The organism is Flavobacterium panici, from assembly GCF_903819335.1.
In the GTDB taxonomy this organism is placed as follows: Bacteria; Bacteroidota; Bacteroidia; order Flavobacteriales; family Flavobacteriaceae; genus Flavobacterium; species Flavobacterium panici.
On sequence record NZ_CAIJDE010000042.1, the window covers coordinates 1 to 40,904 of the forward strand.

General features: G+C 33.9%; 33 protein-coding genes and 1 rRNA gene. 28 read left to right on the plus strand and 6 right to left on the minus strand.

Annotation, left to right across the window (positions count from 1 at the left end):
• Window positions 1-90: ribosomal RNA gene (locus FLAPXU55_RS11175) — 16S ribosomal RNA — on the minus strand; the annotation flags it as partial.
• A 1,065-nt stretch (window positions 91-1,155) separates the two neighbouring features.
• A complete protein-coding gene (locus FLAPXU55_RS11180) occupies window positions 1,156-2,172 on the minus strand; it encodes an LLM class flavin-dependent oxidoreductase (protein WP_180857718.1) in 1,017 nt (338 codons plus the stop codon).
• Between the two features lie 174 nt (window positions 2,173-2,346).
• Between FLAPXU55_RS11180 and FLAPXU55_RS11185 the strand changes: the two genes are divergently transcribed.
• The 4 genes from FLAPXU55_RS11185 to FLAPXU55_RS11200 all read left to right on the plus strand — a co-directional run bounded on the left by FLAPXU55_RS11185 (window position 2,347) and on the right by FLAPXU55_RS11200 (window position 7,614).
• A complete protein-coding gene (locus FLAPXU55_RS11185; RefSeq protein ID WP_180857719.1) occupies window positions 2,347-2,862 on the plus strand; it encodes a DUF2975 domain-containing protein in 516 nt (171 codons plus the stop codon).
• A gap of 2 nt (window positions 2,863-2,864) precedes the next feature.
• Window positions 2,865-3,071, plus strand: coding sequence for a helix-turn-helix domain-containing protein (locus FLAPXU55_RS11190; protein WP_012024053.1), 207 nt, complete (start codon window positions 2,865-2,867; stop codon window positions 3,069-3,071).
• 114 nt (window positions 3,072-3,185) lie between these two features.
• On the plus strand, window positions 3,186-4,070 hold the full coding sequence (locus tag FLAPXU55_RS11195; RefSeq protein ID WP_180857720.1) for an ABC transporter ATP-binding protein: 885 nt from the start codon (window positions 3,186-3,188) through the stop codon (window positions 4,068-4,070).
• A 4-nt stretch (window positions 4,071-4,074) separates the two neighbouring features.
• The gene (locus FLAPXU55_RS11200) at window positions 4,075-7,614 is read left to right on the plus strand and encodes an ABC transporter permease/M1 family aminopeptidase (RefSeq protein ID WP_180857721.1); all 3,540 of its coding nucleotides are present in this window, start codon (window positions 4,075-4,077) and stop codon (window positions 7,612-7,614) included.
• A gap of 144 nt (window positions 7,615-7,758) precedes the next feature.
• Here the strand turns inward: FLAPXU55_RS11200 and FLAPXU55_RS11205 are convergent, their stop codons facing one another.
• A complete protein-coding gene (locus FLAPXU55_RS11205; RefSeq protein ID WP_180857722.1) occupies window positions 7,759-8,988 on the minus strand; it encodes a polysaccharide deacetylase family protein in 1,230 nt (409 codons plus the stop codon).
• Between the two features lie 367 nt (window positions 8,989-9,355).
• Between FLAPXU55_RS11205 and FLAPXU55_RS11210 the strand changes: the two genes are divergently transcribed.
• The gene (locus tag FLAPXU55_RS11210) at window positions 9,356-10,141 is read left to right on the plus strand and encodes an alpha/beta fold hydrolase (RefSeq protein WP_235992028.1); all 786 of its coding nucleotides are present in this window, start codon (window positions 9,356-9,358) and stop codon (window positions 10,139-10,141) included.
• 182 nt (window positions 10,142-10,323) lie between these two features.
• Here the strand turns inward: FLAPXU55_RS11210 and FLAPXU55_RS11215 are convergent, their stop codons facing one another.
• Complete coding sequence (locus FLAPXU55_RS11215; RefSeq protein ID WP_180857723.1) at window positions 10,324-12,297, minus strand: sigma 54-interacting response regulator; 1,974 nt, start codon at window positions 12,295-12,297, stop codon at window positions 10,324-10,326.
• 207 nt (window positions 12,298-12,504) lie between these two features.
• Here FLAPXU55_RS11215 and FLAPXU55_RS11220 point away from each other — a divergent pair, with 207 nt between their 5' ends.
• The 10 genes from FLAPXU55_RS11220 to FLAPXU55_RS11265 all read left to right on the plus strand — a co-directional run bounded on the left by FLAPXU55_RS11220 (window position 12,505) and on the right by FLAPXU55_RS11265 (window position 26,570).
• Entirely contained in the window at window positions 12,505-14,943 is a 2,439-nt protein-coding gene (locus FLAPXU55_RS11220) for a sensor histidine kinase (protein WP_180857724.1), read from the plus strand.
• Between the two features lie 50 nt (window positions 14,944-14,993).
• Complete coding sequence (locus FLAPXU55_RS11225; RefSeq protein ID WP_180857725.1) at window positions 14,994-16,340, plus strand: sigma-54-dependent transcriptional regulator; 1,347 nt, start codon at window positions 14,994-14,996, stop codon at window positions 16,338-16,340.
• Window positions 16,341-16,619: 279 nt separating this feature from the next.
• Window positions 16,620-16,901, plus strand: a complete 282-nt coding sequence (locus FLAPXU55_RS11230) for a DUF7674 family protein (RefSeq protein ID WP_180857726.1) — start codon at window positions 16,620-16,622, stop codon at window positions 16,899-16,901.
• Window positions 16,902-17,081: 180 nt separating this feature from the next.
• Window positions 17,082-17,159 (plus strand): K(+)-transporting ATPase subunit F, encoded by a 78-nt coding sequence (gene kdpF / locus FLAPXU55_RS11235; protein WP_081909388.1) that lies wholly within the window; start codon window positions 17,082-17,084, stop codon window positions 17,157-17,159.
• A 71-nt stretch (window positions 17,160-17,230) separates the two neighbouring features.
• Window positions 17,231-18,952 carry a potassium-transporting ATPase subunit KdpA gene (gene kdpA / locus FLAPXU55_RS11240; protein WP_180857727.1) on the plus strand — a complete coding sequence of 574 codons (1,722 nt, stop codon included), beginning with the start codon at window positions 17,231-17,233 and terminating at the stop codon, window positions 18,950-18,952.
• A 197-nt stretch (window positions 18,953-19,149) separates the two neighbouring features.
• Complete coding sequence (kdpB, locus tag FLAPXU55_RS11245; protein ID WP_180857728.1) at window positions 19,150-21,207, plus strand: potassium-transporting ATPase subunit KdpB; 2,058 nt, start codon at window positions 19,150-19,152, stop codon at window positions 21,205-21,207.
• A gap of 132 nt (window positions 21,208-21,339) precedes the next feature.
• Window positions 21,340-21,891 carry a K(+)-transporting ATPase subunit C gene (locus FLAPXU55_RS11250; RefSeq protein ID WP_180857729.1) on the plus strand — a complete coding sequence of 184 codons (552 nt, stop codon included), beginning with the start codon at window positions 21,340-21,342 and terminating at the stop codon, window positions 21,889-21,891.
• Window positions 21,892-22,315: 424 nt separating this feature from the next.
• Window positions 22,316-23,395, plus strand: coding sequence for a porin (locus FLAPXU55_RS11255; protein WP_180857730.1), 1,080 nt, complete (start codon window positions 22,316-22,318; stop codon window positions 23,393-23,395).
• A 220-nt stretch (window positions 23,396-23,615) separates the two neighbouring features.
• Window positions 23,616-24,740, plus strand: a complete 1,125-nt coding sequence (locus FLAPXU55_RS11260) for a sensor protein KdpD (RefSeq protein ID WP_180857731.1) — start codon at window positions 23,616-23,618, stop codon at window positions 24,738-24,740.
• Between the two features lie 111 nt (window positions 24,741-24,851).
• Entirely contained in the window at window positions 24,852-26,570 is a 1,719-nt protein-coding gene (locus FLAPXU55_RS11265) for an ATP-binding protein (protein WP_180857732.1), read from the plus strand.
• A gap of 93 nt (window positions 26,571-26,663) precedes the next feature.
• On the opposite strand, the gene FLAPXU55_RS11270 is transcribed toward FLAPXU55_RS11265, so the two are convergent.
• Entirely contained in the window at window positions 26,664-27,437 is a 774-nt protein-coding gene (locus FLAPXU55_RS11270) for an XRE family transcriptional regulator (protein WP_053472327.1), read from the minus strand.
• A 98-nt stretch (window positions 27,438-27,535) separates the two neighbouring features.
• Between FLAPXU55_RS11270 and FLAPXU55_RS11275 the strand changes: the two genes are divergently transcribed.
• From FLAPXU55_RS11275 to FLAPXU55_RS11310, 8 genes are all read left to right on the plus strand, one after another.
• The gene (locus tag FLAPXU55_RS11275) at window positions 27,536-27,985 is read left to right on the plus strand and encodes a LexA family protein (protein ID WP_082356430.1); all 450 of its coding nucleotides are present in this window, start codon (window positions 27,536-27,538) and stop codon (window positions 27,983-27,985) included.
• A gap of 128 nt (window positions 27,986-28,113) precedes the next feature.
• Window positions 28,114-29,373: a Y-family DNA polymerase gene (locus FLAPXU55_RS11280; protein WP_180857733.1), complete on the plus strand. Its 1,260-nt coding sequence runs from the start codon at window positions 28,114-28,116 to the stop codon at window positions 29,371-29,373.
• 42 nt (window positions 29,374-29,415) lie between these two features.
• Entirely contained in the window at window positions 29,416-30,795 is a 1,380-nt protein-coding gene (locus FLAPXU55_RS11285) for an exonuclease domain-containing protein (RefSeq protein WP_180857734.1), read from the plus strand.
• A 71-nt stretch (window positions 30,796-30,866) separates the two neighbouring features.
• Complete coding sequence (xth, locus tag FLAPXU55_RS11290; protein ID WP_180857735.1) at window positions 30,867-31,643, plus strand: exodeoxyribonuclease III; 777 nt, start codon at window positions 30,867-30,869, stop codon at window positions 31,641-31,643.
• 7 nt (window positions 31,644-31,650) lie between these two features.
• Complete coding sequence (locus tag FLAPXU55_RS11295; RefSeq protein WP_180857736.1) at window positions 31,651-32,277, plus strand: alpha-ketoglutarate-dependent dioxygenase AlkB family protein; 627 nt, start codon at window positions 31,651-31,653, stop codon at window positions 32,275-32,277.
• Window positions 32,278-32,433: 156 nt separating this feature from the next.
• The gene (locus FLAPXU55_RS11300; protein WP_180857737.1) at window positions 32,434-32,895 is read left to right on the plus strand and encodes a DUF1810 domain-containing protein; all 462 of its coding nucleotides are present in this window, start codon (window positions 32,434-32,436) and stop codon (window positions 32,893-32,895) included.
• 154 nt (window positions 32,896-33,049) lie between these two features.
• Window positions 33,050-33,457 (plus strand): MFS transporter, encoded by a 408-nt coding sequence (locus FLAPXU55_RS11305; protein WP_180857738.1) that lies wholly within the window; start codon window positions 33,050-33,052, stop codon window positions 33,455-33,457.
• A gap of 253 nt (window positions 33,458-33,710) precedes the next feature.
• The gene (locus FLAPXU55_RS11310) at window positions 33,711-34,454 is read left to right on the plus strand and encodes a hypothetical protein (RefSeq protein ID WP_180857739.1); all 744 of its coding nucleotides are present in this window, start codon (window positions 33,711-33,713) and stop codon (window positions 34,452-34,454) included.
• Between the two features lie 250 nt (window positions 34,455-34,704).
• Here the strand turns inward: FLAPXU55_RS11310 and FLAPXU55_RS11315 are convergent, their stop codons facing one another.
• Window positions 34,705-36,114: an APC family permease gene (locus FLAPXU55_RS11315; protein ID WP_180857740.1), complete on the minus strand. Its 1,410-nt coding sequence runs from the start codon at window positions 36,112-36,114 to the stop codon at window positions 34,705-34,707.
• 288 nt (window positions 36,115-36,402) lie between these two features.
• On the opposite strand from FLAPXU55_RS11315, the gene FLAPXU55_RS11320 reads away from it, so the two are divergent.
• Genes FLAPXU55_RS11320 through FLAPXU55_RS11340 form a run of 5 tightly spaced genes read left to right on the plus strand, consistent with a single transcriptional unit; the run spans window position 36,403 to window position 40,853 of the window.
• Window positions 36,403-36,852, plus strand: a complete 450-nt coding sequence (locus FLAPXU55_RS11320) for a hypothetical protein (RefSeq protein ID WP_180857741.1) — start codon at window positions 36,403-36,405, stop codon at window positions 36,850-36,852.
• A 19-nt stretch (window positions 36,853-36,871) separates the two neighbouring features.
• On the plus strand, window positions 36,872-38,572 hold the full coding sequence (locus tag FLAPXU55_RS11325) for a hypothetical protein (protein WP_180857742.1): 1,701 nt from the start codon (window positions 36,872-36,874) through the stop codon (window positions 38,570-38,572).
• A gap of 17 nt (window positions 38,573-38,589) precedes the next feature.
• The gene (locus tag FLAPXU55_RS11330) at window positions 38,590-38,781 is read left to right on the plus strand and encodes a hypothetical protein (protein ID WP_180857743.1); all 192 of its coding nucleotides are present in this window, start codon (window positions 38,590-38,592) and stop codon (window positions 38,779-38,781) included.
• Window positions 38,778-39,299 carry a hypothetical protein gene (locus FLAPXU55_RS11335; RefSeq protein ID WP_180857744.1) on the plus strand — a complete coding sequence of 174 codons (522 nt, stop codon included), beginning with the start codon at window positions 38,778-38,780 and terminating at the stop codon, window positions 39,297-39,299. The genes FLAPXU55_RS11330 and FLAPXU55_RS11335 overlap by 4 nt, the downstream gene beginning before the upstream one ends.
• Window positions 39,300-40,853, plus strand: coding sequence for an ATP-binding protein (locus FLAPXU55_RS11340; RefSeq protein ID WP_180857745.1), 1,554 nt, complete (start codon window positions 39,300-39,302; stop codon window positions 40,851-40,853).
• Window positions 40,854-40,904: the final 51 nt, after the last annotated feature.

Below are 40,904 nucleotides of genomic sequence, written 5' to 3' on the forward strand. Positions count from 1 at the left end.
CTCTATCTCCGAAGAAATATACCCCTCGACTTGCATGTGTTAAGCCTGCCGCTAGCGTTCATCCTGAGCCAGGATCAAACTCTTCATCGTATATTTTAAATATTATTATTCGATGCTTTATCTAGTGGTTCTTTTCAAATCTCTCGATTCTATTACTCTTATTCTTTTGTTCCGATTTGCATCGGAACGGCTGTCAATTCAATATGTCTACGAACGTGTATTTCTTTTTATCTTCGCTTGTGTTTCAAAGCGGGTGCAAAACTAAAACTTCTTTTTGTTTCTCGCAAGAAAAATTTAAAATTTTTTGAAACTTTTTTTTTCGTTTCAATTTTCTTAATTTTTCTTCCAGTCTCTCAATGAACTTCCGTGTTTTGCGGGGTGCAAATGTAAAAGCATTTTTCAAATCTCACAAGCTTTTTCTAATCTTTTTTCTGAAAAATTTTTCAGTTTTGATTTCTTTTCCTGCCAGTCTTTCAGTGAACGTCTTTCGTTGTTGCGGGTGCAAAAGTAGAACCTTTATTTACATTTACAAGCCTTTTTTTTATATTTTTTCCATCTTTTTTATAAGTCACTGGTATCTTGCTTTTTACAAGGAAAAGTTTTTTTCGTAGTTTTATCTTTATTGGGAATTTTGGCTGTTTGGCTTCGCTGTGCCTGATTCTGCCGCGAAGGCACTAAGGCCCGAAGTCTGGTTTTTTCTGTGTTTTTTTAATCTCGCAGAGGCGCAAAGCCGCTAAGTTTCTATTTTTTCTTCGTTTTTTCTTATGGAAATGTCTTTTGCTTCGGAAATTTTATTCTGGGAACTTATGCCCTAGCCCCGATAGAAGTGGAAATCCTTTTATTTTGGGGTTCAAAATAAAAGATTGGAACGGATAGCGGGATTAAGCTCCTTAAAAAAAGTAAATCCCATTTTTTTAAATTCCAAATTCCAAACTCAAAAGGGCTTCGACTTCGCTCAGCCGGACACCTTCTATATACTAGGTATGGGTTAATTAGATTTTTTTTATACGTGACTTAGACGCACTGCTGTGCGTCTCTACGGAAAATTGGGACGTAGTTATAATTTTGTACTTATATATATAAACAACAAACCCGACAGGTTTTTTAAATCTGTCGGGTTGTGGGAATGAAATTTACTCTTATATATAAGTATACTTATATATGTATGCTTTCGTTTAGGCTATCTATTACTTCTTTTGTGATTTTAATACTTTTTAGTTTTGCCTGATGATCGAAGATTGGACTTGTTACCATTAGTTCGTCGATTCTTGCGTAGTTCATGAACTTTTTCAAATCGGCTATTAATTGTTCTTTGTTTCCTGTGAAAGTTCCGGCTGTCATTTGATTGACATGGAAACGTTCTGCTTCATTCATAATATCATCTAATGACGGAACTGGCGGCTGTAAACCTTTGCGGTCATTTCTAATTAGGTTTAGAAACATTTGATACAAACTTGTAGACAATAATTCTGCTTCTTCATTGGTATCTGCTGCGATTATATTCAGACACGCCATTGTTTTGGGTTTATCTAAATATTCTGAAGGCTGGAAATTTTCTCTATAAAATTCAAATGCCTGAATCATTAACTTTGGTGCAAAGTGTCCGGCAAAAGCATAAGGCAATCCGTAAGCTGCTGCCAATGCCGCGCTATCCATACTTGAACCTAGAATCCAGATAGGAACTTTTAGTCCTTCAGCTGGGAATGCGCGTACTTTTCCTGTTTCATTTTCGCTTGAAAAATACTCTTGGAGTTTGCTTACGTTTTGCGGAAAACGCTGTGCCTGCTCAAAAAAGTCTTTTCGAATTGCTTCGGCGGTTGGCTGATCTGTTCCCGGTGCTCTTCCTAAACCTAAATCGATTCGGTTTGGGTAAAGAGTTTCCAGGGTTCCAAATTGTTCGGCAACTACTAAAGGAGAATGATTCGGCAACATAATACCGCCAGAACCTACACGGATATTTTTAGTCTGACTTGCTACATAACCAATTAAAACAACTGTTGCTGTACTTGCAACGTGTGCCATATTGTGATGTTCTGCAAGCCAAAACCGCTTGTATCCTAAAGTATCTGCTAATTGCGCTATGTCTTTTGTTTTTTGAAATGTTTCTGTGGCATTGCTATCCTGAGTGATGATAGCGAGGTCTAATAATGAGACTGAAATTGGGTTTTTCATATAAAAAAATGCTAGTCTACAAAATTAACTCATTTATACGGATGCCTTTTGTTTTCTAATGTTAATAGATTTATAATATTTCTGAAACGCTTCAAAAATATAATTTTTAATAATTAATTATTGTTTTACGATAATTAATTATACATTTGCAATATCAATCTAACTTTTCTATATATGAAGACAACTCATATTGTATCCAGAATATTATTTTACTTTACCCGATTTTTGTCTGTGGTTTATTTCTTTTTGGCCGGATATTCTGTTTTTACATTAATTACGGGATTGTTTCTGACATTTAAAGACAACGGAAAGTATTTTCAGGTTTGTTATCCTTTTACTTCTCATCCTGTAATGCTTGGCGATTATAATCTGCCCTATATTCTTTTTGACTTTTTAGCTCCACTCAGTTTGTACGGCCTTTTCTTTTTATTGAGCAGTAATGTTTTTAAAGTGTTTTTTCAACCTAAATTATTTACTGTAAATGGAATTTCTCATTTAAGGCGTTTCTATTTATCCAATTTATTAATTCCGGGCATTGTAATATTTGTGGCTTTCTTTTTTGTTCCGCTGGATAATGAAGTCTCGCTTTTTATTCTATTGCACGGAATGCTTGGTGTTTTTGCTTACTTTTTAGCGGCCATTTTTAAACAAGGTTTAAACCTTCAGAACGAACAAGACTTATTTATATAACTATGCCAATAATTGTAAATGTTGATGTAATGCTTGCTAAACGTAAGATGCAGAGTAAAGAGTTGGCAGAAAAACTAGATATTACGCCTGCCAATTTATCGATTCTAAAAACTGGAAAAGCAAAAGGAATTCGGTTTGATACTCTCGAAGCTATTTGTAAAATATTGGATTGTCAGCCTGGCGATATTTTAGAATACGTGGCAGAATAGCTTTCTTTTAAATCTTATTTCACTCTTAATAAATCGGTTTTTGAAACCGATAGGTATTCTATTGCCTAAATTTTTCAAATCATAGTTAATTCAATCATCAAAATCAATCAAAAAATGAACAGTTTATCAATTAAAAATCTCAGCAAAACGTATGAGAACGGCACAAAAGTGATTGACGATTTATCGCTTGAAATTACAAACGGAATGTTTGGTTTACTAGGTCCAAACGGCGCCGGAAAATCGACTTTAATGCGAACTATTACCGCTTTGCAGGAACCCACTTCGGGAAGTATTGAATTTAACGGAATTAATATTCTGGAAAATCCAATGTTTATCAGGCAAAATTTAGGTTATCTGCCACAGGAATTTGGCGTTTATCCTAAAATTTCTGCTTATCGCCTGCTCGATCATCTGGCAGTTTTAAAAGGAATTGTCGATAAAAAGGAACGACACGATCAAATTTTGTTTTTATTACAGCAGACGAATTTATTGCAACACAAAGACAAAGCTGTTCATTCTTTTTCTGGTGGCATGCGTCAGCGCTTTGGAATTGCTCAGGCTTTACTTGGAAATCCGAAGATAATTATTGTAGATGAACCTACTGCGGGACTTGATCCGGAGGAAAGAAACCGATTTAATAATTTGTTGAGTGAAATTGGCGAAAGCATTATCGTGGTTTTATCGACTCATATTGTAGAAGACGTTCGCGATTTATGTCCCAAAATGGCGATTATATCGAATGGAAAATTGATTTTGGAAGGAAAACCAAATGAAGCAATCGATTCATTGAAAGATAAAATCTGGATGAAGGCGATTGATAAAACAGAACTGAAAGAACATCAATCGAACTTTAATATCATTTCGTCCAACTTAAATTCAGGGAAAATCAATATTCATGTTTTCTCGGATAAACGCCCAGATTCTGGTTTCGAATTGATATCGCCAGATTTAAGCGATGTTTATTTTAGTGTTTTAGCTCAAAATCAACTTAACAATTAGTGTTATGCTTTCTAAATTAATTCAATTTGAATGGCATAACAATACCAGAAGCTGGACTTTTTATGCCACGTTTATCATTTATTTGGTTTTAGGATTTTTTGTGAGCGCTTTTGCCAATTTCTCTTTTTCGGGAGCTTACAAAAATAGTCCGTATGTGCTTACGTATGCGATTGGCCTGATTTCGTTAATGACGATATTTTCGATTACACTTCAGGTTGCGCAGAGTTTTTTAAAGGAATATGAAACGAAATTCGATTCGATAATTTTCTCTTCTCCTATTTCTAAGTTTTATTATTTGGCTCCAAAATTTATTACGGCATTTATAATCGCCGTAGTTTCTTTTGGAAAGTTTATCCTTGGAATGATCGTTGGACATCAAATGTCGTGGCTTTCTAAAAGCGAGATTGGTCCTTTTGAAATTATAAATTATCTCTGGCCGTATTTTGTAATTGTGATTCCGAATATTTTTCTTTGTCTTTCTATATTGACGGCTTTGGCCTGGCTTACGCGAAGTAAACTTTTTATTTATGTTGGCGGTTTATTAATTTATATCTTATATATCGCGGGTTCGATTTTTTCTAATTCGCCCATCTTTGCAAATGCTTCTCCGTCTTCGGCGAAAGCCATGTCTTTGGCAGCTAAAATAGATCCGTTTGGTTTGGCTGCTTTTTTAGAACAAACAAGATATTGGACTTCAATTGAAAAAAATACCGAATTGTTTTCTCTTTCGGGGAACTTTTTATTTAACCGATTGTTGTGGATTTCAGTTTCTCTGCTTTTACTTTTTGTTTCGTATCGATTGTTTTCCTTCCGAAAAACGAAAACCAAAAAGATAAAAACTCTTAAAATTGTTTCAAAAGAAGTAAAAATCCTTTCTTCGGAAATTCCAAAAAACATCGAGTTCAAAACTTTCAGGCATAATTTTGTTGTTTTTAAAAGCAATATAAAACTGGATATTTTTTTAGTTCTAAAAGGAATTCCGTTTTTAGTGATTGTTCTTTTGTTTTCGGGATTATTGATAATCGAAATTTCGGATGAAATTGACGGTGGAATCCGATTAGCCGAAAAAATTACCGATACGGCTTTGATGATTTCCACCATAATGGATCGTCTGCCGTTTATTCTGATCTTGATTTTACTTTTTTACAGCAATGAATTATTAAACCGAAGCGAAAATTCAAGATTTGAAATGCTGGAAAATACCGCACCTTATTCTCAATTTGTAGTTTTACTATCCAAATTGACAGCACTTTTTATCATTCCGTTACTCATTATTAGCATTAGTATATTGATTGGATGCGTCTTTCAGATTGTGAATGCCAATGCTCCAATCGAAATTGGTCTTTATCTTTCTTTGTTTTATTATCTGGGATTTCCGTTGTTGTTGATCTCGATTTTGGTAATTGCGATTCAGACTTTTATTAAAAATAAATATATCGGACTTTCGGTTGCTGCTTTTGTCTGCATTTTGTTTTGTACGGGAATTGGAGAACAATTGGGAATTTCGCATCCTTTACTACGATTTGGAAATGCTTTTAAAAGAGAATATTTTGATCTAAATGGTTTCGGAAAATATACTTTTCCGTTTCATATTTTGGTGTTATACAATTTCGGATTGGCTTTACTGCTTCTTACTTTGACTGGAATTTTGTGGAAAAGAAACGCTTCAATTGTAAAAACCTTCCGAAGAAATTCATTTAATGATATTCAGAAAGTAACTTTTGCATTGGGAATTATCCTTTTTATTGGTTTTGGAAGTTATCTTTTTTATAAAACGAATATCGAATATCCGTATTTAACCGAAGAAGATCAGAATAATTGGAGCGAGCAATATGAAAAGCAATTCAAAAAATATACAAATCTTGCGCAGCCCACGATTGTTTCTGTAGAAAGTAAAGTTGATTTATTTCCTGAGGAAAATCGTTATGAAGTAAAAGGCACTTATGAATTGATCAATAATTCTGAAAAAACTATTGATAGTTTACTCCTATATATAGATCGAAATTCTAAACTTACTTCTGTTGAAATTCCGAATTCGAAAAATCTGGATGATGTTTCGGCATTTCATCATTATTGGTATCGATTGGAAAAACCTTTGTTACCTCAACAGAAAATGAAAATGAATTTTTCTTTTGAGTCGTCGTGGTCACCATTTAAAGGACATACTGCCTTTAATTCTATAATAGAAAATGGTTCTTTTATGCGAATAAGCCGTTACTTTCCGCTTTTTGGTTATCAGGAATCGAATGAAATCAGCAGTAAAAAAGAGCGCGCAAAAAGACATTTGAAACCACAGATGCCTCTTGAAAAACTAGAAGACAAATCGGAAATTAAATATGATTTTATTGATTATGATGCAGTGGTTTCAACTTCTAAAAATCAAACGGCGATTGGTGTTGGAGATTTAATTGGGAATTGGCAAAAAGACAACCGTAATTATTTTCATTATAAATCTAACGGTAAGATTCCGTTTCGATTTGCTTTTTCTTCTGCCGAATATGAAATCCAAAAAACGAATTATAAAGCTATTTCGATTGAAGTTTTTTATGATAAAAGACATTCGAGAAACATTAAAAAACTAATTCAGGATGTAAAAAACACTTTAGATTACTGCCAAAATAACTTTGGTAAATATCCATACAAAACAATTCGTTATGCCGAAGTTGCTGCTTTCGCCGATGGATTTGCGGCGACTTCTTATCCGTCGACGGTTTTTATGAAAGAGAATTTTGGTTTTTACAGCAACCTCAACAATAAGGATAAGGAAGATGTAATTAATCAATTAACGGCTCATGAATTGTCGCATGAATGGTGGGGAAATTCGCAGATCAATCCGGAACAAAAAGAAGGAAGCTGGATTTTGACCGAAACTCTGGCGCAATACACGGAACTCATGCTTTATGAAAAAGAACATGGTTTGGAAAAAGCGCTCGAAACTTTAAAAATTCATCTCGATTTATATTTGAGCAGCCGAAGTTATGATCCTGAAACGCCTTTGTATAAAACAAATTACGATACGCCGCATTTACCTTATGATAAAGGAATGCTCGTAATGCATCAGCTTCGGGTTTTAATTGGTGAAGAAAAGGTAAATCTGGCTTTGAAAAATTTTCTTAATCATTATAAATATCCAAACCCGTTTCCTGATTCTGAGGATTTATTAAATGAAATTTATGCGGTAACGGATAAAAAACTACATTCTAAATTAGATGAAATGTTTAAGCAGATTATCACGTATTCGTCAAAAATAGAATCTTTTTCAAGTAGTAAAAAGAATGGTTTTTATGAAGTTTCTTTTAAAGCTGATTCTGAAAAATTCAGAGAAAATGCAACCGGAGAACGAAAACAAATTCCAAACGATGCTTCAATAGATATTGGGATTTATGATGAAAACGGGAAATTATTTCGTTATCCTTTTGCCATAAAAAACAATAAAATTGAAGGAAAAATTAAACTCAAAACAAAACCTCAACGTATTGTTATTGATCCGTATTTAATGAACATTGATACTTTTATAAAGGACAACGAGAAGGAAATTGATTAGTTTTTTTGCCACGAATTCCACGAATTTTCACTAATTATTTTTTTGCCACAGATTAAAAGGATTAAAATGATTTTTTGCTTACGCTAAAGTTTATCCTCAAAGTAAATAATCCAAATAATCCTTTTAATCTGTGGCAAAAAACTTTTACTTCAGCTGAATTAAAATCTGCTTGTGAGTTGTTTTTCCATCGTCTTTAATTTTTAAATCTTTATTTGATTCGATTTCAAATTTTGAAGAAGTATCGATTGCTAAAGAAATATCTTTATTTCTAAAAGTTTCTGGAATTTCAGGCAGTTCAATTTTAACTTCAATTTCTTTATTATTTTGTTTGTAATCGACTTTAATTCTGTCTCTTAACCAAATGTATTCGTAAACTTCCTGCCACGGCGCCATCCAGATGGAATCGTTTCCTTTTGCACCGTATTTATTGGCAAGCGTTGTCATATAGTATTTAAAATCAGGGAAACGCATGCTTAAATTCCACAAATTTGTATTTCCAGTTCCATGTGTAAATTCGTTAAACCAAACTGTATTAGGTTGTTTTACAATTGAATCTATGGTTTTTAAATAACGATCCATTGTTTTGAAACTGGTTGTATCTTTTGAACTCTGCACAAAAGTTCTGGCCGTAATCATTTTATCTAGATTTACTTTTGAATCGGCATTAAAAACGGGTCCAACACCATAATAAGATGCTACAGAAAAATGTCCGTTATTAAGTGCCTCTTTTTCATATTCCAAATAATATTTCTCATCACCTTCTCCGCCCGGAACCACAAAATGAGACATAGTAAAATCAAGATTCTGCTTTATTGAAGTGGTGTTTTCGGTTACTTCTGTCAAATAATTTGTGCCGTGTTTTGTTGCGTGGTGAAAACCGTGATTCAAAATGTCCCAACCAGCATTGTACATTTCTTTAATTTCCGACCACGAAAGATGTCCGCGATTTGCCGGTAAATCACGAATTGCCCCACCATTTACTGCCAAAGCCAATTTAAACGGAATTTTATTCCCGAATCCGTCTGAATAAAAAAGACCTTTTGAAATTGTTCCGTCTCCGCCCTGATCGATTTTCCATTCGTTTTTATCTGGGCTGCTGATTTTTCCTCCATTCAATAATGGAAAAGCCGTTAAATAAGCAGATCGATAGCCATCATCAAGTGTAAAACTGTAGGCGAAATGTTTGTTGAATTTTAGTGGAGCTGGTTTTATTGTGACTTTGTTGTTTGATTTTAATTTGATTTTAAAGGAAATGGTTTTAGTTTTTGAGGAATCTGTTTGAGTATAATCATTTCCAAAACAAACAAATGCTGAATTAATTAAGAGAACGAAAGTGAATAAAAAGGATTTTATTCGGGAATGTGGTATTTTCATTTTAAAGTTAGAATTAGAGATTCTAAAGATACATATACTTTAAAATAAATTGATAATTGTTGAGTGTAATAATTGAACGCGGATAAAAACGGATTCACTTCGTGAAAACGCTGATTGACACAGATTTGATTTTTAAAATAATAAACCAGAAATAAAAAATCCGTTTTATCCGCGTTTTCACGAAGTGAATCCGTAAAATCAGCGTCTAAATTTTATCGAACTAAAAGTTGATATTTCAACACATTAAACATATTTAACGAAATATAATAGTTCTCCCTAATTCAATATCACAGGAAATCCTTTATAATCAATACTTCACAAAAGGGCATGCAGATTGTATTTTAAAATACAACTAAAAAATCCTGCTATGTATCTATCTAATACAAAAACAATTGTGTTTATTTCGGGAGCTTTTGTGAGCCATTTTTATTGGGAAGAATGGATTACTTTTTTTGAAAATAAAGGATACAAAGTTGTAGCTCCGCCCTGGCTTCATAAAAATGATTCGGCTGAAAATTTAAGGAAACAAAATCCGTGTGTAAAAATTGGATCGATCAGTTTGTTTGATCTTTTGTGCTATTATACCGAAATTATTGAAAAACTTCCGGAGAAACCTATTTTAGTTGGACATTCTTATGGCGGACTTTTAGTACAATTGCTGGTTCAGAAAAATTTAGCGGAAGCTGGAATTTGTATCAATTCCTTTCCGCCCAAAGGCTTTACATCTTTAAAAATTTCCTTTTATAAAATTATTTTGGGTTTTTCGTGCGACATTTTTTCTTCTAAAAAAACTTTCATTTTATCATTCGAAAACTGGAAAAATATATTCTTCAATATTGCATCAATTGAAGAACAAAAAGCAGAATATGACAAATTCATTATTCCTGAATCTAAAAAAGCTTTGTGGAATTTATTTTCAAAAAATGCTAAAATCAATTTCAGAAAAAAACATGTTCCGCTCTTTTTTATTTCTTGTTCTGAAGACCAAATTATTTCACCAAAATTGGTTCATTGGAATTTTAGAAAACATAGAAATCTACATTCAATAACTTGTTATAAAGACTTCAAAAACAAAAATCATTTTGTCATACTTCATCCCGAATGGCAGGAAGTTGCAGAAAGTGTTACAAGATGGATTGAAAAGGTTACTTAACTTAATTAATTTAAACATATAGAAATATAGGTTTTACTGGTTTGAAAAAGGCATTTCACTTGCATTAACAAACATAGGCTATGTGTGAGAAACTAGTTTCTTTTAATTTTCTTTTTATAGATAAAGAATCCCGATAGCTATCGGGACTATGTGTTTAATTATATTTTATATAGAGGAACCAGCTAACTTATTTCTCTCTTAATTTCTAATTTCTTGATTTTTGAATTTAAGGTTGAAGGATGAATATCTAAAATTTCGGCTGCACCACCCGCGCCGGAAATCTTTCCGTTACATTTTTTAAGGATATATAAAATGTAATCCCGTTCATTTTCTAAAATGGTTTTAATCGAAAAAGAATCGGTATTTTGCTGTGTGTGCATTTTTGATGAAGGTGAAAATTCAATTGCTTTAATTGTATTTCCTTCTGTGAGCAATAATGTACGCTGGATGAGATGCTCGAGTTCTCTAATATTTCCCGGCCAATCGTAATTTGTTATTTGCTGTAAGGCATTATCAGAAAGCATTGGCACTTTTCGATTCATTCTTTCGCTGTATATTTTTATAAAATGATCTGCTAATTCGGGAATATCTTCTTTTCGTTTTTTTAATGACGGAACTAGAATTGGGAAAACATGAAGTCGGTAATACAAATCCATTCTAAAACGTCCGGCAGCGACTTCTTCTTCAAGGTTTTTATTCGTTGCTGCAATTATGCGAACATCGATTTTTATAGGCATAAGTCCGCCAACACGTTCTATTTCACGTTCTTGTAAAACACGCAATAATTTTACCTGAAGTTCTAATGGCATCTCTCCTATTTCATCCAGAAAAATTGTTCCGCCGTTTGCCAATTCAAATTTTCCTATTCGTTTTTCTAAAGCTCCTGTAAAAGCCCCTTTTTCATGTCCGAATAAAAGAGATTCGGCAAGGTTTTCAGGAATGGCACCACAGTTTATAATAATTAATGGTTTGTCTTTTCTTGGCGATAAATCGTGAATGCTTTTGGCTATTTTTTCTTTTCCGGTACCGCTTTCTCCTAAAATTAAAACGGAAGTATCTGATGGTGCTACTTTTTTAATGTAATTAAAAACCGTTATCATTTGTGAACTGTTGCCAATTATTCCTTCAAAACCAGATTTTGTATTTTCGGTTTTTTCTTTTTTCTGCGGAATTTCTTTTGTTTCTAAAATTGTTGCTGCAGGCGAATAAAAACGGGAAATAAATTGTGAAAATGTATTTTCAAGATTGGATAACAGTTTCAGATTTTCATCGGAATAAACATTAAAATTACGGCTGTAAAACGTAAAACAAAAACGCTGCGAAACTGCAATTGAAAGCGGAAAAACCAAATATGATTTGATTCCGAAATTATGCGAAATAATTCCTTTTATCGGCGCGGCCTGAAAATTATTAATCAGTGATTCTTCACTGTAAATAATTGGTTTTATGTCTATTTGAGATTTTACGTAGGTTTCGTTTAACTCTTTTATGGATATATCGGCAATTTGAGAAAACTTTTGTACGCTTATAATTTGGTATTGATCGATATTTTTTCGGATGATTCCGAGGTTCGAATATTGTTCTGCATTTACAAATCCAGCTTCTAAATAATCAAAGCAGATAAAAGTCTGAATGATTTTAGCAAAAGCCAATAAAGCTTCTTCTAGTTTTAGGTTTGAATTGATTAATTCTGTAATCTCATTTTTCAATTCCAGTTGCTGCATTAACTGCGATTCGAGACTGTATTTTTGTCTGTAAAACGCGATTTCTAGCGTTGTTAGAATATCTTGTTCTCTAAAAGGTTTTACAATGAATCCGTATGGCTGCGTAGTTTTGGCCTGATCCAGGATTCTCTTGCTTGAATTTGCCGAAATAAAGATAAAACCGATATTTTTTTCCTTTAAAATATGTGCCAGATAAATTCCGTTTTTATCTCCTTTGAGCATAATATCCAAAAATACCAAATCTGGTTTTTGGGTCTGAATTACATCCAAAGCCTGTTCGACAGAACGCACAATTCCTATAACATTATAATTTGCTTTTTCCAGAATTAACTGCAAATCATGTGCTTCAATAAATTGATCTTCAACAATTAATATTTCTTTTTTAAAGTCGGTTTCGTCAGATTGGGTGCTTTTATCAGACAAGGTTCCCATAAATGTAGTATTATTTATATTATAATTTTATAATTCACTGGCATAAAATTAGTTAAATATCGCCAGTAATTTCAGTGTTTTGGAAAAATTAAATTAAAAAAATCACATTTAATGTGAATTTTCTTGATATTTTTCAAAAAAACCACACTCCTTTATTTCTATATTTGTTTACTAAAACCAATCCAAAAAACTAATTTTTAAGAAATTATGAAACGACCGCTTACTTTCTATTTGATTTTCTTAATTACCAATTCATTATTTGCACAAATAGCCCCTGCTGTAGCTAAATATGATCTTGCTAAAAGGAGATTATTAATACAAAGCTGTTCTACCTATTTATTTAATGCCAATCAAGGTGCAATAGATGTTGATAGTGCTGTAGTTGTTGCTTGCAAAGCTTACAAATTGCCTGTTTCATTAAGTTATACTGAAGGTTTTAGTGATGATACAAAATTAATTGGAAGTGAGTTCGTAGATAAAGGAAACATCACTTCTGTACTAAAGCTTTTGGCTAAATCAAAGGGTGAAGACCAAATTAAATTATTACTTCAATTAGGGAGTTTTTATCTTTTTAAACCGGGAACAAAACCGCAGGATTTAAAAAACGCAAAACTTTATATTGATAAAGCAGTTTTGGCAAGTAATCAAAGTAAAATAAAAAGATTACAGCATCAAAGTTTATTGTTATTAGGTAAATATTATTATCAGGCTAATAATCAGCCGGAAGGCAAAAAAATATTTTTGCAGGTTATACACGAATGCCGAAAACAAAATGACAAATTAGGTCTTGCCGAAGCTTTAGATGCTTACGGAACTCTTTTATTCAATCTTGATCCCGAAAAAGAAAAAATACTGCAAGAAGCCGTTTCGCTTTATGCTTCTTTAGGTTTAGAAGAAAAGAGAATAGAGAATTACACCAAAATCACGACAATCTATTTTTGGACAAATAAAGTAAATGAAGCTAAAAAAAGATTGTATCAAAATTTAGTTGATTTACGAAAAATTGGCTTTACACATGAGCAATTTGCGGAAACAACAATTGCTTATATTGAAATGGCAATGCACAATATCCCAAACGCATTATATTATGCCCTAAAAAGTGTAAAAAGAATGGATGCTGAAAAGGATTATACTTTTGGTGACATTTTTTATATGCGTTTGGGAGATGTATATAATCATTATGGCCATCACGAAGAAGCCTTGGAATTGTACAAAAAAAGTATCGAAATAGGCCAGCATACTATTGATACCGGCACTTGGTACAAAAGTTTTTATAGTGCTGTAGCAGCTTTATCTCTAAAAGGAAAAACTAAAGAAGCGATTGTTTATATTAATTCAATGACAGAAAAACATCCTCCTAAAAGTACTTTTGATAAAATGTCTGTTGCGTATGTTAAAGCCAATTCTTATGACGAAATAAAGGATTTTGTTAAAGCTGAAAAATACTTTAAAGAAACCGCTTATTATGCACAGCAGTTAAATGGTCCGGAAACTTTTAGAGAAGTTGTTCACGAATATATTATAATAGCTCTTTTTTATATCAAAATAAATAAGCCTCAGGAAGCTAAATTTTATTCTGATAAAGCTGCCGCGCTTTTAAAAAACAATGACAAATACGATTCGCATGCATTACAACTTTTACGGTACAAAACAGACTCGATCAATGGTGATTTTAAAGGTGCGCTAGAACGTTTTAAAGATTATAAAAAAATAATGGATTCAGTTCATGGAGTAGATAAAAACAAACAAATTGACGAACTCAAAATTCAATATGAAACGGCCAATAAGGAAGAAAAAATTAAACTTTTAAATGATCAGGATAAATTACAAAAAAGCGAATTGCGAAAATCAAAACTTTTAAATAGTGTTTCTATATGGAGTTTAGTATTGTTACTGGTTGTAATTGCATTATTGTTTAACCGATATCGTTTAAAACAACGAAATCACGCCAAACTTGAAATCAAGGAAAAAGAAATCAACCAGAAAAATATCAATCTGAAACATTTACTGGATGAGAAAGAATGGCTGTTGAAAGAAATCCACCATCGTGTAAAAAACAATCTTCAAACTGTAATTAGTCTGCTCAATTCACAATCGGCTTATTTAGAAAATGATATGGCATTGTCGGCGATAAAAAACAGCCAGCACAGGATTCATTCAATGTCTTTGATTCATCAAAAATTATATAATTCTGAGAATATTTCGACGATTAATATGCCGAATTATATTAAAGAATTAGTCGAATATTTACGAGATTCTTTTTCGCTTGGACAGAGAATTCGCTTTGAAGTAAAAATCGATCCGCTGGAATTAGATGTTGCGCACGCCGTTCCGTTGGGATTGATTTTAAATGAAGCAATTACAAATTCTATTAAATATGCTTTTCCCGAAGATCGAACCGGAATGATTTATATAACGCTCGAAACTATAGCCGAAAATCAATATGTTTTAACTATTTCCGATAACGGGATTGGTTTTGATTTGAACCTCAACAATAAAAAAGCAAACTCTTTCGGAATGAGCTTGATAAAAGGTTTAACGGATGATCTTGATGGAAAATTGACGATGGAAAATAATAACGGAACGATTTTGAAAATCGAATTTTCGCAAGAATTTCCGTTGAATCAAAAAAGGAAAATGATTTAAAACCTACATTTGTACATCAAAATACCTACTTGGTTTTAGCTTATCTGCAAATGACACACAAAATTTTAATTATAGACGACGAAGAAAAACTGAGAAGTCTGCTGGCGCGTATTATAAAATCGGAAGGATTCGAAGTTTTTGAAGCCAAAGATTTAAAGTCAGGTTTTAAGAAACTCGAACAAACGGATATTGATGTTGTTTTATGTGATGTAAAACTCCCTGACGGAAATGGTGTTGATTTTCTTCAAAATATAAAAGGAAGTTTTCCTCTCATAGAAGTTATTCTTTTAACTGCTTTTGGAAATATTCCGGATGGCGTTCAGGCAATGAAAAATGGTGCTTTCGATTATATTGTAAAAGGCGATGATAATGATAAAATTATTCCGCTTCTTTATAAAGCAGTTGAAAAAGTGCATTTACAGAAAAAAGTGCAACAGCTTGAAAAACGTATTAATGATAAATATTCATTTAGTACTATTGTCGGAAAATCTAAAGGAATTGAACAGGTTATTGATCTTGCACAAAAAGTAGCCAAAACCGATTCGACTGTTTTACTTACTGGCGAAACCGGAACCGGAAAGGAAGTTTTTGCACAGGCCATTCATGAAAACAGTAATCGCGTCGGTAAATCTTTTGTGGCTTTAAACTGCAGCACTTTTAGTAAAGAAATTCTGGAAAGTGAACTTTTCGGACACAAACAAGGAGCTTTTACGGGAGCTTTGAAAGATAAAAAAGGTTTTATTGAAGAAGCCAATGGCGGAACTTTATTTCTGGATGAAATTGGTGAAATGCCAATTGATCTTCAGGCAAAATTATTACGTGTTTTAGAAACTTCAGAATATATTCCTGTTGGTGACACCACTCCAAAAAAATCAAATTTCAGATTAATTGCGGCTACAAATCGAGATTTAAAAACAGAAAGCGACGAACATCGTTTCCGTTCTGATCTGTATTTCCGTTTGAATATCTTCGAAATAAAACTGCCTTCTTTACGGGAAAGAATAAAAGATATTGCGGTATTGACAAATCATTTCGTGAAACAGTTTTCTGAAAAAACGAATAAAAAAACATTACATATCTCAGATGATTTTCTGCAGAAATTAGAAAACTATTCCTGGCCGGGAAATATCCGTGAACTTAAAAATATTATCGAAAGATCGGTTATTTTGAGTAATGGCGATACTTTAACTTCAGATGTTCTGCCTTACGAAATGCAGCATCAAGCCGAAAAAAGCACCAAATCAATGTCGGCTTTCTCTATGCAGAGTGTTGAAAAACTGCATATTCAAAAGGTTTTAAATTATACCAAAGGAAATAAAGCGGAAACGGCAAGATTATTAGAAATTGGGATTGCAACTTTGTATAGGAAGTTAGAAGAGTACAATATACAGCTGTAATCCTGCAAGGTTTTCAAAACCTTGTAGGTTTAGATTTTAAATAATTCGAACTTTACACTTAATATAATACCTACAAGGTTTTGAAAACCTTGCAGGAATTGGTAATAATCAAAACAACCTTATCATTTCAATAAAAGCTTATCATTTTGATAGGCTTTTTTTATGCCTGATTTTTGGCACAAAACCACATTCCTTTTATTTACAACACTTTAGCTAAAACTTCATTTTTTCGGAACATATTTTGGCATAAGGAGGGAGAACATTAAAAATTCATTCAAAATGAAAAACCAAGTCACCTCAATCTACAAAGAAGCAGAACGTTTTGCCGAGATAACCAAAAAATCTATTATTTCTGGAAACATCGTTCGTGCCAAAAAATGTCTGGCTCTTGCCGAACGTTTGTTTATAACCGGAAGCATCGAAACTAAAAATGCCATTTCTAATGTGTATGTTTTTTCGGTTTCTTCTTTTATGGAAGTGCGTCACTGCAATATTTCACATCTTTTTCCACAAACACTTAAAACGGAATATATCAAACAGGTTAATTCTTCGGGCGTGTAAATATGTTGAATCGATTAACTGTTTTTTTTTAATTGTTTAATGGAAAAAATCTTAAATCTAAAGTCTACAATCTTAAATCTAAAATAATTATCCCATGATCACTTTTCTTTTACTAGGACTGGCCGTTGCCCTGTTTGCCATTTGTTTTCTCTCTGTTGAATTTTTTGAAAAAATCTAATCATGACCGCATTATTTATAATCTCAATCGCCGTTTTCGTGTATTTGGTTTATGTATTAATCAAACCCGAAAAATTTTAAAAAATGAATTTTTAGAATTTAAGATTGTCTCAAAGTCTAAAATCTAAAATCAACAATCTAATATTAAATATATGAACACAGAATTATTAGGCGTCATTGGTATTTTCATCTTAACCATTGTTTTAGCGATTCCATTAGGGAAATACATTGCTAAAGTTTATTTGGGAGATAAAACACTTTTTGACCCGATTTTCAATCCAATTGAAAAATTTATCTTTAAAATCAGCGGTATCAATTCCACTGAAGAAATGAACTGGAAACAACACTTAAAAGCACTTTTAAGTATTAATATGATTTGGTTCTTTCTTTGCTTTTTTGTCTTATTATTTCAGGGATCTTTACCTCTTAATCCTGATAACAACCCCTCTATGACGCCTGATCTGGCATTTAATACTGCTATTTCATTTTTAGTCAATTGTAACTTACAGCATTATTCAGGCGAAAGCGGGGTTTCTTACCTTTCACAAATCGTCTTGATGTTCCTTCAATTTGTTTCTGCCGGTATCGGAATGGCTGCTGCTGCAATGATTTTTACAGCAATGAAAGAAAGAACGACAGAACAATTGGGTAATTTTTATAATTATTTCATCAAAAGCTGTACTCGTATTTTATTACCGCTTTCAGCAATTGTAGCTGTTGCACTAGTTTTTAGCGGTACTCCAATGACTTTTGAAGGTAAAGATGCTATTACGACACTTCAAGGTGATCACGTAGAAGTTTCTCGCGGACCTGCTGCAGCCTTTATTGCTATCAAACATATTGGTACAAATGGTGGTGGATTTTTTGGAGCTAACTCAGCACATCCGTTAGAAAACCCAACTTATTTTACGAATGGAGTTGAGCTTTGGGCGCAAATGATCATTCCGTTTGCGATGATTTTTGCTCTTGGATTTTACCTCAACAAAAGAAAATTATCAAACATCATTTTTGGTGTAATGACGATCGGATTTCTACTTCTGGTTGTTCCAACAGTTATGAGTGAAATCAACGGAAATCCTGCTATCGAAAAAATGGGTATCGCACAAACAACCGGAGCGATGGAAGGAAAAGAAGTTCGGTTTGGTCCCGCAATGTCAGGTTTCTGGAGTATTGCTACAACGGTAATTTCTACAGGTTCTGTAAACAGTATGCACGATAGTTCAATGCCAATGTCTGGTACTATGCAGCTATTATCTATGATGGTGAATGCCTTTTACGGCGGATGTGGTGTGGGTATTTTAAACTACTATATTTTCATTATTCTGGCTGTATTTATCTCTGGATTAATGGTTGGTCGAACTCCTGAATTTTTAGGAAAGAAAATCGAAGCGCGGGAAGTAAAAATTGCTGCTTTTATCGCCATTCTTCATCCTTTATTAATATTAGCCGGAACTGCTTTAGCTTCTTATTTTGCTGCGCATGATACTGCAATGGGTTATTGGTTTAACGGAAACGCGACAGGCTGGTTAAACAATCCCGGCAACCACGGATTCTCAGAAATGTTATACGAATACACTTCTAGTGCTGCCAATAACGGTTCTGGTTTTGAAGGATTGGGAGATAATAATCCGTTCTGGAACATCACTACAGGAATTGTATTACTGTTAAGCCGTTTTATTCCAATCATTGGACCATTGGCAATTGCTGGTTTATTGGCAGGTAAAAAATACATTCCGGAAAGTGCAGGAACTTTAAAAACGGATACATCCATTTTCGGAATCATGACTTTTGCCGTAATCGCAATTATCGCTGCTTTATCATTCTTCCCAGCATTGGCTTTAGGTCCATTGGCAGAATTCTTTACTTTAAAATAATAACTCATTTTTCAATGCTGAAAATATTTAAACACATAGAAACATAGTTTTCCTTTATCTAAAAAAGGAGATCAAAAGAAACCAGTTTCTAACACATAGCTATGTGTGTTAATGCAAGTGAAACGCCTTTCTCTCAAAGTTAAAATCTATGTCTCTATGTGTTAAAAAAAAATCAGTTAAACAAAATAACATAAAAAATGACAACTAATAAATCCACATCATTGTTTGAAAGTAAGCAGGTAAAAGAAGCCTTAGTGCAGTCTTTTGTCAAGCTGAACCCAAAAATGATGATCAAAAATCCGGTAATGTTTACCGTAGAAATAGGAACAGCCATTATGTTTGCTGTCTGCATTTCAATATTAATGGGTGCAAATGATCAAGGCAGTTTTACTTATAACTTAATTGTATTTTTAATTTTACTGGCAACACTTTTATTTGCCAATTTCGCCGAAGCAATTGCCGAAGCAAGAGGAAAAGCACAAGCCGACAGTTTACGAAAAACACGTGAAGAAACTCCTGCAAGACAAATTATGCCAAACGGAGAAATTAAAAACATTAGTTCTTCGGCATTGAAAAAAGACGATATTTTCGTTTGCGAAGCTGGTGATTTAATTGCTGCCGATGGTGAAATTATCGAAGGTCTGGCTACAATCGACGAAAGTGCTATCACTGGAGAAAGTGCTCCTGTAATTCGGGAAGCTGGTGGAGATAAATCTTCGGTTACCGGAGGGACAAAAGTATTATCTGATAAAATTAAAGTAAAAGTAACTTCTGAACCTGGCGAAAGCTTTTTAGATAAAATGATTGCTTTAGTTGAAGGTGCAAGCCGTCAGAAAACACCAAACGAAATTGCCTTAACCATTTTATTAGCCGCATTTACTTTAATCTTCGTGATTGTGTGCGTTACGCTAAAACCGTTTGCCGACTATGCCAACGCACCCATCACGATCGCGGCTTTCATTGCTTTGTTTGTTTGTTTAATTCCAACTACAATTGGTGGTTTGCTTTCTGCGATTGGTATTGCGGGAATGGACAGAGCTTTACGAGCTAACGTAATTACAAAATCGGGTAAAGCGGTTGAAACTGCTGGGGATATTGATGTTTTACTTTTGGATAAAACAGGAACCATCACCATTGGAAACAGAAAAGCAACTAATTTTTATCCAACAAAAGGAATCTCTTTAGATGATTTTATTAAATCTGCCGTATTAAGTTCGCTTGCAGATGATACTCCGGAAGGAAAAAGTATTATTGAGTTGAGCAAAACGATCAATTTAAACGGTAAAATGCAGGAAGACATTTCACATTTTACAGATAACATTTCACACACTATAAAATTTACTGCCGAAACCAGAACTTCTGGAGTAGTATTAAAAGACGGAACTAATATTAGAAAAGGTGCTCAGGATGCTGCAAAAAATATTGCGCAACAGGCAGGAAATTCTTTTCCTGAAGATACTGCTCAACAAGTTATCACGATTTCGTCTAACGGAGGAACTCCATTGGTTGTTATTAAAGACAATGTAGTTCAAGGTGTTATCGAACTTCAGGATATTATCAAAACCGGAATGAAAGAACGTTTTGAGCGCTTGCGCAGAATGGGAATTAAAACGGTAATGGTTACTGGTGATAATCCGCTTACGGCCAAATTTATTGCCGAAGCAGCTGGTGTTGATGATTTTATTGCCGAAGCTAAGCCTGAGGATAAAATGAATTACATTAGAAAAGAACAAGCTGAGGGAAGACTGGTTGCCATGATGGGCGACGGAACAAATGATGCTCCTGCCCTTGCCCAAGCCAATGTTGGAGTTGCCATGAACAGCGGAACTCAAGCTGCAAAAGAAGCCGGAAACATGGTCGATCTTGACAATGACCCAACGAAACTAATTGAAATCGTTGAAATTGGAAAACAGCTTTTAATGACTCGAGGTACTTTAACTACTTTTTCTATTGCAAATGACGTTGCGAAATATTTTGCTATTGTTCCTGCTCTTTTTATTACTGCGATTCCTGCGCTTCAAGGTTTAAACATCATGCATTTGCACAGCCCTGAAAGTGCCATTTTATCAGCGGTAATTTTCAACGCGATTATTATTCCAATTTTGATTCCGCTTGCGCTGAAAGGTGTTGATTATCGACCAATTGGAGCAAGTGCTATCTTAAAAAGAAATCTTTTGATTTATGGCCTTGGCGGATTGATTGTTCCTTTCATCGGAATTAAAGTAATTGATCTAATTGTTGCTCTCTTTATGTAAAAATTAAACCTGACAGGTTTTTAAAACCTGTCAGGTTCACAAAACTCAATTAAAAACATAGACTTTAAACTATAAGCTTTTAAGAAAAAACTTAGAACCTTAGCATCTTAGAGTCTTAGAATCTCAAAAGAAATGAAAAATCTATTTTCACTATTAAAACTTACCGTATTTACTTTGATTTTGTTTGCGGTTATTTATCCTTTAGCGATTTACGGAATCGCACAATTGGCTCCAAATCAAGGAAAAGGAAAAACTATTTCGGTTAACGGAAAAGTGGTTGGTTATCAAAAAATTGGTCAAAAGTTCGATAAGTCAAATTATTTCTGGGGAAGACCTTCGGCTGTTGATTATAATGCTGCCGGAAGTGCCGGAAGTAACAAAGGGCCAAGCAACGCTGACTATTTGGCTTTGGTTCAAAAAAGAATTGATACACTTTTATTGGTTCATCCGTACTTGAAAAAATCTGATATTCCATCAGATATGGTTACGGCTTCAGGAAGTGGTTTAGATCCGAATATTTCTCCGCAAGGCGCTTTGATTCAGGTAAAACGTATTGCTAAAGAAAGAAAACTGGATGAAACTAAAGTAAAAGCTTTAGTAGAATCTAAAATTAATACAGCCGTTGTTGGTCCTGAAACAGTGAATGTTTTGGAATTGAATGCGGCTTTGGATCAGCTTCGCTAAGATGCTAAGGTTCTAAGATACTGAGATACTAAGTTTTTCTCCTGCAAGGTTTTCAAAACCTTGTAGGTATGATAGACTAATTGACACGAATTTCCATTCTTGTTCTATGTGCATTCTTGTCATTTCGACGAAGGAGAAATCTTCGTTAGTAGCTAGACAAAGATTGACGAATTTCTATGCGGAGTTTCTTGCGGAGATTCCTCGTTCCTCGGAATGACAAATAGAACGTAAACTGAAACTTATAATTAATACCTACAAGGTTTTGAAAATCTTGCAGGAAACAAAAACGCCTTTTTACCCCGAATTTCCTAGCCCCGATAGTAGTGGAAATCCTTTTGTACCGGGGTTCGGTACAAAAGATTGAAACGGATAGCGGGATTAGCTCCTAAAAAATCTACTAAATAAATAATAGAATACCACAAAAATGAAAAAAATAATACTTACTGCTTTAATCGCTTTTGGTTTTAGCAATTTACATGCACAAGAAGAATCAAAAAGTCCGTTTACGTTTTCAGGATATGTAGACGCTTATTATAGTTATGATTTTGCAAAACCGGAAGATCATACTCGACCAAACTTTTTTTATAGTTATAATAAAAGTAACGAGGTAAACCTGAATTTAGGTATGGCAAAAGTGAATTATTCGAAAGAAAATATTCGAGGAAATTTTGCCTTAATGGCTGGAACTTATGCCGAATATAATATGGCTGCAGAACAGGGTTTATTGAAAAATGTTTATGAAGCCAATGTGGGCGTAAAGATTTCGAAAAACCACAATTTATGGATTGATGCGGGAATTATGCCTTCGCATATTGGCTTTGAAAGTGCGATTGGAAAAGACTGTCAGACTTTAACGAGAAGTATTATGGCTGAGAATTCTCCTTATTATGAAACGGGAGTTAAAATTGGTTATACATCTGAATCTGGAGAATGGTACTTGGCAGGTATGTACTTGAATGGCTGGCAGAGAATTGAGAAAGTAGAAGGCAATCAAACGCCTGCTTTTGGAACTCAGGTTACTTACAAACCTTCTGATCGGGTTGCTTTGAATTGGAGTACATATGTTGGAAATGAACAACCGGATATTGATAAAAAATGGCGTTATTTCAACAACTTTTACGGACAATTTAAAGTAACGGAAAAGACAAATATTACAGCTGGTTTTGATATTGGATCGCAGCAATCGGCTAAAAGCAGTAATAAATATGATACTTGGTTTTCACCGGTTTTAATTCTACAATACAAACCAACAGATAAAATTCAGCTTGCAGCACGCGGTGAATATTATAGCGACGAAAAAAGTGTAATTATCGCAACTGAAACTCCAAATGGTTTTAAAACTTATGGATTTTCAGCTAACTTTGATTACTTAGTTACTGATAATGTTATGTTTAGAATTGAAGCGAGAAATCTTTCAAGTAAAGATGAAATCTTCACAAATAAAGACAATCTTCCAACGGATACGAATACGTTCGTAACGACTTCCTTGGCGATTAGTTTCTAGGAGAATATTTCTTGACACAGATTACACAGATTAAAAGAATTTTTTAATGTCTTTGTGTAGATTTATTTGCCACGAATTACACAAATTTTCACGAATTATATTAAATAAAAATTTGTGCAAATTTGTGTAATTCGTGGCGAAAAAAAATAATCCTTTTAATCTATGTAATCTGTGGCTTTAAAAAAAAACTTTGTGACTTAGCGCCTTCGTGGCAAAAAATATGGAAAACGAAAATAATAACGCACAGCACTTTCTCGATTTAATTCAGAAATCACGAAAAGGGAAGTTTAAAATCTACATTGGAATGAGCGCCGGTGTGGGCAAAACTTTTCGTATGCTTCAGGAAGCGCATTCGTTATTGAAAAACGGAATTGATGTAAAAATTGGCTACATCGAAACGCACATGCGGAAGGAAACGCATGAATTATTAGCGGGTTTGCCTATAATTCCGAGACGGACCATTTTCTATAAAGGAAAAGAATTGGAAGAATTGGATGTTCAGGCGATTATCAATCTTCGTCCAGAAGTCGTTATTGTTGATGAATTAGCGCACACGAACGTTGAAGGAAGCAAAAATGAAAAACGCTGGCAAGATGTTTCGGAAATTCTGGAAGCTGGAATTAATGTGATTTCGGCGGTTAATATTCAGCATATTGAGAGTTTAAATGAAGACGTAAAACGAATTACAAACATTGATGTTCAGGAAAGAATTCCTGATAATGTATTGCGATTGGCAGATGAAGTCGTGAATATCGACTTAACATCCGAAGATTTGATTGCGCGTTTGAAAGAAGGAAAAATTTATACGGCTGATAAAATTCAGACTGCTTTAACGAACTTTTTTAAATCGGAACAGATTTTACAACTTCGAGAATTGGCTTTGAAAGAAGTAGCGAGTCAGGTCGTTCGAAAAGTTGAAAATGAAGTTCCGAATCTTCATGCTTTACGACACGAAAAATTGTTGGCTTGCATTAGCAGTAATGACAAAACGGCTAAAATTGTTATTAGAAAAGCAGCACGATTGGCAAGTTATTATAACGGATCATGGTATGTTTTGTATGTGGAAACTCCACAGGAAAGCAGTACAAAAATTGCTTTAGACAAACAAAGACATTTAATTAATAATTTTAAACTCGCCGTACAATTAGGCGCAGAAGTAATTAAATTGGAAAACAAAAATATTGCCGATGCGATTTTGGCAACTGTTGAAGAAAAACAAATTACAACTGTGTGTATCGGGAAACCGCATTTGAATTTATTTAAAGTAATTTTGTCTACAACAATTTTTAGGCGTTTGCTAAATAAACTGTCTTTATCAAATGTAGATCTTGTTATCCTGTCATGAAAAAATATTAAACCATATAAGTAATATAAGTTCATTTAAACAGAATGCTTAATCAGCTGTACTTATATTTTCTTATATTACTTATATGGTTCAAAAAAAATGTTTTATAAAATGAGAATTAAAACCAAATTGAATCTGGGAGTTGGATTGTTATTTTTAATGATCATTATACTTTCGTTAGTGAGCGGTTATTCTGTTTTTTTGATAAAAGCAGACACAGAGAATATTCTGAAAGCGAATTATAATACGCTAGAATATTCTCGAAATATGATTTTGTCTTTGGATGAAATTAAAGCGAGCCCGGATAGTAAGATTCATGTTTTCAAGGAATATCTTGAAAAACAAACACAAAATGTTACGGAGCCCGGAGAAAAAGAAGCAACTGCAAGCCTTGAAAAAAGTTTTGCTCTTTTAGAAAAAAACGGTTCTAATGAAGCTTTAAAAGCACAAGTTAGACAGGATATTTTTGCGATTATGAAATTGAATCTGGATGCCATAAAACAGAAAAGCGATATTGCCAAACATACCGCCGAAAATGCTAATTTATGGATTGCCATTGTGGGAACTTTATGTTTTTTAATTGCTTTTAATTTACTGATTAATCTGCCTAATAATATTGCCAATCCTATAAAGGAATTGACGCTGAGTATTAAGGAAATTGCCAATAAAAACTATTCAGAACGTGTTCATTTTACGAGTCATAGCGAATTTGGTGATCTGGCCAAATCGTTTAATACGATGGCGCAAAAACTTCAGGAGTATAACGACAGCAATTTCTACAAACTCTTTTTTGAAAAGAAACGACTGGAAACTTTAATCAATAATATGAACGATCCAATTATTGGCTTGGATCATGAAGGAATCGTTTTGTTTGCCAATGACGAAGCATTAAAAATTATTGGTTTAAAATTGGAAGATGTTATTGGAAAATCATCTTCTACTCTAGCCTTGTCGAATGATTTGATTCGGTCTTTGATTTTGAAAGATGAATCAGATGCGCCTAAAAAACAACCGCTTAAAATCTATGCGCACGGAAAAGAAAGTTATTTCGAAAAAGAAATTCTGAATATTACCATAATTCCAACGGGAGAAGAAAAAGAAATTAATATTGGAGATGTTATTATTCTGCGAAACATTACGCTTTTTAAAGAACTGGATTTTGCTAAAACCAACTTTATTGCCACCGTTTCACACGAATTAAAAACACCAATTGCTTCTATAAAATTAAGTCTTCAATTGCTTGAAAATGGAAAAACGGGCAACATGAACGACGACCAGAAACAATTGGTTGAAAGTATAAAAGATGACAGTCAGCGATTGTTGAAAATTACGGGTGAATTGCTTAATTTATCTCAATTAGAAACGGGAAATATTCAGCTGAATATCGAAAAAAGTAATCCGCATGAAATTGTAAATTATGCCGTTGAAGCAGTTAAAGTTCAGGCTGATCAAAAACAGATTAAACTTTTAATTGATGCCGATGAAAACCTCCAAGACGTAAAAGCTGACAGCGAAAAAACAGGCTGGGTTTTGATTAATTATTTATCGAATGCGATTCGTTATTCTTCTGAAAAAAGTACGATTATCATCAAATTAAAAAAAGATAATAATCAAATCGTATTTCAGGTTATCGACACTGGAAAAGGAATTGATACAAGATATAAAGACAAAGTTTTTGATAAGTATTTTCAAGTTCCGGGAAGTCAGAAATCCGGAACGGGATTAGGTTTAGCGATAAGCAAAGAATTTATCGAAGCTCAAAATGGAAGTGTTGGTGTAGAAAGTAATTTAGGATTAGGAAGCACGTTTTGGTTTTCGTTGAAGGTTTAGATTTTTTTCCTGCCACGAAGGCACTAAGACACAAAGTTTATTTGAAGGATTTTTGAATAGCTTTGTGTCTTAGTGCCTTCGTGGCAAAAAAAATTACGTATTCGAAGTATTATTCTTAATCTCTCGAACTTCTCTTTTTAATTCTAAAAGCAAATCTTTCATTGCTCCCGTTTCTGTTATTTCTTGTTTTTTATCCGAACGGCCAATATTACATTCGTATTCCCAAATCTCCAAAATATCAGAAGCTTTCACTTCATAATTCGGATAAAAACTATTATCCGATTCTAAAACCAAGGCGTTCTTTTTGTTTTTATTAAGACGCTTATATACCATTCCTTCATTCTTAGTGATAAGAATATAGGTTTTACCATCCATCACCTCTCCCAGCTTTTCCACATAACGGCCAATAATAATAGAACCATCTTCGTGTGGAGGCATTGAATCGCCTTCAACAGGAAATCCGCGATGTTTTCCTGGTCCTAAAAAAGGAAGTGTAATCTGCTGTAAACTTTCAATATATTCCGGATCAGCATATCCGTTTAGATAACCTGCTTTTGCTTTTTGAGATACAATTTCAATAAAGTTTTCTCCAAAACTATCCACTTGAATCGGTAAAATAAGTCGATTGCCTTCCAGTTTTATCAAATTTTGCACATCAATTTTGCGTATATCGACAGATAATATCAAGTCAATACTCATATGAAAATATAAGGCAATTTTCTTTAAAATATCATACGGTGCTTCCGAAGTTCCATCTTCGTATTTAACGTATCTTCCTCTGGTAATACTAAGGTTCTCAGCTAATTTCTCCTGCGATATTTTATGCTTAACCCTCAATGCTCTGATGTTATCTGAAAATAAGGACATAATTAATTTGTTATAATTTGGAACAGCAAATATATGAAAAAATGTTATCAACTGTACTAATTTTGCTTTATACAAAAAAACATTTTTTTGAAGTGATTATGAAATTGAGCAATATAAATACCACAAAATCAATAGAATTGTACATTCCGGATGTAAGTTCGAAAGTAAATCTGCCTTTTTTTGACGTTGGTATCAGCGCAGGTTTTCCTTCGCCTGCTGATGACTTTATCGAATTATCGATTGATCTCAACAAAGAATTTATCAAACATAAATACACTACTTATTTTGCACGGGTTAAAGGACATTCTATGAAAAATGTCGGTATCAATGATGGCGATTTATTGATTATTGATAAAAGTCTGGAGCCTCAAAATAATAAAATTGCTGTCTGCCAAATCGATGGCGAATTTACTGTAAAACGTATCAAAATAGAAAAAGACATTATTTGGCTTATTGCCGAAAATGAAGATTATCAGCCTATAAAAGTAACCCCAGAAAATAATTTTGTGATTTGGGGAATTGTGGTTCATTGTATTAAAACTTTTTAAGTTGAATGTCACGCTGAGCGAAGTCAATTGTCAGTCTGAGCGAAGTCGAAGACCTTTATACAATGAAGCCCTTCGACTTCGCTCAGGGTGACAAAACAGAAATAGAAATAAAAAAACACATTTAGAAAATGTTTGCTTTAGTCGATTGTAACAATTTTTATGCTTCTTGCCAAAGAGTATTTGAACCACATTTAATAGGAAAACCTATCGTTATTCTTTCTAATAATGATGGTTGTGTTATTTCGCGTTCTGATGAAGCTAAAGCTCTTGGAATACCAATGGCAATTCCGGCTTTTAAGTATGAATCTGTTTTTAAAGAAAAAAACATTTTTGTTTATTCTTCAAATTATCCGTTGTACGGCGATATGAGCAATCGGGTAATGAACCTGCTTCAAATGTATACGCCCGAAATTGAGATTTACAGTATTGACGAAGCTTTCCTGAAATTTTCGGGTTACGATTTATTTGACCTGAATACACTGGGTTTAAAAATGCGTAAAGAAGTTACGCAAGGAACAGGAATTCCGGTTAGTATAGGTTTTGCACCTACGAAAGCTTTGGCTAAAGTAGCAAATAAAATTGCCCGAAAATTTGCAGATCGTACGCAAGGTGTTTATTGTATCGATTCTGAAGAAAAAAGAATTAAAGCATTAAAATGGACAAAAATTGAAGACGTTTGGGGAATTGGAAGAAAACATGCCAAACGTCTTAAATTAAAAAAAATAATCACAGCTTATGATTTTATCCTGCTTCCCGATGCTTGGGTAAGAAAAGAAATGTCTGTCGTCGGGCTTCGGTTAAAACACGAATTAGAGGGTAAACCAACTTTGGATTTAGAAGAGACAGCAGACCGTAAAATGATTGCGACTACGAGATCTTTTGAAAAAAGGTATACTACTTTTGAAGAAATATCGGAACGAATCAGCACATTTACAGCTTCTTGCGCTGAAAAATTAAGACGTCAGGAGTGTCATTGCAATATGGTAACTGTATTTATCCAGACGAGTTTTATAAAGAATGAAGAATCACAATATTCACGAAGTATTACCATCACTACTGATTTTCCAACCAATTCGACAATAGAACTTAATGAGGCTGCACAAAAGGGTTTTAAAGCTATTTTTAAAAAGGGCTATCGTTATAAAAAAGCGGGTGTAATTGTAATGGGGTTAACGCCAAATAGTGAAACGCAGCTTAATTTATTCGAAACTTCAAATCCTAAGCATCAGCCTTTAATGAGTGTAATTGATAAAATGAACCAGAGTTACGGTAATAATAAAATTAAATTCGGTGTACAGTCGTTGGGACGGCAATGGAAAATGAAGCAGAACAGATTATCTCCTAAGTTTTCTACTTCACTCAAGGATGCTATTACGGTTAAAGTTTAAATGTAAACAACAGAAAAACAATCGGTTTTACGTTATAAAAAGATGAAAAATACGGAATATGCCATAGTCGATATTGAAACCACAGGCGGGAACGCCAGTGGCAGCCGCATTACAGAAATTGCCATTATTATTCATGACGGTAAAAATGTACTTGATCGTTACGAAACACTTGTTAATCCGGAGCAGGACATTCCTCCTTCTATTTTTGGATTAACCGGTATTAATAACGAAATGGTGGCCAATGCGCCTATTTTCGATGATATTTCAGAGAAAGTATTAGAAATGCTTACTGATCGTGTTTTTGTTGCTCATAATGTCAACTTCGATTATTCATTTGTTCATCATCAACTTGAAAAGTCGGGTTTTAAATGGTCTGCAAAAAAACTTTGTACCGTTCGTGCAGCCAGAAAAATCAAACCCGGTTTAGGTTCTTACAGTTTAGGAAATCTCTGCAATTCCTTAAATATAGGTTTAGAAAACAGACACCGTGCGGGTGGAGACGCAGATGCAACAGCTATTTTATTTTCGCTTTTACTGGAATGGGATGATGCGGGAGAAATTGACAAAATGATCAAAAAAACGGCGCAAGATCAGCGTTTGCCGCCAAATCTTCCGCCAGATGATTTCAATAATTTACCCGAAAAACCCGGCGTATATTATTTTTATAATCAGCAGAAAAAAGTGATTTATGTTGGAAAAGCAATTAATGTAAAAAAACGTGTCGCTTCTCATTTCAGCGGTAACAATATTAATCCGCAAAGACAACACTTTTTAAGGGATATTCACGGAATTTCCTTTGAAATCTGCGGTACTGAATTAATGGCACTTTTATTAGAATGTACCGAAATCAAAAAACTCTGGCCAACTTACAACAGAGCTTTAAAACGCTTTGAAGCAAAATTTGGAATTTATCAATACGAAGCCCGAAACGGTTATAAATATCTCGCCATTGGAAAAGTCAGTAAATTTCAGATCTGCATTCATAAATTTAACAGCCAATATGATGGAATTAATTTACTGCGAAGTCTGGCAGAACAGTTTGAAATCGATCATAGATTCTGTAAATATACAAGACCAGAAGAAGGAGAGCTTTTTCAAAATAATGAAGTAAAAGATTTACCTGATGTTGCACTACATAACGAGCAAGTTGACAATGCTATTGATTTTTTATTGACCAACAGACCCACTTTTGCGATTATTGACAAAGGAAGATCTAAAGACGAAAGAAGCTGCATTTGGATTGAAAACGGACATTTTCATGGCATGGGATATATTCCATCTGATATCTCTATTCATGATCCATTAGAAGTAAAAAACTATACTGAGCCTTATAAAAGCAATCAATATATTGAACATTTGATTTTTGCTTACGCAGAAAAACATCCGGGTAAAGTGTTCTTTAACAAGCAGTTCCTGAAATAAGAATATTAAATTAATCTCGATTAAATGCTTAATAATCAGTAAATTTAATAATACAACTAATTAAATGTACCATGAAAATAGCAACATATAACGTAAACGGAATCAACGGTCGCCTGCCTGTATTATTACGCTGGCTTGATGAAGCTGCTCCAGATATTGTCTGCCTGCAGGAATTAAAAGCACCGCAGGATAATTTTCCGCTTAAGGCGATTAATGATGCCGGTTACAATGCGATTTGGCACGGACAAAAACAATGGAACGGTGTTGCAATTCTTGCCCGAAACATGGAAATTGAAGAAGTAACACGCATTCTACCGGGAGATGATGAAGATGTTCAGAGTCGTTATATAGAAGCTTTGATTAATGGAATCGTGATCGCCTGCCTTTATCTTCCAAATGGGAATCCTTTGCCGGGACCGAAGTTTGAATATAAATTGAAATGGTTTGATCGTTTAACGGAACGTGCACAAACATTATTGGATTTAAAAATTCCGGTAATTCTAATTGGTGATTTTAATGTTATGCCAACAGAATTGGATGTTTATAAACCCGAAAAATGGGTTAACGATGCTCTTTTCAGACCCGAAGTTCGAAAAGCTTTTGCGTCTATAGTTTCGCTAGGTTGGACAGATGCGATTCGGGAATTATATCCTGACGAGAAAATTTACACTTTTTGGGATTATTTTAGAAATGCTTACGAGCGGGATGCCGGTTTAAGGATTGATCATTTTTTACTGAGTCCGCAAATAGCTTCAGCATTGCGTTCGGGCGGTGTTGACCGTCATGTGCGAGGCTGGGAAAAAACAAGCGATCATGCTCCTGTTTGGATTGAAATTGACAAAAAATAAATGGAAAATGACATTATTTAACGACACCGAATTATTTACCGCAGGTTTGGCAGGAAAAAAAGTATTTGACATCCCTGATTCTGAATTGATTTTGATTGATAATTTCTTCACCAAAGAAGAATCTGATCGTTTTTATGAAAGACTGCTTCGCAAAACGAAATGGAGAGAATATGAAATGGAAATTTACGATAAAACCTATACAGTTCCCAGAATGATCGCCTGGTATGAAGACAAAGATAATCCCGGCGCAGATCAAAAAGGTCCTGACTGGAATTATGAATTACTAAAGATTAGAGGCCGTGTAGAAAAAGAAACACAACTGGATTTTAATACCGTTTTACTTAATTTATACCGAGATGGAAATGACGGCGTGGGCTGGCACAGCGATAAAGAACACAATACGGGGCCAAACCCGGTTATTGCTTCGGTGACTTTTGGAGAAACCAGAATGTTCAGGCTTCGCCATAAATTCAACAAAGAAATCCCGCAGGTCGAAATTCCGCTGCATCATGGATCTTTTTTACTGATGGCAGGAACAACAAATAGTTTTTGGCAGCATCAGGTTCCTAAAACAGCACGGAATGTTTTACCCAGAATCAACCTTACTTTTAGACAAACCAAACGTAGTGTATGATTTATAATCAATTCAAAATGAGTTTTTTCACCATTTAATAACGATGAGGAAAATTCTGTCGAAAAAAGTTAAAATACTGATTGTATGAAGGTTTTATTAGGCAGACCCTTTCTTTTTTACTAGTTTTGCAACCCTTTTTTAAAATATAATACCAAAATGGCTTATTCAAACAATGATTTATCGCGTTTCTTAGATGCGCAAAATAAACTTTATCTTACTGCCCTTGCTGAGATCAAAAAAGGAAAAAAAGAAACACACTGGATGTGGTTTATTTTTCCTCAGATTAAAGGATTGGGTACTAGTGATACTTCAAATCTTTATGCGATTGCCGATCTAAAAGAAGCTTCAGAATTTTTGGAGCATCCTATTTTAGGAAAACATCTTATTGAAATTTCTGAAATCTTACTGACTTTTAAAAGGAAATCAGCTGACGGAATTTTGGGTGATTTAGATGCTAGAAAATTACGTTCTTCGATGACTCTTTTTTCAATGACCGAAAATACAAATCCAATATTTCAGGAAGTTTTAGATGCTTTTTTCTCCGGAGAATCAGACCCGCTTACAATATCTATTATTAATTCAACTATAAAATCATCTACTGAAGCTGTAACTATATAATTTATAACATTCATAGATTTTTTACGTATAAAGGCACTGCATAATGCAGCGCCTTTTTTGTTTTTTATTTATCACGGTTTTTCATCAAAACACGAAAACATAAAGTTTTATATTTATATTCTATTTAGTTTTATCTTACATAAAAAACCAAATCATGACCGAAAAAATCAAAACCCTTCAAATTATTCACCTTGCCGTTTGTGCAGGAACAATTGTCGCTTATTTCTTTTTAGGTGAACTTTCTGTCGAAAAACTAAATATTCCTCATATTGATTCATCATCATTGGTGTATGTTTTTATTCCCGTTTTAGCTTTTGTTTTGAGTACTTTTTTATTTAAATCGCAATTAAAACAAATTGACCCAAAACTAAAAACCGAAGACAAATTACCCATTTATCAGACAGCATCAATAATGCGATGGGCAGTTTTAGAAGGTGCTGCTTTTTTAATCTTATTTTTAAAACCGGATTTTGTGCTATTCGGAATTCTTATCATTATATATCTTATTTTCCTGAGACCTACCGAGGAAAGAATCAATAACGATTTAAACGAAAATTCTTAACCGCAGAGAGCAAGGATTTTACGCAAAGGCACAAAGTTGCGACTTTGCGAGATTATCTAAAATCTATTCTCTTTATTCTATCTTCTTACCTCTCTTCTCTTAAGTAACGAAATTTCATGAAATAGAATCTGATTCTCGAAATATAACAGCTTATCAAAAACATAAATGCCCGAAACTCTTTGTTTTTCGGGCATTTTTATGTGGCATGCGTATTGGTTTCTTACAAATCAATTAACATTAAACCACATGAATTATGAAAAAATCAATTTTTATTTTATGCTTCATTTTTTTTAATTACACGGTTTCGAATGCCTGTGACAAATGCGGAACTTACAATAATAGTGACTTTAAGATAAAATCGGCCACAATTACTCATAAAGCAGATTTAGGTATTACTGTTTGGGATATTAAAGTCGAAGGAACTGCCGGAAAAACAATGCCTAAACCTGTTGGACAATTAAACGGAGCGCCTGTTTTGGCTTATGTTTTTCCAACCACTTTAAAATCATCTGATATTGGTTTCGGTCAAGCCGAAGGAATCGTAGCACTTGCTCTAACTTCACATCCTGATTTTGAAGATACTCCGCTTTGGGATGAAAATCTGGACGGAAATTATCTTAACGACGGATTGGTTTGGCATGCCCACTGGGTTCTTTTGGTTGAAGATAAACGTGTTGCGGGCGGACTTTCGGTTAGAGAATTTACAAAAGGAGATCCTAATGTCATTTTACCTCCAACAAATCCCGGAATGGCAATGTATATGGACAGTCCCGGTTTTAATATCGTTTCTAAAGGAAATTCAATAAAAGTAATTGTTCCCAATTTTAGGATCAATAACAAAACAAATTTCAAGTTTGATGCTGTAAGCTGCTATATGGAAGTCAGTACTGGTGCCGGAGGTTCACATGAAGGAGAAGGGAAAAAACCAATGCTGGGCGTTTACAAAGTTTATACCGTTGCCAGCGGAAATCTTTCACTTCCTTATTCTGTTAAATAAACTCGCTTTACAAAGTTTTTGCCCACGGGTCTAACGGATTAAACGGGTTTTCACTGGTTATTTTAATTCAATCGCATAGTTTTAATAAAACAGCGTAAACCTGTTTAATCCGTTAGAACGGTGGGCATATTCATATTTTTTTGAGGAATTTTATTTTATTTTTGGTTATAAATTTGTTGCACAAAAAAGCGCCTTGAGATTATCAAGGCGCTTTGGTATTTTTTAGAGTTTGAAACTTGTAACAAAAACTTTATTCTTTTGGTTTAGTTAAGTAGTAAACCGGAATTCCTGTTAGCATGATTAAAACTCCCCATCCGCAGGTTGAGAATTTTGTGATTAATAATGAAACACAAATTGCTGCTGCTATTATAATATATAACATTGGTAAAAATGGATATCCAAAAGCCTTATAAGGTCTTTCTGCATCAGTCATTTTTTTACGTAAAATAAAGATTCCGTAGATTGTTAAAATGTAAAAAATCAAAACAATAATAATTACGAAATCCAACAAATCACCGTATTTCCCAGTCAAACACAAAGCCGAAGCCCAGATACATTGTGCCCAAAGTGCCCACGCAGGAACACTTGATTCGTTTAAAACAGCAGCTTTTTTAAAGAACAAGCCATCTTTTGCCATTGTATAATAAACTCTCGCACCGGCCATAATTAATCCGTTGTTGCAGGCAAAAGTCGAAATCATAATCATGATTGCGATAATCAACGTTCCAATATTTCCGAAAATATATTGTGAAGCTACAACTGCCACACGATCCGATTTTGCTGTTGCGATTTCGTCTAACGGAATTACAGCCAAATACATAATATTAGTCAGTACATAAATAATCGTTACAATAAAAGTCCCCAGAAATAAACTGAAACCTACATTACGTTTTGGGTTTTTAATTTCTCCGGCAATAAAAGTAACCCCGTTCCAGGCATCACTTGAAAATAATGATCCAACCATTGCGGCAGAAATTCCTGTAATTAAAGCTGTTCCGCCTATTGGCAACCAAGAACCTGTTTCTTTATTAAACGAACGTGTATTCCATGCATCAGCCCAGTTGGCATCCCAAACCGAAGCTTTTGCTGCAAGCGTTAATCCAAAAACAATTAATCCCAGCAATGATAAAATTTTAATAATCGTAAGAACGGTTTGAAGAATTTTTCCGTTTTTAACCCCGCGGCTATTAATATAAGTCAGTAAAATAATCGTGAAAATCGATACTAACTGCGCAGCATTGAGTTTGAATGAACCAATTTCATAAAGTATATTTTCATCACTCAATGGTTCGTATAAATAAGCAGCAAATTTTGAGAAAGCAACTCCAACCGCTGCAATTGTTCCGGTTTGAATTACGGCGAAAAAACTCCAGCCGTACAAAAAGGCAATTAATTTGTTGTAAGCTTCTTTTAAGTACACATATTGTCCTCCAGCTTTTGGGAACATGGCACTTAATTCTCCATAACTTACGGCCGCAATAATGGTAATTAATCCTGAAATCAGCCAAATTAAAGTAAGCCATCCTGCAGATCCTACTTGTCTGGCGATATCGGCACTTACAATAAATATTCCAGATCCAATCATAGAACCCACTACAAGCATGGTTCCGTCTAATAATCCTAGTTCTCTTTTAAAGTGTTCTTGGTTTTCTTCTTGCATTTTTTTGGTTTTTGGGTTGGTTAAAGATATACTTTTTTCTGAAATTTTAGATTTTCTGTTATAAATTTTAGGTTATTAAAAATATTTTGGGCGTATCCCTCCGGGTTAGGCTATCCACTTTATCTTCTATGGTGAACCCCACCATAAAAGGATGCCGTTTCTATCCCTTACGCAAACTTTTCCATAAGAACTTTTTCGAATAAAACTTCAATTACGGTTTTCCATAAAATATAACTTTTCGGACTATTTACATTTGAAAATCGAAAACTTAAAAAAATCAATAATAACATGGCTAGAATCATTTTACAAAACGACAATATAAATTTTAGCACAGATAAACAAAGCATAACAAATGGCTTCATTAGCGATCGTGATCTTTTAAAAAAGCGTTCAAAAAAATATCTTGATCTTATTGCCGGGTTAGATGCCAAAACATTGACTGAAACAAAAGGAATGGATGAGCTTATAAAAGCTATTCAGGAAGAATTTGGCACAGCTGAACTTTCTAATTTACCATTGGGAATTCTTTCTAAATGTTTCTTAGGACATCCGTATGAAGTACACACATTGGACTTAAGCGGAAGTCAAATCATCAAGCATTACAAGATTACCGAAACAATGGAAGCTGAATTCGAGAAAGCACGATCTGTTGCTAAACATAATGCTTATGCTATGGTTGAAATTTATAAAGACAAAATCATTTTAATCCGAGAAGACGGAACAGCAACAAAACTATAACATCAATAAACAAATAATTATGTCTCAACAAGTAATCTCATATGCAGACCTTTCGATTATAAATAGTGCGTTAAGGTCAATTAGTTCAGATATGAAAGGAGTTCATTCTGAATTAGGAACATTAAATTTCAAACAAGATCAATTAGAAAGTGAGTTGGTAAAACTAGCTGATTCCTTTGCTGATTTTGTCGAAGCAGATATAAAACACAAATCATTACAGCTTGCAGAAACCCGCCAAGGAAATTTAAAACAAGACCTGCAAATCAAATTTGGTTATTATGCCGAAGTTCGAAGAATGGCAACAGGTATACTACAAGGTGTTGATACAGGTGTAATAGGCGAAGATACTTTAAGATTTACAACCGAAGAAGTAATGATAAAAGCACCTGGATATTGGTTAGCACCTGCTTTAGTTTCTTTAACTGCCTGGATACGAAACGATAAAAGCACAACTGAAAAAGCTTTAAATGAAGCTTTAAAAAGAGATGATTACAAAACTACACTTTTCTTTATGATGGTCATGCGAAGATTGACAAGAAATGATGCAAGTTTGAAATGGCTTGAACGTTATTTTATGCATCAAAACCCACATAATCTTGATAGAGAATTTATCATCATTCTTGAAGCTGTTACTACAGGAGTATTCCCGCCAGCTGCAAGACAACTAATGATGGTGAACGTTAAAAACTGGCTTGACCAGCTTACACAAGGTGATCAATTTATAAATGAGCAAAAATCGCAATGGGTCAATTTTTTTGTTGCATTAGGTCCTTTATCTGAAGGCAAATATCCTTTATTAGAAAAATTTTCCAGCAATTGGAATTCACTTGAAAATTCCTTGAAAGAAGCCAAAACACATGATATTTTAAATACACATTTTAAAAATATCATTTCTTCTTCTGCTGATTTTTCAAAAGGGATTAAGGTACAATTAGATGAAATTTTATCTCTGCTTGTTACCAACTTTGATGATGAAGAGCTGCCATTACAAGAGCAAGTAAGGCTAAATCAACTTATTATTCAAATGGATGGAGACAAAAATGCTGCCCAATCTTTAATGGATGCTGAAAAACATATTTTTGATGAAAAGGTAGATTTTTTACAACTTTTGACAAATGCATCCTTTAATCCTGAATTGTCCGGAGCAACTAAAGTGACACAGGCTCTCGCAGTTTCAATAAGTCAGCCTTGGATATTAGAAGCATACGACACCTTTACTGCTCAAAGTAGAAATAATATTCCTCAATACATTGAACTTTCCATTGATGATTTTAAAGCTTCTACAAAAGATGGAAGCGAAGAAAATGAACTTTTAAAAGAACAAGAATCTTATTATGATAAAATTTTAGAAACAGAATTAGGCAAAATCTCTTTTCCTTATGCGGCTGTAATCATTGGAATATTAATTTGTTTTCTTGGCTTATGGGCTTTTAGTCTTCATGTAATAGTTGGAATTCTAGGTTGTGGAATTGGCGGCGTTATAATCTGGAATTCGGTTTCGACATACAAGAAAGCCAAAAATAGAGTTATTGAAAACGTAGAAGAGCGAAAACAAAAAGCAAAAGAAGTTTTAAGAGGCTGTATTGCCGAAACGGTTGACTATAGAATAGAACACACTTCAGAAGACAATAAGGCAGAACAAGTAAGAGATCTTATTTCATCCATTACTCCAGAAGATTTTTCAAGTGTATCACACGAAACAGCAAGAAGCATTATTTAATTTCAAAAAAATCGATCATGACAAAAATAATTTTAGATAATCATTCAGAAGAACCTGAAGATAAAATGCAAGAATTGAAAAAAGAAATCAGCATTAAACCAAATCTTTTTCAAGGCAGAACAGAAGCCGAATTACAGAACGCAAAATTCCCAGAATGGGATATTACACCTCCAAATCAATTCATTAATCCCAGAATTAAAGCTCAATGATAAAGGGCCCGACAACATATTCTGAATGGGTAAATCTACTTAATCAATTCGCACATGGTGATGATTCGGTTTTAGATCAATTGAACAACGGAACATTTTTAATTGATGCCGGAACTGCAAATCGTTTCTATTCTAAAGTTGAAGAAGTATATAAAAAAAGAAAACAAAATTGGCTGGATAAATTTCAAAGATCTTTTCAATTACAAAATCTTAAAACAGAGAATGACTTTGAAATTGCCTTAAGAAACGGAAAACAAAACCTTATTTTGCTGAACCATTTTATTAGTATACAGGGCTTCCCTGAAGATTTAAGAAAAACATTAAAAAAAGATCTGGAGGATTTTATTACTGAAATTAGAACGTCATTAAAAAAGAATAATTCTAACACTTCAAAAAATGAAAAAATGCTAATGTTACTGAATTCTTTTCAATTCAATACAATCTCTAATGAAATCAAGTCAGATCAAAAAAATAATAGTGAAATAACCGCTTCAACGGGCAGAAAAATAATATTCTAGATGGCAAATAAATCAGAATTTAAAACTTCGCTTTTGCGAATGTTTAGAGCAAGAATACCTTTTATATCTATTAGAAGTATAGAGCGAGCAAGAGTGCTGGAAGTTATTCAACAATTAGCTGAAGAGATCAATATTCCCATTTACTACCATAATTTATCTCAGGGAACTATTGATATAAAAACAAAAAAAAGTATCAACGATGATCGTTCAGTTGCCGGAGGTCTGGACTATGCCGTTCAAAATATTTCGCAAAGACAAAATTTGACATTTGTTTTTACTGAAGTAAGTGATATTGAAGATGATAATTTAGTTTCGAGACATCTTTATGATTGTGTAGTTCAAGCTATTGAAAGAGGCGGAAGTATTTGTTTAATTACTACTAAATCCATATGGCCTCAACTACAGCGATTAGGAATGACCATTACACTTGATGCTCCTAACGAAGAGGAAATGTTAGAAGTTGTTAAAGACTGTGTTACTCCTTATAAAGGCTCCATTCCGCTTGAATGGGATGAAACAGATTATAAAATGGCTGCGGCTATTTTAGCAAATATGACCAAAATAGAGGCCGAAAATGTTTTAGCAACTCAAATGGCGAAAGGTTCTTTAACCAAAGAAGATATTAAAGAATTAAGCAATGCCAAAGACAAATTATTTAGTGATATATCAGGTCTGGAAAAGGTAAAAATTGACTCTTCTACTCTATCAGTTGCAGGATTGACAGGATTACAACATTGGTTAGATAATCAAAAACAACTTTTAACAGCAGACTTAAAAGCAAGAAAAATGCGACCTCCAAGAGGAGTTTTACTTGTAGGAGTTCCTGGATGCGGTAAGTCTTTATCTGCCAAATTTATTGCTGCAAATTGGAACCTTCCATTATATCGTCTCGATCTTGCCGCTATTCAGGGACAATATCTTGGACAATCTGAAAACCGACTAAAAGAAGCGTTAGCATCTGCAGATAATGCCGCGCCTTGCGTATTGTGGATTGACGAAATTGAAAAGGGTCTTTCTGGTGCAACTGGGTCAAGTGATGGCGGGACCTCAACAAGAATGGTTGGGCAGTTTTTGTTTTGGCTGCAGGAAAGTATGGCAAAAGTTTTTGTAGTATCTACAGCAAATGACGTTAGTAAGTTGCCTCCTGAACTATTACGAAGAGGGCGTTTTGATGAGTTATTTTTTGTTGACTTACCCGGAGACATCGAAAGGAAAGATATTATAAATCTGTATATAAATCGTAATTTATTAACCCAGCCTTCACCAGATACATTAAATCAGCTTGTTGAAATTTCAGATGGATTCGCTGGCTCAGATATAGAAGGTGCGGTAAGAGATGTTGCCATTCAGGCTGTAATTCATGGAGACAATCTTGTAGATGATAATCTTTTTGAAAAATGTTTTAAAAACATTGTTCCACTAAGTAAAACTGCGCCAGAAAAAATTGAAGCAATTAGAATCTGGGGGCGAGAAAGAGCAGTGCCTGCATCTGGAGTTTCCTGGGAAACTTCCTCTAATGACAGGATCACAGGAAAACGTTCTATTATTATTTAAATTGATTAACTTTTATTTCTAATATTCCTGTATTACAATACATTAAACTGC

What these genes read in the sequence shown, in the direction of transcription:
- FLAPXU55_RS11250 (WP_180857729.1), top strand. Translation starts at nt 21,340, where the DNA reads ATGAAAAATCTATTTTCACTATTAAAACTTACCGTATTTACTTTGATT.
- FLAPXU55_RS11180 (WP_180857718.1), bottom strand. Translation starts at nt 2,172, where the DNA reads ATGAAAAACCCAATTTCAGTCTCATTATTAGACCTCGCTATCATCACT.
- FLAPXU55_RS11185 (WP_180857719.1), top strand. Translation starts at nt 2,347, where the DNA reads ATGAAGACAACTCATATTGTATCCAGAATATTATTTTACTTTACCCGA.
- FLAPXU55_RS11195 (WP_180857720.1), top strand. Translation starts at nt 3,186, where the DNA reads ATGAACAGTTTATCAATTAAAAATCTCAGCAAAACGTATGAGAACGGC.
- xth (WP_180857735.1), top strand. Translation starts at nt 30,867, where the DNA reads ATGAAAATAGCAACATATAACGTAAACGGAATCAACGGTCGCCTGCCT.
- FLAPXU55_RS11325 (WP_180857742.1), top strand. Translation starts at nt 36,872, where the DNA reads ATGTCTCAACAAGTAATCTCATATGCAGACCTTTCGATTATAAATAGT.
- FLAPXU55_RS11205 (WP_180857722.1), bottom strand. Translation starts at nt 8,988, where the DNA reads ATGAAAATACCACATTCCCGAATAAAATCCTTTTTATTCACTTTCGTT.
- FLAPXU55_RS11265 (WP_180857732.1), top strand. Translation starts at nt 24,852, where the DNA reads ATGAGAATTAAAACCAAATTGAATCTGGGAGTTGGATTGTTATTTTTA.
- FLAPXU55_RS11220 (WP_180857724.1), top strand. Translation starts at nt 12,505, where the DNA reads ATGAAACGACCGCTTACTTTCTATTTGATTTTCTTAATTACCAATTCA.
- FLAPXU55_RS11285 (WP_180857734.1), top strand. Translation starts at nt 29,416, where the DNA reads ATGAAAAATACGGAATATGCCATAGTCGATATTGAAACCACAGGCGGG.
- kdpA (WP_180857727.1), top strand. Translation starts at nt 17,231, where the DNA reads ATGAACACAGAATTATTAGGCGTCATTGGTATTTTCATCTTAACCATT.
- FLAPXU55_RS11230 (WP_180857726.1), top strand. Translation starts at nt 16,620, where the DNA reads ATGAAAAACCAAGTCACCTCAATCTACAAAGAAGCAGAACGTTTTGCC.
- FLAPXU55_RS11340 (WP_180857745.1), top strand. Translation starts at nt 39,300, where the DNA reads ATGGCAAATAAATCAGAATTTAAAACTTCGCTTTTGCGAATGTTTAGA.
- FLAPXU55_RS11225 (WP_180857725.1), top strand. Translation starts at nt 14,994, where the DNA reads ATGACACACAAAATTTTAATTATAGACGACGAAGAAAAACTGAGAAGT.
- FLAPXU55_RS11190 (WP_012024053.1), top strand. Translation starts at nt 2,865, where the DNA reads ATGCCAATAATTGTAAATGTTGATGTAATGCTTGCTAAACGTAAGATG.
- FLAPXU55_RS11315 (WP_180857740.1), bottom strand. Translation starts at nt 36,114, where the DNA reads ATGCAAGAAGAAAACCAAGAACACTTTAAAAGAGAACTAGGATTATTA.
- FLAPXU55_RS11330 (WP_180857743.1), top strand. Translation starts at nt 38,590, where the DNA reads ATGACAAAAATAATTTTAGATAATCATTCAGAAGAACCTGAAGATAAA.
- kdpB (WP_180857728.1), top strand. Translation starts at nt 19,150, where the DNA reads ATGACAACTAATAAATCCACATCATTGTTTGAAAGTAAGCAGGTAAAA.
- FLAPXU55_RS11335 (WP_180857744.1), top strand. Translation starts at nt 38,778, where the DNA reads ATGATAAAGGGCCCGACAACATATTCTGAATGGGTAAATCTACTTAAT.
- FLAPXU55_RS11255 (WP_180857730.1), top strand. Translation starts at nt 22,316, where the DNA reads ATGAAAAAAATAATACTTACTGCTTTAATCGCTTTTGGTTTTAGCAAT.
- FLAPXU55_RS11210 (WP_235992028.1), top strand. Translation starts at nt 9,356, where the DNA reads ATGTATCTATCTAATACAAAAACAATTGTGTTTATTTCGGGAGCTTTT.
- FLAPXU55_RS11260 (WP_180857731.1), top strand. Translation starts at nt 23,616, where the DNA reads ATGGAAAACGAAAATAATAACGCACAGCACTTTCTCGATTTAATTCAG.
- FLAPXU55_RS11270 (WP_053472327.1), bottom strand. Translation starts at nt 27,437, where the DNA reads ATGTCCTTATTTTCAGATAACATCAGAGCATTGAGGGTTAAGCATAAA.
- FLAPXU55_RS11280 (WP_180857733.1), top strand. Translation starts at nt 28,114, where the DNA reads ATGTTTGCTTTAGTCGATTGTAACAATTTTTATGCTTCTTGCCAAAGA.
- FLAPXU55_RS11200 (WP_180857721.1), top strand. Translation starts at nt 4,075, where the DNA reads ATGCTTTCTAAATTAATTCAATTTGAATGGCATAACAATACCAGAAGC.
- FLAPXU55_RS11215 (WP_180857723.1), bottom strand. Translation starts at nt 12,297, where the DNA reads ATGGGAACCTTGTCTGATAAAAGCACCCAATCTGACGAAACCGACTTT.
- FLAPXU55_RS11320 (WP_180857741.1), top strand. Translation starts at nt 36,403, where the DNA reads ATGGCTAGAATCATTTTACAAAACGACAATATAAATTTTAGCACAGAT.
- FLAPXU55_RS11310 (WP_180857739.1), top strand. Translation starts at nt 33,711, where the DNA reads ATGAAAAAATCAATTTTTATTTTATGCTTCATTTTTTTTAATTACACG.
- FLAPXU55_RS11275 (WP_082356430.1), top strand. Translation starts at nt 27,536, where the DNA reads ATGAAATTGAGCAATATAAATACCACAAAATCAATAGAATTGTACATT.
- FLAPXU55_RS11305 (WP_180857738.1), top strand. Translation starts at nt 33,050, where the DNA reads ATGACCGAAAAAATCAAAACCCTTCAAATTATTCACCTTGCCGTTTGT.
- kdpF (WP_081909388.1), top strand. Translation starts at nt 17,082, where the DNA reads ATGACCGCATTATTTATAATCTCAATCGCCGTTTTCGTGTATTTGGTT.
- FLAPXU55_RS11295 (WP_180857736.1), top strand. Translation starts at nt 31,651, where the DNA reads ATGACATTATTTAACGACACCGAATTATTTACCGCAGGTTTGGCAGGA.
- FLAPXU55_RS11300 (WP_180857737.1), top strand. Translation starts at nt 32,434, where the DNA reads ATGGCTTATTCAAACAATGATTTATCGCGTTTCTTAGATGCGCAAAAT.